34 protein-coding genes and 4 pseudogenes are annotated in these 44,424 nt (G+C 60.9%); 21 read left to right on the top strand and 17 right to left on the bottom strand.

Features of this window, described 5'->3' with window-relative positions; translation table 11 throughout:
* The first annotated feature begins 1 nt into the window (after position 1).
* Genes RI03_RS19600 through RI03_RS19585 form a run of 4 tightly spaced genes read left to right on the top strand, consistent with a single transcriptional unit; the run spans position 2 to position 2,305 of the window.
* On the top strand, positions 2 to 331 hold the full coding sequence (locus RI03_RS19600; RefSeq protein ID WP_010219390.1) for a DUF2382 domain-containing protein: 330 nt from the start codon (positions 2 to 4) through the stop codon (positions 329 to 331).
* A 17-nt stretch (positions 332 to 348) separates the two neighbouring features.
* Positions 349 to 975 carry an OmpA family protein gene (locus RI03_RS19595; protein ID WP_051007313.1) on the top strand — a complete coding sequence of 209 codons (627 nt, stop codon included), beginning with the start codon at positions 349 to 351 and terminating at the stop codon, positions 973 to 975.
* 39 nt (positions 976 to 1,014) lie between these two features.
* Complete coding sequence (locus RI03_RS19590) at positions 1,015 to 1,857, top strand: DUF2382 domain-containing protein (RefSeq protein WP_010219387.1); 843 nt, start codon at positions 1,015 to 1,017, stop codon at positions 1,855 to 1,857.
* 58 nt (positions 1,858 to 1,915) lie between these two features.
* Positions 1,916 to 2,305, top strand: a complete 390-nt coding sequence (locus tag RI03_RS19585) for a hypothetical protein (protein ID WP_010219268.1) — start codon at positions 1,916 to 1,918, stop codon at positions 2,303 to 2,305.
* A 276-nt stretch (positions 2,306 to 2,581) separates the two neighbouring features.
* Here the strand turns inward: RI03_RS19585 and RI03_RS19580 are convergent, their stop codons facing one another.
* The gene (locus RI03_RS19580; RefSeq protein WP_170318424.1) at positions 2,582 to 2,950 is read right to left on the bottom strand and encodes a hypothetical protein; all 369 of its coding nucleotides are present in this window, start codon (positions 2,948 to 2,950) and stop codon (positions 2,582 to 2,584) included.
* Here RI03_RS19580 and RI03_RS25425 point away from each other — a divergent pair.
* Complete coding sequence (locus RI03_RS25425) at positions 2,912 to 3,175, top strand: phage holin family protein (protein WP_081504289.1); 264 nt, start codon at positions 2,912 to 2,914, stop codon at positions 3,173 to 3,175. The two genes, RI03_RS19580 and RI03_RS25425, sit on opposite strands and share 39 nt — an antisense overlap.
* Positions 3,176 to 3,214: 39 nt before the next feature.
* Entirely contained in the window at positions 3,215 to 3,385 is a 171-nt protein-coding gene (locus RI03_RS23040) for a DUF3618 domain-containing protein (RefSeq protein ID WP_010219384.1), read from the top strand.
* Positions 3,386 to 4,441: 1,056 nt separating this feature from the next.
* Here the strand turns inward: RI03_RS23040 and RI03_RS24200 are convergent.
* On the bottom strand, positions 4,442 to 4,681 hold the full coding sequence (locus RI03_RS24200; protein WP_170318423.1) for a hypothetical protein: 240 nt from the start codon (positions 4,679 to 4,681) through the stop codon (positions 4,442 to 4,444).
* Positions 4,682 to 4,699: 18 nt separating this feature from the next.
* Between RI03_RS24200 and RI03_RS19575 the strand changes: the two genes are divergently transcribed.
* Entirely contained in the window at positions 4,700 to 5,140 is a 441-nt protein-coding gene (locus RI03_RS19575) for a DUF1003 domain-containing protein (RefSeq protein ID WP_238542466.1), read from the top strand.
* A 259-nt stretch (positions 5,141 to 5,399) separates the two neighbouring features.
* On the opposite strand, the gene RI03_RS19570 is transcribed toward RI03_RS19575, so the two are convergent.
* From RI03_RS19570 to RI03_RS19560, 3 genes are all read right to left on the bottom strand, one after another.
* Complete coding sequence (locus tag RI03_RS19570) at positions 5,400 to 7,766, bottom strand: GH92 family glycosyl hydrolase (RefSeq protein ID WP_010219382.1); 2,367 nt, start codon at positions 7,764 to 7,766, stop codon at positions 5,400 to 5,402.
* A gap of 64 nt (positions 7,767 to 7,830) precedes the next feature.
* Entirely contained in the window at positions 7,831 to 8,877 is a 1,047-nt protein-coding gene (locus RI03_RS19565; protein WP_037515731.1) for a glycoside hydrolase family 43 protein, read from the bottom strand.
* A gap of 485 nt (positions 8,878 to 9,362) precedes the next feature.
* Positions 9,363 to 12,218 carry a TIM-barrel domain-containing protein gene (locus RI03_RS19560; RefSeq protein WP_010219380.1) on the bottom strand — a complete coding sequence of 952 codons (2,856 nt, stop codon included), beginning with the start codon at positions 12,216 to 12,218 and terminating at the stop codon, positions 9,363 to 9,365.
* Between the two features lie 565 nt (positions 12,219 to 12,783).
* Between RI03_RS19560 and RI03_RS19550 the strand changes: the two genes are divergently transcribed.
* Positions 12,784 to 14,154 carry a glycoside hydrolase 5 family protein gene (locus RI03_RS19550; protein WP_010219378.1) on the top strand — a complete coding sequence of 457 codons (1,371 nt, stop codon included), beginning with the start codon at positions 12,784 to 12,786 and terminating at the stop codon, positions 14,152 to 14,154.
* A 78-nt stretch (positions 14,155 to 14,232) separates the two neighbouring features.
* On the opposite strand, the gene RI03_RS19545 is transcribed toward RI03_RS19550, so the two are convergent.
* Together RI03_RS19545 and RI03_RS23030 are read right to left on the bottom strand one after the other, a co-directional pair.
* On the bottom strand, positions 14,233 to 17,373 hold the full coding sequence (locus tag RI03_RS19545) for a TonB-dependent receptor (RefSeq protein ID WP_010219377.1): 3,141 nt from the start codon (positions 17,371 to 17,373) through the stop codon (positions 14,233 to 14,235).
* Positions 17,374 to 17,758: 385 nt separating this feature from the next.
* Positions 17,759 to 18,661, bottom strand: a complete 903-nt coding sequence (locus tag RI03_RS23030; protein WP_081504291.1) for an ROK family protein — start codon at positions 18,659 to 18,661, stop codon at positions 17,759 to 17,761.
* A 184-nt stretch (positions 18,662 to 18,845) separates the two neighbouring features.
* Between RI03_RS23030 and RI03_RS19540 the strand changes: the two genes are divergently transcribed.
* On the top strand, positions 18,846 to 20,111 hold the full coding sequence (locus RI03_RS19540) for an ROK family transcriptional regulator (protein WP_138995760.1): 1,266 nt from the start codon (positions 18,846 to 18,848) through the stop codon (positions 20,109 to 20,111).
* 122 nt (positions 20,112 to 20,233) lie between these two features.
* On the opposite strand, the pseudogene RI03_RS19535 reads toward RI03_RS19540, so the two are convergent.
* The 5 genes and pseudogenes from RI03_RS19535 to RI03_RS19515 form a co-directional block, all read right to left on the bottom strand.
* A pseudogene (locus RI03_RS19535) lies at positions 20,234 to 20,797 on the bottom strand (IS91 family transposase); the annotation flags it as partial.
* A 4-nt stretch (positions 20,798 to 20,801) separates the two neighbouring features.
* Positions 20,802 to 21,709, bottom strand: a pseudogene (locus RI03_RS19530) (tyrosine-type recombinase/integrase).
* A 401-nt stretch (positions 21,710 to 22,110) separates the two neighbouring features.
* Complete coding sequence (locus RI03_RS19525; RefSeq protein WP_170318426.1) at positions 22,111 to 23,694, bottom strand: efflux transporter outer membrane subunit; 1,584 nt, start codon at positions 23,692 to 23,694, stop codon at positions 22,111 to 22,113.
* Positions 23,695 to 23,697: 3 nt separating this feature from the next.
* Positions 23,698 to 26,904 carry an efflux RND transporter permease subunit gene (locus tag RI03_RS19520; protein WP_010219370.1) on the bottom strand — a complete coding sequence of 1,069 codons (3,207 nt, stop codon included), beginning with the start codon at positions 26,902 to 26,904 and terminating at the stop codon, positions 23,698 to 23,700.
* A 6-nt stretch (positions 26,905 to 26,910) separates the two neighbouring features.
* The gene (locus RI03_RS19515; protein ID WP_010219369.1) at positions 26,911 to 28,098 is read right to left on the bottom strand and encodes an efflux RND transporter periplasmic adaptor subunit; all 1,188 of its coding nucleotides are present in this window, start codon (positions 28,096 to 28,098) and stop codon (positions 26,911 to 26,913) included.
* A gap of 103 nt (positions 28,099 to 28,201) precedes the next feature.
* On the opposite strand from RI03_RS19515, the gene RI03_RS19510 reads away from it, so the two are divergent.
* On the top strand, positions 28,202 to 28,789 hold the full coding sequence (locus RI03_RS19510; RefSeq protein ID WP_238542465.1) for a TetR/AcrR family transcriptional regulator: 588 nt from the start codon (positions 28,202 to 28,204) through the stop codon (positions 28,787 to 28,789).
* A gap of 126 nt (positions 28,790 to 28,915) precedes the next feature.
* A pseudogene (locus RI03_RS19500) lies at positions 28,916 to 30,080 on the top strand (IS3 family transposase).
* A gap of 199 nt (positions 30,081 to 30,279) precedes the next feature.
* On the opposite strand, the gene RI03_RS22410 reads toward RI03_RS19500, so the two are convergent.
* Together RI03_RS22410 and RI03_RS19490 are read right to left on the bottom strand one after the other, a co-directional pair.
* Positions 30,280 to 30,774 carry a BLUF domain-containing protein gene (locus RI03_RS22410; RefSeq protein ID WP_026046892.1) on the bottom strand — a complete coding sequence of 165 codons (495 nt, stop codon included), beginning with the start codon at positions 30,772 to 30,774 and terminating at the stop codon, positions 30,280 to 30,282.
* Positions 30,771 to 31,199, bottom strand: a complete 429-nt coding sequence (locus RI03_RS19490; RefSeq protein WP_170318425.1) for a BLUF domain-containing protein — start codon at positions 31,197 to 31,199, stop codon at positions 30,771 to 30,773. The genes RI03_RS22410 and RI03_RS19490 overlap by 4 nt, the downstream gene beginning before the upstream one ends.
* Before the next feature lie 1,377 nt (positions 31,200 to 32,576).
* Between RI03_RS19490 and RI03_RS19485 the strand changes: the two genes are divergently transcribed.
* The 4 genes from RI03_RS19485 (at position 32,577) to RI03_RS19470 (ending at position 36,293) form a co-directional block, all read left to right on the top strand.
* The gene (locus tag RI03_RS19485; RefSeq protein ID WP_010219361.1) at positions 32,577 to 33,287 is read left to right on the top strand and encodes a PEPxxWA-CTERM sorting domain-containing protein; all 711 of its coding nucleotides are present in this window, start codon (positions 32,577 to 32,579) and stop codon (positions 33,285 to 33,287) included.
* A gap of 334 nt (positions 33,288 to 33,621) precedes the next feature.
* Positions 33,622 to 34,272 (top strand): CDP-alcohol phosphatidyltransferase family protein, encoded by a 651-nt coding sequence (locus RI03_RS22405; RefSeq protein ID WP_010219359.1) that lies wholly within the window; start codon positions 33,622 to 33,624, stop codon positions 34,270 to 34,272.
* A gap of 207 nt (positions 34,273 to 34,479) precedes the next feature.
* On the top strand, positions 34,480 to 35,574 hold the full coding sequence (locus tag RI03_RS19475) for an inositol-3-phosphate synthase (RefSeq protein ID WP_010219356.1): 1,095 nt from the start codon (positions 34,480 to 34,482) through the stop codon (positions 35,572 to 35,574).
* A complete protein-coding gene (locus RI03_RS19470; RefSeq protein ID WP_010219354.1) occupies positions 35,571 to 36,293 on the top strand; it encodes a phosphocholine cytidylyltransferase family protein in 723 nt (240 codons plus the stop codon). The genes RI03_RS19475 and RI03_RS19470 overlap by 4 nt, the downstream gene beginning before the upstream one ends.
* A 123-nt stretch (positions 36,294 to 36,416) precedes the next feature.
* On the opposite strand, the pseudogene RI03_RS23025 reads toward RI03_RS19470, so the two are convergent.
* Positions 36,417 to 37,577, bottom strand: a pseudogene (locus RI03_RS23025) (IS30 family transposase).
* A 470-nt stretch (positions 37,578 to 38,047) separates the two neighbouring features.
* Here RI03_RS23025 and RI03_RS19455 point away from each other — a divergent pair.
* From RI03_RS19455 to RI03_RS22400, 3 genes are read left to right on the top strand one after another with little or no spacing between them, the layout of a single operon-like run.
* On the top strand, positions 38,048 to 38,458 hold the full coding sequence (locus tag RI03_RS19455; protein ID WP_338009645.1) for an SPFH domain-containing protein: 411 nt from the start codon (positions 38,048 to 38,050) through the stop codon (positions 38,456 to 38,458).
* Positions 38,352 to 38,648, top strand: a complete 297-nt coding sequence (locus RI03_RS25170; protein ID WP_274517571.1) for a hypothetical protein — start codon at positions 38,352 to 38,354, stop codon at positions 38,646 to 38,648. The genes RI03_RS19455 and RI03_RS25170 overlap by 107 nt, the downstream gene beginning before the upstream one ends.
* Positions 38,649 to 38,675: 27 nt before the next feature.
* Positions 38,676 to 39,740: a hypothetical protein gene (locus tag RI03_RS22400; protein WP_138995759.1), complete on the top strand. Its 1,065-nt coding sequence runs from the start codon at positions 38,676 to 38,678 to the stop codon at positions 39,738 to 39,740.
* 4 nt (positions 39,741 to 39,744) lie between these two features.
* Here the strand turns inward: RI03_RS22400 and RI03_RS19450 are convergent, their stop codons facing one another.
* Complete coding sequence (locus tag RI03_RS19450; RefSeq protein WP_010219348.1) at positions 39,745 to 40,239, bottom strand: hypothetical protein; 495 nt, start codon at positions 40,237 to 40,239, stop codon at positions 39,745 to 39,747.
* Positions 40,240 to 41,002: 763 nt separating this feature from the next.
* On the opposite strand from RI03_RS19450, the gene RI03_RS19445 reads away from it, so the two are divergent.
* Genes RI03_RS19445 through RI03_RS19440 form a run of 3 tightly spaced genes read left to right on the top strand, consistent with a single transcriptional unit; the run spans position 41,003 to position 43,651 of the window.
* The gene (locus tag RI03_RS19445; RefSeq protein ID WP_010219347.1) at positions 41,003 to 41,917 is read left to right on the top strand and encodes an HNH endonuclease; all 915 of its coding nucleotides are present in this window, start codon (positions 41,003 to 41,005) and stop codon (positions 41,915 to 41,917) included.
* Entirely contained in the window at positions 41,914 to 42,528 is a 615-nt protein-coding gene (locus RI03_RS24195; RefSeq protein WP_010219346.1) for a class I SAM-dependent methyltransferase, read from the top strand. Before RI03_RS19445 ends, RI03_RS24195 begins: the two co-directional genes overlap by 4 nt.
* On the top strand, positions 42,518 to 43,651 hold the full coding sequence (locus tag RI03_RS19440; protein WP_010219345.1) for an HNH endonuclease domain-containing protein: 1,134 nt from the start codon (positions 42,518 to 42,520) through the stop codon (positions 43,649 to 43,651). The genes RI03_RS24195 and RI03_RS19440 overlap by 11 nt, the downstream gene beginning before the upstream one ends.
* Before the next feature lie 458 nt (positions 43,652 to 44,109).
* On the opposite strand, the gene RI03_RS19435 is transcribed toward RI03_RS19440, so the two are convergent.
* The coding region (locus tag RI03_RS19435) for a transposase (RefSeq protein WP_010219344.1) at positions 44,110 to 44,424 on the bottom strand (315 nt) is incomplete at its 5' end.

Here is a 44,424-nt window from a genome sequence, read left to right as displayed (position 1 = left end):
TGTGTCCAAGCGGACCGTCGAAAGTAGCCATGTCCGGGTCCGCACCGTCGTCGAAGAGATAACAAACAATCTCGTCGCGGAGCTTGCGCGCGAGGACATCGAGATTGAGCGCCGCGTGGTCGAACGCGAAGTGTCCGTCGCGCCTGTGCCTTACCATGAGGGCGAACTGCTGATCATTCCAATCGTTGAAGAGCGCGCCATCGTCGAAAAGCGCCTTTTCGTCGTCGAGGAGGTCGTCGTTCGCCGGATAGCGCGAACCGAGGAGGTACGAGTTCCTACCACGCTTCGCAAAATGCGCGCCGTCATCGAGCGCGATGGCGACGAAGTCTAAAATAGGAGGGATTGTTAATGCCAGGACCGAACGACCATAAACCCGGCGCGCCAAGCCACGTGCATATCGAAAGGAACGTTCAGCCAGGCTGGGTAAAAGCGCTCGCGTGGTTGGCGCTGGCGTTGGGGCTGCTCGCCCTTATCCTCGGTTTAAGCCGCTGCCACAAAGAGGACACAGTCGCCGTCGTGCCGGCTCCAGCCCCGAGCAAAGTGATAGCGCAGACTCCTAATGCGCCGAAATCGGCAGCATTGGTCGGTACGTCTGGTCTTGGTGCGTATCTGGGCGGCACGGAAGCGACGCCACGTACTTTCACGTTTGAGAAGCTAAACTTCGACACAGCCAAGAGCGACATTCGTGCGGCTGACGCGGCAGAGGTCGATCAAGTCGCAATGGCTTTGAGGCAGTATCCAACCTCTCATGTCCGGATCGCCGGCTATGCGGACTCGCGCGGCAGCGATGCGACTAACATGGCGCTCGGCAAGGCTCGCGCTGAGAGCGTTAAGGCGGCGCTTGTGGCCAAGGGCATCGATGCCGGGGGGATCGAGACCGTCTCGGGCGGTGCAACCGACCCCGTCGACACCAATACGACGGCAGGGGGGCGTTTCGAGAACCGCCGTACCGAACTCGTCGTAACGGCGAGATAAGCAACCCTTTTCTATCCAACGTTTATTCAGGAGAATATCATGTCCAGCACCATCACTGCCCTGTTCGACAATCGCGCCGATGCCGAAGCCGCTAAGGAGCGGCTGAAGGCTGCACGGGTCGACGTCGATCACATCCACATCCATGACAAGACCAGCGCGGGCTATAACGCGACTGGTTATTCGACCCATCAGGACCGCGGAATGTGGGATTCGATCAAGCACGCGTTCCTTCCCGATGAGGACCGCCACACTTATGAGGAAGGCGTTCGCCGGGGTGGTGTGCTGCTGACTGCTGACGTCGAAGACGCGCACGTTGATGAGGCCGTCAAGGTTCTGGAAGATGCCAATAGCGTCGATATCGACGACCGCTCGAGCGAGTGGCGTTCGTCCGGCTGGGATCATCCGGCAGCGGGTGCAGGGGCAGCGGGTTTGGGTGCTCTTGGTGGCACCACCGCGCACGATACGAACCGTACTCACGACCTCGACGGGGAGCGTGAGGAAGTTGTTCCGATTGTTGAAGAGCAGCTCGTTGTCGGCAAGCGCGACGTAGACCGTGGCGGCGTGCGCGTGCGCTCCTATGTCACTGAAACGCCCGTTCATGAGCAGATCCGTCTGCGCAACGAGCAGGTGCATGTCGAGCGTCGTGCTGTTGATAAGCCCCTTTCGGCAGCCGAGGGCGACGCGTTCCGTGAGCGCACGATTGACATGACTGCGACCGGCGAAGAGGCAGTGGTCGGTAAGACTGCGCGCGTTGTAGAGGAGGTCGTCGTCTCGAAGACCGCTGAAGAGCATGTTGAAGAGATCGATGATACAGTGCGCCGCACCGACGTCGAGATCGATAGCGACGCCGATAAGCTGGGTAGCACCAACAAGCGTATTTAACGCAATCAGAGCCTGCGCGGTTGGCACCGCGCGGGCTCTTTCATATCGAGCATAGGCGATGCGAAGCGAACATCTCGAGATGATCAGGCGAGCCGTGCACAGTTATGCGGCACTTGTAGCCGTGTTTGGGTTCGCCGTCCTTACCGGTTGTGACGGGCCCCATGAGAAGTCTGGCAAACAGGCAGATCAAGCAGCGGGCGAAAAGCCAGGACTGTTCCGAGAAGGGCCGCAGCAGCGGCTCGGCAGGCTTGCGGATCGGGCGGACCATGCACAAATGCGCGTAATCGATGCCCGCGCTGACGCCCTAAAGGATCAGGCCAAGACCGTGCGGGCGTCCGGCGACAGCCAGGCGGATGCGCTGGAGCGTCAGGCCGCCGAGGTCCGTGCGCAAGCCAAAACAACCGGTAAAGCTCTCGACAACCAAGCGGACGAAGTCCGCGGCAATTAACAGCCGACGAGGCTGACCAGCTATTTCAGGAGATGATGATGCAAGATCCTATCGATCGTCCGGCGGGCTCCCCCACTCTTACCCCGCAGAGCTCAATGTCCGGCGGGTCTCCAACTACTGCGGCGGTCGCCGACCAGGCGAAAGCAGTGGCCGGACAGGCGGCCGACAAAGCGTCGTCGTTAGGGACAGGTGAAGGATAAAGCTACAGGCAGTCGAAGCCAAAAGGCGGTCTTGCCGACCAGATCGACGGGCTCGCCGATGCGTCCACAAATCAGGTCAGCATTCAATGGCGCAGGACTGGATCGCGAGCGCTTCGAGCGCGGAGCGCCGAGCTTCGACGCTGCAAATCGCTTCGCAAATGATGTACCGCCTGTTCGGACAGGTGCGGACTTTGCCCGGCAGCAGCCGGCGTTTCATGGTGCGTCGTTCGCAGCCGGGTTCGCGCTTGCGCGCTTCGGCAAGATCGTCGCTGCCGATATCTCGCGCAACGATCTGCCGACGCTCCCGGAGGTTGGTCATGGACAGGGTTGAACCGCATACGACGCATAGTCTGGGGGAGATCGCAGGGGGCTTGCCGGCGACGTACAGGACCTCGTTAAGGGCGAGTTGAAGTTGGCCCGCGCCGAGTTCGACGAAAAGCTCCAAGGGCTAATTGCTGGTGCCATTTCGCTGGTTGGCGGCGCGCTGGTCGCGTTTGCAGGGCTGGTTGTGCTGCTCGAAGGCGGTGCCGCGATCCTCGCCAGGTGGATCCCGACCTGGGCGTCGTTGCTGATCGTTGGCGCCTTATGTGCTCATCGGCGGGCTGATCGTCCGTGGCGGTCTTGCCAAGCTATCCATCAAGAACATCACGCCAGACCGCACTGCTGCTAACCTCAGCAAAGATGCGCGGATCATGAAGGAGCATTTGTAATGGTTGAAATGACCGAAACTGCGGCAATCGAGCAAGACCTGGCGAGGACGCGTGCGCGCATGGACCATAGGCTCGACGAGCTTCAGGAACACCTGACCCCCAAGCAGATGCTGAACGATGCCTTCGCCTATTTCCAAGGCGGCGATGGCGCCGACTTTACCACGGGTTAGTCGCGAAGCTCAAGACCAATCCTTTGCCCGCTGCGCTGGCCGGGTCGGTATGCTGGCTGATGGCATCGAGCAGCAAGCCGCTTGCTCGCGCGACCGGCGCGACCCGCACCCGAACCAGACTATATTGTCCGTCTTCGGACGCTGAGGCGGAGGTGGTACGTGGAAACACGAACATCCGATGGCATGCTTCGCGTCTGGATGAGGCGCGAGGCAAGGTGCTTGGAGTGGCACGCGAACTTCCGACACGGCGCAAAGCTATGGAGAAGATCAAGGGCGATGGCTCCGCAACGCAAAGCGTTCGCGAGACCACGCATGATCTGACGGCACATGAGCGACGCCGCCGGAATCTTGGTGACCGCGCGCAGCGCGGCGGTGAGCGGTTCACAAGGAGTAGGCAATATGGCACAATCGACGCGTGAGGCGCTGCCTCGGTACCGAATCCCTTCGCCTGGCGCGTCGCGCCATCTCGGCATCGTGCCGGCTCGTTGATCCCAACCAGCGACGAGGAACAGCATGCGCTGGGGGACGGCTGATCGGTTGCGCTCCGCAGGACGCATCTCGCGCAGGACGTGGTGGATCGTGGTGGCCTGTAGCTAACGAGGCGCTCGGCGCGGTCAAAGACAGTGCTCAGGCGCATGGACTGACGACGGATAAGCCGATCGGCGACGTGGTTGCTGATCTAAAGAGCGGGTCGCTGGTCGACTCTGTTAAGCAGGTCGCGTCCGAGACGGTCGATGCCGGAAAGCAAAGCGCACAGAAGCATTTTCCAAGCGGCGAAAGCGATGTTCCTGTAGGCGGGACCAATTGATCAAAACGAGGCCGGCACCCGCCGGCCTTGCTTTTCTGAGGCTCAGCACGGCAGGAGGACGCCGTGAACCGTGTTAAGCCGGGACTCCTCCTTCCAAGCGTGACCGTACTTTTTCTAACGATATGGACGGCATGGGTCGCAAAGCCCGGCCAGTCCCCCTTCCCGCACCCACTTCCATGGCCCGCGCGACGACTACGCGCCTGTATCAAGCAAGGTAATCAAATTTCCATCGGGCATGCCCCTGACCATCATGATAGATCGCGCGGTCGAAGCGCGACGGCGCTCTTGCCATCCCTGCCGTTGGATGGATGACAAATTGGAATGCAGTAAAGTTGTTGCTGACGGTCAAGCTTGGCACCCCAGCGATCTTTGAAAACTAAGTCATGTCCCTGTACCCCGACCAGCTGGTAGGTGAGATCCACAACAGTCCCGTAAGCGGTCATGTCGAGGAAACAGTCCAACGACTCATAGAGTTGCAGGTCGAGCATGACCGTCAGGCGTCGAATATGCAACGTATCGCCAATCGTGTCACTGCAGCGCTTGGCAAGCCGAGCTCCGTCACCTTCATCATCATGCTGGTCATCGCCTGGATCATCGGGAATTACAGTGCACGCCGTGCCGGCCTTATCTCATTCGAGCAATTTCCGTTTCCGAACCTCGAGTTTTTTGCAACCATTGGCGCTCTCGTGGTCGCGCTTTTGATCTTGACCACTCAGCGACATGCTGAAGCCTTGGCCGAAAAGCGCGCCCAATTGACCCTTGAAATCGCGATGCTTAGCGAACGTAAAAATACCAAAATTATTGCGCTACTTGAAGAGCAGCGTCGCGATAACCCGCTTCTTGAATCGCGGGTTGATCGCGAAGCCGATGAAATGGGTCAGATTTCAGACTCATTTCAGAACTTAGGAAAAATCGAGGGGGCGAAGCTACCCAAAGGAACGACCTGAGCCGTTGACTGTGCCAAAGCGACGATTGGGTTGCGAACAAAGGTAAGCGAGGGGCACAGATCGTCGAGCAATGCGTTCAAGAATCACAAGCCAGTACCGCACAACAAATCGGCACATAAATATGCAGGCAAGACGGGGGCAAGCTAACTTACAAAATATCACTCCATCTGCGGAGTCTTCGCGTAACCTGGGACCGCTGCTGCGACCGTGAGCGATGATGCCCCGACGATTCATATTCGTCTCCCAATTAATCAGCAGGTCACCCGGCAGTCGGCGCACTCATCGAGAAAGGCGCATCCCTCTTGGCGCTGCCCCAGCGGGTGTTGGGGGTCGGCCCCATGACAAATCGCAACGTCCCGCCTTCTTGCAGCGCCTCGCGCGACAGCCACGGCTTTTCGTATGGCTTGCCGTTCAACGTCACCGACTGAATGTAGACTTTCTTCGGCCCGTTGTTGAGCGCCTCGATCGTCAGCACCTTGCCGCCCGGCATGGTCATGCGGACCGAGCGCAACAGCGGGCTGCCGATCGCATATTGGCCGACCGTCGGCGTTACCGGATAAAACCCCATCGCGGAGAAGACATACCAGGCCGAAGTCTGGCCATTGTCCTCGTCGCCGGGATAGCCGTCGGGCGTCGCCGAATAGAGCTTCGACATCACGTCGCGGACATGGCCTTGCGTCTTCCACGGCTGACCGGCCCAGTCATACAGATAGGTCATGTGCTGAATCGGCTGATTGCCGTGCGCATATTGGCCCATGTTGGCGATCTGCATCTCGCGTGTCTCATGGATGACCGATCCGTAATAGCTGTCGTCGAACACCGGCGGCAGCGTGAAGATCGAATCGAGCTTGTCGGTGAACGCGCGATCGCCGCCCTGCAGGTCGATCAACCCTTGCACGTCCTGCATCGCAGAGAAGCTGTAGTGCAGCGCATTCCCTTCGGTGAAGGCATCGCCCCAGGCGTAGGGGTTGAACGGCTGCATCCAGCTGCCGTCCTTGTTGCGACCGCGCATCCAGCCGGATTGCGCGTCGTAGAGCTTGCGATAATTCTGCGCCTGCGCGGCGTATTTTCTGGCATCCTCGGTCTTGCCGAGCGCGGCGGCGAGGCGCGAGAGCGAGAAGTCGGCGGTCGCATATTCGAGTGTGCGCGCCGCGCTCTCGTTGATGCCTACGTCATAGGGCACATAGCCAAGCTTGTTGTACCATTCGACGCCCTCGCGGCCGACTGCGGTGACGACATTGCCCTTCTTGTCCTTCGGTCGCCCTTCCGAGGTGGTCGCGTTCTTGACCATCGCCTCGTACAGCGTCTCGATGTCGAACCCGCGCACGCCTTCGAGATAAGCATCGGCGATGATGTTGGCGGAGTTGGACCCGATCATCACGTTGCGCTGGCCCGGGCTCATCCATTCGGGAAGCCAGCCGCCTTCCTTATAGGCGTTCGCCAGCCCCTGCATGATCTGGCCGTCGAGCTCCGGGCGGACGAGCGCGAAATAGGGGAAGACCGCCCGCCATGTGTCCCAGAATCCGTTGTCGGTATACATCGGCCCGTCATGGACCTTGCCGTCATACGGGCTGTAATGGACCATCGTCCCGCGTGCATCGATCTCGTGGAACTGCCGCGGGAACAGCAGCATCCGGTACATCGCCGAATAGAAGGTGCGCTTATTGTCGAGACTAGGGTCGCTCACGCGAATGATCCCGAGTTCCTTCTCCCACGCGGCTTTTGCCTTGGCCTCGGTCGTCGCAAAGCTGTCGCTGCCGATCTCGCTGTCGAGATTGCGCTGCGCCTGCTCCGCGCTGATGAAGGACGAGGCAACCTTGACGCCGACCTGCTCCCCGTCGCGGGTCCTGAAGCTGACGACCGCACCGACATGACCACCCTCGCGCGTGGTGTCCGCGCCGATCTGCCAATTATCGTCCCAGGTGCGGCTGACGCTGAAGTCGTGGTCGAACTGCGCGACAAAGTAATTGTGGAAATTGTCGGGCACGCCGCCGTGATTGTTGCGGACATAGCCGGTGATCCGCCGGTTGGCCGCGTCGATCTTGACCATCGACCCGCCCGCCAGCCCGTCGAGCAGGATGTGCGCGTCGTCGCTCTTGGGGAAGGTGAAGCGGAATTGCGCGGCGCGGTTGGTCGGCGTCACCTCGGCGGTGACGTTATAATCGGCGAGATAGACCTTGTAGTTATAGGGGTGGCTCGTCTCCGCCTTGTGGCTGTACCAGCTCGCGCGCTCGTCTTCCTTGATCTTGAGCGGGCCGGTTTCCGCGAACAGCGAGAAAGCCGCGTAATCGTTCATCCACGGGCTCGGCTGGTGCGTCTGCTTGAGCCCGTTGATCTTGAGATCATGGTACATATAAGCCCAGCCGCTGCCGGGCTTGCCGGTCACCGGGGTCCAGAAGTTCATCCCCCACGGCACCGCGACCGCCGGATAGGTATTGCCATAGGACAGTTCGTAGGTGGAATCGGTCCCCATCAGCGGATTGACCAGATCGGCCAGCGATTCCGCGGCCTCCCCGCGCTGCTGCGCCATCGCGGGTGCGACAAGCAGCGGCGCGGGCAGGCCGAGACTGGTGACGGCGAGCAACGCGAGGCTGCGGCCGGCGGATGCGGCGAAACGGATCTTCACGTCAGGTCTTCCGGAGAATGCGTATAGGGCTGAACGGCCAAGGTGGCCGATGCGGACGGGCCGGTCATTGCCGCCGGCCGATCGGACGCGGTGGCGCGCCTGTATTGGTCAGCACGACCGGCTCGATCGTGCCGTCGGTAGCAAAGGTCATCCGATCGATCGCGATCTGGCGATGTTCGCCTTTGGCGTCGCCGAGCGGACGGCGGTGATAGACGATGTACCATTCGTCGGTGCCCGGCACGTTGACGACCGAATGATGGCCCGCCCCACGCGCGATCCGTGCGTCCTCGGCGAGAATCTTGCCCATCGGCCTGAACGGTCCGGTCGGGCTCGGCCCCATCGCATAGGCGACGCTATAGTCCGACCCGGTCCATTCCCCTTCAGACCACATCAGATAATAGACCCCGCGGCGTTTGATGACGAACGATCCCTCGACATAACCCGGCGGGGTGATTTCCTTGTACGTCGTGCCGTTCGCGAACGGCCGCACGCTGCGCAGGTCGTCGCTCAGGCGGACGACGTTGCAATGCCGCCACCCGCCGTAATAGAGATACACCTGACCGTCGTCGTCACGATAGACGAACGGGTCGATCGGCTGCGCCTGATTGTGGAACGCCCCGATCAGCGGCTTGCCGATCGCATCCTTGAACGGGCCGCCCGGACGGTCCGCCACGGCAACGCCGATCCCGCCGTGTTCGGCGTCGCTCTGAATGTCGTTCGCGCCGAAGAACAGATAATAGCGGCCCTTGTGCTCGATCGCCGAGGGCGCCCACACCGCATAGCCGGCCCAGGCTACGTTGGCGACGTCGAGCACATGGTTGTGCCGGGTCCAATGGACCAGATCGGGCGAGGAAAAGGCGTTGAAAAAGGTCTGCTGGAGATAAGACGGCCGCACCGTATGCTGCCGTCGCAGCTTGGCCTGGTCGGGAGTGAAAAGCGGCGAAACGTCCGGCTTTCCCGCGTCGTCGGAATAAGTCGGGTAGATCCAGTACTTGTCGCCGAACACCCGGATCTCAGGGTCGGCATACCAGCCTGGGACGATCGGATTGCGCGCCGCGACCGGCGCAATAGTCACCACTGCGGCCAGCGCGGCCAGTCCAAGCTTGCTCATCGACACATCATCCTTGCTCTCGGATCGGAAAAGGGCGCGGCACCGCCTAAGAAAACGGTGATGCGCGACGTACTCGGGGAGGGGGACGCCGTCTTAGAAAGTCCACTGCACGCCGGCATAGAAGCGACGCCTGGTATATTGGTTCAAATAATACCGCGCGGTCTTATCGTTCCCGAGATGCCCGCGCTGTTCCGACCTGCACGTACGAGTCCAAATAGTCGTTCAGTCCGGAAAGGAATTTACTGATCTGTTCGCCTTTGCGGTTGTACGAGGCCCACAGCAGTACGCCCTTTTTCTCGTTGACTATCTTGGCGTTGGATTCGGCTAACCGCAAAATAGCTACAAAGGGCCAGCGATCGAATGCTGGTTGAAACCGTCGTTCAGATATTTTGCTAAGTGGAGAACCCGTATCTAATGCTAACTCGCTCTAAAGGTCTCGGCGCGGAGATGATTCCATAGGTCGCACTCCGCTTTGCTAACGTGCATCACCACTCGATGCTTTGCTCGGACCCATCAAAAAGGATCTTACGCACTATTTGCGCTCCGTGCCCGTCAGCTAAATGCGCTTGAAAATATATTTTGGAGACCATGTTAGGATAAGTCCCTGTCCGCGGGCCAACAACCAATCTGCGCTTCGCGTCATGCCATCGTATCGGAATACGAGCAGCGGCACCGTGTTTGTAACCATCCCCGTCACCGCCATCTTCGTACAACGTGAAGCGGCCGTCACGACCGGCAAAAACGCGTAGTTCGATTACGTTGGGGCGGACCGACGCACGGTCGATGCCGGGCGTCATCGGCAGGATTGCTCCGGCTCGCGCAAACACCGGTACATAGTCGAGCGGCGCTGGAACCGTGATGGAGCGGCCGCCAACATGCCGTTCTTCAGACGTAAGGTCATACCAGTCCTGTCCGGCGGGGAGATAGACCGTGATGACCTTCGATTGTGGGATCGCCATCTTCGCCACTTGAGAAGGCGTAATCCATTCAAACCACAAGCTCACGACGTCGGCGGTTCGCTGCCGCTGCTCCAGCCTAAAGACGTAAGATTGACCGGCTTCCAGGGAAAGCGGAACTTCGTAGCGTGCGTCGCCATCATGTTCGCGAAAAGATACCGCACCGTTCGCACCATCAGCGACCGCGGGCTCCGCAATGCCATCGATCACTGTTCGGCCAGCGAGAGACAGCCGGATAGCGCCCTTGCCCTGCACAACGAGCCTATGTGTGCCGCTCTCCTCCGCACGTAACCGCCCGGTCCAACGGATCGAGTAGGGCTTGCCTGCAAGCGCGGTGGGTAGGTCGCCCGACCAGCTCATTTTCAATTCGTCTGTCTGGCGCGACGACACGCGACGCTCGAAGTTCGATCCTTCGTAAAAGGCGATCTCTGCCGCAGGCGCGTTCAGCCCCTTTACCGCGCGGCTTGGCAGAAACTCCTGAATGTTTTCGGGGGAATGCTCAAGCGGCCGATCGACGACGCGCACCAACAGATCGCGGCCGACCATGAACTGCGCGGGGTGATCGCGCGCCGCCACGTCGTCGGAAAAATCCATCGCGAGCGCGCGCAGGGGCGTACCGCCAGCTAGCGCCGCCTCCGCCGCCAGCGAATAATGGTATGGCAATAGCGAATAGCGCAGTCGCAAAGCCTTCTCCAACGCGTCGTATACGGGCGTTCCTGGCTTGCCGAATTGCCATAACTCTCGCGGAACGTGTGTGCCGTGCGCGCGGAATACAGGAAGGAAGGCGCCGAACTGGAACCAGCGCACATACAACTCAGTATAGGCCGGATCTGCCAACCCTCGCGGGTAGCGATGATTGACCAAAAAGCCGCCAATATCGCACGTCCACCACGGTATCCCCGCCATCGCGAACTGCTGAGCAGCGAGGATCTGTGCTGACAAAGTGCCCCAGCTGGCGAAGATGTCGCCCGACCAGGTAATTGCGCCGAACGCTTGCTGCCCTGCGTAGGCCGAGCGGCTCAGGATTACCGGACGCTTAGACGGCACGTCGCGCTCGAGCCCTTCGCTCAAGCCCTTGGACTGGTACCAAGAGAACGTGAGCAGGTTCTCGGCAATAGGCCCGGCGGCGCTCAGTCCGTTGGCGGCAAATGCGGCAGCAGTGCCGTAGCGTTCCCCAGTCGACTGGAATTCGGGCTCGTTGCCATCGGTCCACAGGCCGTCGAAGCCATGGTCGACGAGCCCGCGTTTGACGTGTTGCCAATACAGATCACGTGCAGGCGCAGAACTCGCGTCAAAAACGCGACCTCCGCTCCAATGCTTTAACGGGAAGAGATGCTTTGCCAACGCCATCTCTTGGTAGATAGCGGTCGCCGAACCGAAAGCTGGCCAGACCGAGATAAGCACATGTGCGTCACTGGCATGGACATGTCGAACCATGGCGCTCGGGTCGGGAAAGGTTTTCGTATCGAAGGTCATTCCGCTAAAATGATCGTTCTCGCCCCAATAATGCCAGTCTAGCACGATTGCATCGAGAGGAAGGCCGCGGCGTCGGTATTCGTCGACGACGCCGGTCAGTTCGGCCTGGGTTTGGTAGCGCTCCTTGCTCTGCCAGTAGCCGTACGCCCACTTCGGCAAGAGCGCGGCTGCTCCCGTTAGCGCGCGATAGCGACCAATGACTGCGTCCATGTCGGCACCGAGGCAGACATGATACCGAATAAGGTCGCCTGCGACTGAATGGTAGCCGATCGCCGTTGCGCGCGAACGGAAATGCGCCGCCGTCCCGGTGTCCCATAACAGGCCCCAACCGCCGGTCGATGTAAGAAACGGATTGATCGCATCGCTATTGGCATGGGCGAGAAACACGTCTTCGTCGCGATATTCGGCGACCGGCGCGCGGAACTGCCCGAGGCCGTGTAACCGCTCGGTCGCGCCAATGGTGAAGCCCTGACGACGTGCGGCGTCTACGCCTGGAATCGGGGCAGGTTCTACGCTTTCGGCGATACGGATCGTTCCAGCGCCGTCGAAAAAGCGAAGACGACCGTTTGCCTTATCTATCTCTACGATAATGCCTTCGCCCATCAGGCGGAGAACATGGGCGTCTTCTACGAAACGAACCGTCGGGGAGCTTGCCCCATCGTGCGCGAAGAAACCGCCACCCAGGGCTAAGTTGGCCGCCGAGCATTTTACGACGCTAGCGATGCCCGCGAGCGGTAGTCGAAGGTCGGTAATGTTGCCATCGCGGTAAATTACCACCCCGTTTGCCTGCCGTTCTATCCGCGGTACCGAATCCCTTACTCCCGCCAGCGCCCGCCCCATCGCTAGTCCGGCGCTGGTCAACGCCGCGCTGTGAAGCAGTGCACGACGTGTCGTCGCGAACATCGTCATAAGCCTCTCCCCTCGCGATCCGGATTGCCGCGATATCCTAACAGACCTAGCTTGAAGGCCTCCGTCAAGAATTCATAACTCAATTTGGTTTCTTTTCGTTCTGCTCGATAGGATAAACTCGGGCGAGCAGACCCGGTTACAGGGAGAGCGAAATGACCAGATATAAGGTGATGGCTTCGACGGCGACAGCATGGGGGGTGCTGCTATGCATCGCACCGACCGGTGCGCAGCTATATGGCCCGGTCGACGCCGACCTGCCTCTGGGAAGAGCGTCGATTGATCAACCTCTAGCGCCTGCGGACGAAGCTCAGTTTGTTGCTCGCGCCTGGACGATCGCGGCCTGGGTTGAACCGGACATGCTTCCGCCCGACATTGCGTTTGGCACAGGCACAAACTGGCCGTTTAATGCGGTCATAGTAGGAGTCTTGCCGACGCGGGTAGCATGGTCGGCGGGGGCGCCGTTCGCGATCGTCGCCGCGGCGACGGCCCCGCAATGCAACTTGGCCCTACGCCTCGTTCCCGAGACGAACAGTGTCGCCTTCGACGGTAGGCACGAGGGCATAGCATGACGGACACTTTGCACGAGCAACTCAAAGTTGGCGTCGGTCCGAAGCCGACGCGCCGCACCGCGATCAGGTCTGTTGGTGCCGCGCTCGCCTTAACGACACTTCCAGCAGTAATTCGCCCCTTGGGCCCGGCGGGGCTGGTAAGCGTAACCGGCAAGCGCTTCGAACTGGACGGCGCTCCTTACCGTTACATGGGAACGAACATGTGGTATGGTGCCTACCTTGGCGCTGATACCGACTACGGCGATCGAAACCGGTTGCGGCGGGAACTTGATCGGCTGCGGGCACTCGGGATTGATAATGTCCGAGTCATGTGCGGATCCGAAGCCTCGCCTTTGAAAGGCTCGGTCACGCCGACGTTTCGTGATCGCAGCACTCGCTTTAACGAGCAACTGCTTGGCGGACTTGACTATCTGCTTGTCGAGTTGCGGCGGCGCGACATGCGCGCGGTAATGTGCATAAACAACTTCTGGGAGTGGTCAGGCGGCATGCAAGCCTATCTCTATTGGGCGAACGGCGGCCATTATGTTGACGAGAACGATCCCGCCGCGCCATGGCCCGCTTACGCCGACTTCACCGCGCAATTCTACGCGAACATCCCCGCAGTAGCGATGGCGGACGACTACGTCCGTGCAATAGTAGGCCGCACCAATAGCATCACCGGCAAACGCTACGCCGAGGACCCAGGGATCATGGCATGGCAGTTAGCGAACGAGCCGCGGCCGGGCGAAACTGCGGCGAAAGGATATCTGCCGGCCTACGCTGCATGGATCAAATCGACCGCGCGCCTGATTAAGTCGATCGATCCCCACCACCTCGTCTCGACGGGGGCTGAGGGCGTAATCGGTTGCCTAAGAAGCGAGGCGTGCCTGACGCTCGCTACCCCTCCGGAGATCGATTATATGTCAATCCATATTTGGCCGAAAAACTTCGGCTGGATTAACGTTACAGATTTGACTGGCTCGCGCGCCACGGGCCGGGCTATGACCCGTTCCTATATCGACCAACACATCGCGCTGGCCACCAAGCTTGGCCGTCCGCTGGTGCTGGAAGAGTTCAGATATCCGCGCGACGGCGGCAGCTACGACCCTACCGCGACCACTACTGAACGCGACGCCTTTTACCGGTTCGTGATGGACGCGGTCACGAAAGATGCAAAGCGAGGCGGACCGTTGACAGCAGTCAGTTTCTGGGCGTGGAACGGCGAAGGCCGCGCACAGCATTCCGATTATATTTTCCGTGCCGGCGACACAAACTGGCTCGGCGATCCAAGCCACGAACCGCAAGGCTATTACGGCGTATTTGATACTGACCGCTCCACGCAGTCCGTCATTCGTGAATATGCTACGGCGCTACGCCGGATTGGCTGAACCAAAAAAAGGCTCATCCGGCATGTTTCCGGATGAGCCCAGCATTGCCCCGGGAGGGTAAGGGCAAAGGTCGTTTGGTTAGTTTCGGATACGGACGCCGACCGTCAGCCGCCGTTCAAAAACGTTCTGCTGATAGAACTGATTCTTAAACTGCAGATATTCCTCATCATTAGACCGGGTCAGATTGGTGCCCTGGATAAAGATCGTCGCATTCGGCAAAATGTCGTAGCTGGCCGACGCATCGAGATATCCAACCGGCTTCGAATAGATTGCCAGCGCGTTTGCGTTCGGCGCATTGGTTAGGTCAATGCCGTTAACATATTGGATGCCGGCAAAGCGTGTGCTGCGCCAGTTGTAGGCAACACGTGCCTGGATCGGTCCTTTCTGATAGAAGCCGATAACGTTATATTGAAACTTTGAATTGTCCGGTACCGGGAGCTGATGGTTGAAAAGGTCTACGTTTGAGCTCTGGCTGTCTGAGTATGTGAAGTTTGCGTTGGCACCAAAACCGCTCAAAAAGCCCGGCAGGAAGTCGAACTGCTGCTGGTAGCCAACCTCGACGCCCTTGATTTTGCCGCCCTTGCCATTGCTGGTGGTCTGGACAACGCCGCCAGCACGGACGACACCGTCCTGGTCGGCAATCGGCTGAATAAGTCCTATGCTTTGCGGAAAGGACTTAACGTCGAAGAGGAACGCAGCGGCGCTAAACAGACCGCCTCGGCCAAAATAAAATTCGTAGGACGCGTTGTAGTTGGTGGATTGATAGGGTTCGAGGCCTGGGTTGCCCGACGCGCCTGACAGGAAGACCTGAAGGTTCTGCGGCACAGGCAACGGATACCTACCATTGTTGGCGCCATAATACAGCACTTGACCGGCACCCAGGTCGAACAGGTTTAACTCCCCAACCACCTTGGCGGCAGCCAGACGCAGTTTCATCCTGCGGTTAAGATCGAAGGTGAGGTTTGCCGCTGGCAGATACCGGTCAATCTGCTTTTTGTTTGCCGTCGTGCCAAGATTGATAAACACGCCGTTGTAATTGCCGCCGGTTCCAATGAATCGGTTCGGATCGGTCGTATTGGCAAAAACCGTTCGAGTAGTCGTGATAAACCGCAGTCCAATGTTACCAGAGATGCCGATCCCAGCGATTCCTTGCTCGGATGCAAAGTTCAGCTGCGCGTAGGCGCTGGCGTTCTTCTCCTTAACGCGGAAGCTACGGGTCGGGTCCTGATACTCGGCGTTGCCCGGGAACAAGCTGTTCTGGAAGGCAAGCGGATCGCTCATCGCATTGGGGTCGATCCCGGGAATGCCCGCCGAAGGCACGCCTCCGAAGATGAAGTTATTGTACTGTTTAATACGGTTACCAAGCGCGCCGAAGGTATAGATCGGCAGCACAGAGCGCCCTTCAACCGCCGGAGTCCCGGTCTGGGTGATGCCGGCGTCCTTGAAGAAGTAGAGATCGCCTGGCTTAGCGAGCGTTCCAACCCCGGGCACGGTGACTGGTGCTAAATATTTGAACTCCGACACGGTCACATCGCGCACGTTGTAGCGTATGCCGGCGTCGAGCGTTGTAAAGAATCCATTGCCCGGAAAGGTGAAGGTGCCATCAGCGCGGAACGCATCGTTCTTAGCCCGCCGGTGGTCGCCATAGCCCCACGTCGAGTATAGCTCCCAGTTGGCCGGGTTCGTCACGTCGGTCCCGAACGCGAGCGTTGGGTACTTGGTCGTGTAATCGATACCGACATTGACTGCTTGGAAGCCGGTTGGGTTTTGTAGCTGATAGCAGGAGCCCGTCAGCAGATTTGGATTCAAGTTGCCCTGGCATTCAGGAGCTACGCCTCGCGGCAGCAAGTTGCCGGTTTCCGGCTTGGAGTCGGCCTGTGACGAAACTGAGTCCCGCTTGGCATCGGCGTGAACCCAACGCAACGTTCCCTTGAAGTTGCTGCCGTTATTATAATTCAGTTCGAGATTGGTATTGAACGTGCGGGACTTTGAATTTGTGGCAAGGCTGTTCTCTGCAAACCCCGGCAGCGCGAAGTTCGCGACGGTGACAACCCCGTTGGAGTCGACTTGAGATCCCGCGAGAAGCGGTCGCGGCGCATAGCCGCTGTTAAGTTGAAGGTTGACGGCGCGCGTGCGGTCGTCGAGCTGAGTATAGGCGCCATCTGCTGTCAGCGTAAGTTGATCTGTAATTTTGTACTGTGCAGAGGCGTTAGCGCCGTACCGCTCCCGTTCTGTCGTCTGGTTAGATGCGCTAACGACAGCGGGTTGATAGACATAGTCACCGTTAGCCGGGATGTTGGTCGAACCAATGCCGCCGTTGCCGCGCAAGTCGCGGCCCGACAAAGCGTCGGTTGAGACAAGCCAGCTGTTGCCAGTGTCAATACGAATGTTAGCAAGGCTTGCCTTCGAGTAGGACCCCGCAACAAGCAGGCCAAAGCGGTCCGTATGGTAGCCCGCAAGCGCAGAGTACGTCGGGTTGAACTTTTTGACGCGGTCGCCGTATTCGCCCTCGGCTGAGCCGGACAGTGTAATGCCGTGCTTAAGATCAAACGGACGCCGAGTTTTCAGATCGATAATACCGCTGATGCCACCTTCTAGCTGACGCGCGGTTGGTGACTTAAACACGTCGACGCCTGAGAAGAGCGTTGGCGGTATGTCGGTAAAGTTGGGCTGTGCATTGTCGATGCTCTGGCCGCCGAGAAACGATTCCCCGTTGAGGGTGACCAGTACCTGTCCTAGCCCTCGAATATTCACGCCGCCGCCTTCACCCGCAGTGCGGTCGATCTGGACGCCAGTGACGCGCTGTAGCGAGTCGGCGATCGTGGTGTCAGGCAATTTGCCGATGTCCTCGGCCACGATGGAATCGACGATCTGAGCTGCCGAACGCTTGAGGTCGACGGCAGCCTTTTGGGCTCCGCGAACACCAATAACAAGAATATCGCCGCCGTCGCTCGCCGACGTCGCGGTAGCCTCACTGCCATCGGCTTGAGCCGCGCCGGATGCTGCCGCACCTGCAGCAGGACTCGTGCCGGGAACGGGCTGCGTCTCAACTCCGCCCTGTGCCGGCCCGGACGTCTGCGCAGCGCTCGACGCTTTATCAGTGCCTGTACCAGCCTGCGCCAGAGCGGGCTGCGCGATAGAAAGTGTTATCAACGATGCGGCAGTTGCCAACAACTGTAGACGGTAAGTCCGGTTAGGGTTTTCACTAATCTGGTTCATCACATCCCTCCCTTTCGCGCAACTCGTCTAGACAACAGCCGATTCTGATGCCGTGACGATCGAACGGTTTTCATTATTTGATTGCTAGGAAGGTGAACCGAAAGTGCCGCAATCAAAGCGCCAAGATCGACTGCCCTGGACATCTCGGCTGCCACGCGATCGCAACTTACCCGACGGGCAAATTCGTATTGCACGATTCACATCCTCCCTTAGCCGCTTCGCTGTCGGCTTGTTAACAGTGATGCCGCCGAAGCAGCCTAATCGTCAACTATTAAATACAAGAATTTCCGTTTTTTAATGCTGCAGCGGTTTCTTGAATGATGCTGATGGATCGAGCGGCAGGAATGCCCGTTAAATCAGTAGGTTAAACGCACCTAACGCTTACCTAAAGTCGCGCTGCGCCACGAACGCCAGATGAGTCGCCCCAGCGCGCTGGCACGATACTCCCTTCCCAGGCACCTCCGAAAACGTATTGGCGTACGACAGTGGGTAATCGCCGGTACAACTCGTCCACGTTGGACATGCCGCCGCCAAGAACGAAAACATCCGGATCAATAATGTTTACGATCAGCGCAAGCGTCCGCCCCAGCTGATCAACGTAGCGCTCAAGGGACTCGTTTGCAGCCGGATCCCCGGATCGCGAAGCAGCGACAATAGCCGCGGCTTCAATTTTTTGACCACTGTTCGCTTCGTGCGCGCGGGCAAATCCAGTACCGGAAATCCACCCCTCCAGACAGCCGTGTTTACCACACCAGCAAAGCGGCCCTGGGTGCTCATCTGCGGAGAGCCACGGGAGTGGGACGTGACCGAATTCGCCACCAATGCCGTTCGCGCCTTCTACAATCCGCCCATCTATAACGACCCCGCCCCCGACACCGGTACCAAGGATGACGCCCACTGCAGATTTAGCGCCTATGGCGGCTCCATCTACAGTCTCTGAGAGCGCGAGACAGTTTGCGTCGTTCGCCATTCGGACATCGCGCCCGAGTGCGATTTGCAAATCCACTCTAAATGGCCGACCGTTTAGGTAAGTCGAATTCGCATTTTGCATCAGCCCTGAACGTGGACTGATCGAGCCAGGCACCCCAATCCCAACCGTGCCGAGTAGGCGTTCTCCATTTCCCCCCGCCGCCACCTCGGCACGAGCTATGACAGCGCAAACATCGCGAATAGCACGGTCATAATCCCCAGGGTTGGGCGTCCGCACCCGGCTTAGAAAGCCGCCCTTCTCATCGAGAACCGCTGCCTCGATCTTTGTTCCGCCGAAATCGACGCCGACATGCATCATCGCAACCGTCCACACTTTGGCGTGGTCTGTCCTGCTGTAGCAATCATTGTAGGCCCCTCGTCACGGCGGTCGGTTTCCGCGTCCATCGAGTGGCAGAACTGAATCGATAAATAAAGTCAGTTGTAATATTGTGAGTATGCATCATGAACTATGCCGAGATACCGAGATACCGAGATCTATGAATATGACACAAGACAGCACAAAGGCTTTCCCCGACCTGTCCGCAAAGGCGCGGGATATCGGCGATCCGCTTGGTGCCCAAAGCAGGTCCTCACGCTTGTCAAACGGCTTGTCAGGCACAAATCTGGAACGCGCCGGGGACTATAATCTGCGGACGGTGCTTCAGGCAATTCGGTTGCGCGACGAGACGACGCGCGTCACGCTCGTCCAAGAGACTGGGCTTACCGCACCTACTATCGCTAACATCACGAATCGGCTTATCGACAAGGGGCTAGTACGGCTGAGCGGGCGCACAAAAGGGGGGCGCGGCCAACCGGCACTTAAGCTTCAAATCGATCCAGACGGAGCCTTCGGTATCGGCCTCAATGTCGATCGTGATCATCTCACCCTGGTAGCACTTGATCTGGCAGGAGAGGTGCGCAGCCGCATCACGCAAGAGATTGCGTTCGCAATGCCGGCCGATGTTGTCGAATTCGTCAAGCAAAGGGTCGACGAGGTCATCGCGGCGGGAAATGTCGACCGCGAACGGGTGCTCGGCGTCGGCGTTGCGATGCCAGACGATCTAGGCAGCATCACCCTGCCCGGCAGCCCCCCTGAATACTCGACCTGGGACGATGTCACTATGCCTGCTCTACTGCGCGAGGTGCTGCCGTGGCCAATCCATACCGACAACGACGCTGCGGCCGCCGCGCTAGGCGAGGCCCAGTGCGGAACGGCCACTGAAAATCCTAGCTTCTTTTATCTGCTTATCAGTGCGGGCTTGGGCGGCGGATTAGTGATCGATCGCAGCTATCATCGTGGCGCAACGTCACGAAGCGGCGAGATCGGTCTCATGCCAGATCCGGGAGCTTCCACGCCGGGCGCGGTAGTGCAAGACATTGTATCGCTTTCAACGCTGCACGCCCGCCTCGCAGCTGCCGAATGTCCTGTCACTAACAACGCGAAGCTAATCGGCTCCGACGCGGCAGTGAACGCCGTCCTAGAACAATGGTTGATCGACTCTGTCCGCGCGCTAACCATGCCGCTGATCGGTATCAACTGCGTACTTAATCCAGACGCAATCCTGATTGGTGGACGGCTGCCCGTCCCTCTAATCGAAAAGCTGGCGTCAAAATTGGAAAAAGCATTGTCTGCCATCGCCTTGCCGTCCCACGCCCGAATAATGTCGGCGGTTATGGCGCAGGACGCGCCTGCAATCGGCGCGGCGACACTTCCTTTTCTCGATCATGTACTGCCAACCGATGCTATACTTATTAAAGTCGGACGCTGAATAACGCGCAAACCGCCTATGGTCATTAAACGTAAAACTGTTTTTAATTGTTGTATTCCATTGAACTACTATAAGATTCCCCACTGTCAAGTAGGATGGATGATATTATTTGGCTACAAATCGACCGGCAGCAGGAACGCCGGTCGCGGCGACACCCAACGGGTGCCGTCCGGCGACAGCCCGCCGCCCGGCACGATCATGTGGATGTGCGGATGGTGGGTCAGCGCCGAGCCCCTGGTGTGCAGCACGGCGATGATACCGATGCGGGCACCGAGGTGCTTCGGGTCGGCCGCGATCGTCGTCATCGTCTCCGACGCTGCCTGGAACAGCAGGCCATACACCGCAGCCTTGTTCTGGAGCGCGATGTCAGCGACCTCGGCCGGCAGCGTGAACACGACGTGGAAGTAGCCGACCGGCAGCAGGTCGGCCTCGCGCTCGGCGAGCCAAGTGCGCGCGGCCGCGCCCTGGCACCGCGGGCAGTGCCGGTTCCGACAGCTGTTGTAGGACACCCGCCAATGGCCGCAGTCCTCACAGGCGTCGACATGGCCGCCAAGAGCCGCGGTGCGACAGTGCTCGATGGCCGACATGACCTTGAGCTTGTCCAGGCTCAGGTGCCCGGCATGGCCCGCACGATATGCATCACCGGCGGCGCGGAAGATGTCTGCGACCTCGAGCGAGGCGCGCACCGGGTCAGCCGCCGGCTGCTCTTCCCTCGGTGGTGACCATCGTCAGCTTGTCGAGCGGACTGGTCACGTTGCGCATCGTCCGGGTCGCGACCTTGGTATAGTAAGCGGTGGTATCCAGCTTTGCGTGACCAAGCAGCGCCTGGATGATCCGCACGTCGATCCCGTCCTCGAGCAGGTGGGTCGCAAAGCAGTGCCGCAGCGTATGGGAGCTGATCCGCTTGTCGATGCCGGCCGCAATGCCCGCTTCGACGACCACGCGGTGCAGCTGCCGGGTGCTCAGCGGCTTGAGATAGTGCTGGCCTGGGAACAACCATCCGTCCGGGTGCATCACGCCTTCCTGCCGCCCGACCTTCCACCACTCCCGCAGGAGCGCCAGCAGACCGGCCGGGAGCATGGCATTGCGATACTGCCCACCCTTGCCGCGCTCGACCCGGAGCAGCATGCGCTCGCTATCGACGTCGCGCACCTTGAGCGCTGCGACCTCCGCCGCGCGCAGGCCCGCGCCGTATGCGACCGACAGCGCCGCCTGATGCTTGAGGCACCTGGTCGCGCTGAGCAGTCGCGCCACCTCGTCCGGGCTCAGCACGATAGGCAGCTTGCGGATCCGCTTCATGCGGACCAGCTTGCGCGCGAGATCTGGCCGGTCGATCGTCTGCAAAAAAAGAACCGCAACGCCGATACGATGCTGCTCATGGTCGGCACCGGCACGCCCTGGTCGGACAGCTTGACCTGAAAGCGCCGCACGTCCTCCGCCGTTGCGGTGTCGGGCGAGCGCCCCAGGAATGTGGCGAACCGGCCGACATCGCGGATGTAGTTGCGCTGCGTCTCGCGACAGAACCGTCGCATCTCCATCTCGTCGATGAGGCACTGGCGTAGCGGGCTGACCGCAACGGCGGGTGCGAGGATGTGCATGGTTAGGCTCCTTCTGGTGGAACCCCGATGCTCTGCCTGCGTCCCGCGGCGCTCAACCGGCGCGCAACGCTCGTTCCTTCATCTCAACCATGCCGCACATGCCCTCCCGCGCAGCGGGTTCGTGCTTCCACCAAAGCCGGCTGTACAGCCCCCTGCCCCGCCAGATGAACGAACGGCAGTTGACGGCGATCGCACACCCGGAAGTGAATGGGCCGCTCGCAACCCGTAATGACCCCACAAGACTCTGTCCCTCAAGCCTTACATGGAAGCATAAAGCTTCAAGGATCCCACCTCAAGATCGCCGACGCCGTCAAGAAGGCTTTTGCTCTGTGCGCTAAGAGGCCTCGCATAAGCCAGAATTTCCGGGGGTCGACTAAAGGCATAAGTCCGACCCAGTCCAACTAAGAGCCTTGCATACTTGCCGGACCCCCACGGCGTCGCCCTACGTCGCGCTCCACTGAATCTAAACCGCCTCCAAGCGACCGATACAGCTCAACTAGATTACTTGATTCGTTCAGCCGCGTTGTTACGAGCTGTTGCTGCGCCGAATACGCGGTCCGCTGGGAATCCAGCGTCGTCAGGAACGATTCCACCCCAGCCCGGTAGCGGGCATCCGATATGCGCAAGGCCGCGTTCGCGGCGTTGACGCGGGCGGTCTGCGCCGCGACCTGCTCGTCGATCGTACCGCGCTGCGCCAGTGCATCCGCAACTTCGCGAAACGCGGTCTGCACCGTTCGCTCGTAGGTCGACACCGCGATCTGCTGCTGCGCGCGCGCGACTTGCAGGTTGCCGCGCAACCGTCCCCCGTCGAATAACGGGAGCGAGATCGCCGGTGCCGCGGTATAGGTAAAGCTGCCCCCCGAGAATAGGCCGCTCAGCGCCGGGCTGATCGTCCCCAAGGTGCCGGTGAGCGAGATGCTCGGGAACAACGCCGCGCGCGCTGCGCCGATATTGGCATATTGCGCGATCAACTGATGCTCCGCCTGCAGCACGTCGGGACGTTGCAGGAGAATGTCGGACGCGAGGCTGGCGGGCAAGGCCTTGATCGCGACCTCGCCATTGCCCAACCCCTGCGGAAGCATCTGCTGGGTTACGGGGGCGCCAACCAGCAGGTCGAGCGCATTCTTGTCCTGCGCCAGACGAGTCCGCAGCACCGCAATGTCGTTGCGCGCCGTCTGGTAGGTCGTCTCGGCCTGTTGCGCCTCGAGCTCGGACGCGACACCGATGCGGAACTGCGCGCGGGTCAGTTCCAGCGACTGCTCGAACGATTTGAGCGACTCCTGCGAGATGCGGAGCTGGTCCTGGTCCGACGCGTAGGTCAGCCACGCCGTCGCGATCTCGGCGATAAGCGTGATGCGGGTCGACCGCTGCGCTTCTTCGGTTGAGAAATACTGTTCGAGCGCGGCGCGGCTGAGGTTGCGCAACCGTCCGAACAGATCGAGTTCGTAAGCCGAGACGCCGAGATTCACTGAATAGAACTGATAGTTTGAGGAAGACGAACCGACGCCGGCGCCCGCGCCGGTACCCCCGGTGCTCGTCCCGGTGCCGGTGCCAGTGCCCGTTCCGGTGCCGGTACCCGTCCCGGTGCCCGTTCCGCTCCCTGCGGCCCCGGCGAGCGCGCCGCTCGCACCCTGGATATTGTTGGTATAGGTCGCCGACCCGGACAGCGTCGCCGACGGGAGGAGATCCGCCCGCTGGATGCGATATTGCGCGCGCGCCTGGAGGACGTTGCCGGCCGCGATCCGCAAATCGCGATTGTTCTCCAATCCCAACGCGATCGTGTTGCGCAGCCGGTCGTCCGTGAAGAAGTCGCGCCAGCCGATCTTGGTGATGTCCGGCGCATCCGTCGGCGAAACCGGATAGACGCCGCCCGTCGGAAGCGCAGCGGGGACCTCCCCCAAGGGGCGCACATATTTCGGCGCGAGATTGCAGCCGGCTAGTACCGTCGCGCCCAGCAGGCCAAGGACGATCTTGCTGTTCAACATCACTCAGACTCCCTGCGACGGCGCGGGTGCGTGCCCTTGCCCGCCATCATCGTGTCGATCGCCATCCGACCGGCGATCGTCCGTCCTCGTCTGCTCGGCGGTATTGCGATTGAACAGCCGCATGACCACGACGAAGAACATCGGAACAAAGAAGATCGCCAGCACGGTCGCCGACAACATTCCGCCCACCACCGCGCGACCGATGGCATTCTGACCACCAGCGCCCGCGCCGGTGGAGATCGCCAGCGGGAAGACGCCAAAGATGAAGGCCAGACTGGTCATCAGGATCGGACGAAGCCGCAGCTTCGCCGCTTCGATCGCCGCGTCGAATGCACTCAGCCCGTGCCGCATCTTTTCCTCGGCGAACTCGACGATCAGGATCGCGTTCTTCGCCGAGACGCCGATCGTCGTGATCAGACCCACCTGCAGATAGATGTCGTTGTTGAGACCGGTCAACGTGGCGGCGAGCAGCGCGCCGACGATCCCGAGCGGAACCACCAGCATGACCGAGATCGGCACCGACCAGCTTTCATACAAAGCTGCGAGGCACAGGAAGACGATCAGCAGCGACAAGGCGTACAGCGCTGGCGCCTGGCCTCCCGAAAGCTGCTCCTCGTAACTAAGCCCGGTCCAGTCCAGCCGCGTTCCCGGCGGCAGCTTGGCCTGCATGTCCTCGACCGCCTTCAGCGCCGCACCTGACGAAACACCGGGCGCCGGCTGTCCAAGGATCTCCATCGACGGCTGGCCATTGTAGCGCGTCAACTGGGTCGGCCCCTGGTTCCACGACACGTCCGAGAAGGCGGAGAACGGTGCCATGGTGCCGTTGGCGCCGCGCACGTAAAGCTTGCCGATATCGTCGGGCGCCATGCGATAGGGCGAGTCCGCCTGGATATAGACGCGTTTGACGCGCCCCCGATCGATGAAGTCGTTGACATAGGACCCGCCCCACGCGGTCGCGATCGTGCTGTTGACCGAACCTAAATCGAGCCCGAGCGCGCCCGCCTTGTCCTGGTCGACGTTGACCTTGAGCTGCGGCGCATCGTCGAGCGAATTCGGGCGGACCCCGACCAGCGACTTGTTCTGCGACGCCATCCCAAGCAACTGGTTGCGCGCAGCGAGTAACCTGTCATGGCCAATCCCGCCTTCGTCGACCAGCTGAAGGTCGAACCCAGTGGCGTTGCCGAGTTCCTGCACGGCGGGCGGAATGACCGCGAAGATCAGCCCGTCGCTATATTTCGAGAAGGCACCCATCGCGCGACCGACCACCGCCTGTGCCCTGTTCTTGGCGCCGGGACGGTCCTTCCATTCCTTCATCGGAATGAAGGCGATGCCGCTGTTCTGCCCCTGCCCCGCGAAGCTGAAGCCGTTGATGGTGTAGACACCCCGGATCGCATCGCCGGCATCGCTCAGGAAGTGATCCCGCACGAGGTCGAGCCCCTTCTGCGTCCGTGCAGTCGTGGCGCCAGGAGGTCCCTGTACCAGGGCGATCATCACCCCCTGGTCCTCGTCCGGCAGGAAGCCGGTCGGCAGGCGCGCGAACAGCAAGACCATCCCGGCGACGATCAGCGCATAGACGATGAGCGACCGGCCCCAGCGGCTTGCCGTGGAGCGCACCCCGCTTTCGTAGCGCGCCCGGCCACGGTCGAACCGGTCGTTGAACCAGCGGAAGAACCGCGACAGCGGCCCGTTGCCTTGCCCCTTTTCGGGATCATGCGGCTTCAGGATCGTGGCGCACAGCGCCGGCGTCAAGATCAACGCGACCGCGACGGACAGGACCATCGCCGACACGATCGTGATCGAGAACTGGCGATAGATGACTCCGGTCGAGCCGCCGAAGAAGGCCATCGGCAGGAACACCGCCGACAGCACGACGGCGATGCCGATCAGCGCGCCGGTTATTTCGTCCATCGACTTGCGGGCCGCCTCCTTAGGGGAGAGGTGCTCCGTGGTAATAAGCCGCTCGACGTTCTCGACCACGACGATGGCATCGTCGACCAGCAAGCCGATCGCAAGCACCATCCCAAACAGCGTCAGCGTGTTGATCGAGTAACCGAAGGCCGCAAGCACCGCGAACGTCCCGGTCAGCACCACCGGAACGGCGATCGTCGGGATCAGCGTGGCGCGCCAGTTCTGGAGGAACAGGAACATCACGAGGAAGACGAGCACCACCGCCTCGACCAGCGTCTCGACCACCTGTTCGATCGACAGTCGGACAAACGGCGACGTATCGTACGGGAAGACGACCTTCACGTCAGACGGGAACTGCTTGGCGAGCGCGTTCACCCGCGCCTTGACCGCGACCACGGTATCAAGCGCGTTCGCACCCGGCGCGAGCTTGATGCCGATGCCCGAAGCGGCCTTACCGTTCCACTGCGCGGAGAAGGCGTAATTCTCTGCGCCGATCGCGACGCGGGCCACGTCTCCCAGCCGCACGACCGACCCATCGGCACCGCTCTTCAGGCGGATCTTGGCGAATTGCTCAGGCGTCGTCAGGCGGGATGACACGGAGACCGTGGCATTCAGCATCTGTTCCTTGGGCGCGGGCTGCGCCCCGATCTGCCCGGCGGAGACCTGCGCGTTCTGCGCCGTGACCGCGGTGGTCACGTCGCTCATCGTCAGCGCGTAATTGTTCAGCTTGATCGGATCGACCCAGATCCGCATCGCATATTGGGAGCCGAAGATCTGTGTATCGCCGACACCGGCGACGCGCGACAGCGGATCGGCGATCTTCGAGGCGACGATGTCCGCGAGATCGGCGGCGTCATGCTTGCCGTTCTCGGAATAGAGACCGACGAACAGCAGAAAGTTCTGCGTTGCCTTGGCCACGACAATGCCCTGGCGCTGGACTTCCTGCGGCAGCAGCGGCGTGGCGGCCTGCAGCTTATTCTGCACCTGGACCTGCGCGATGTCGGGGTCGGTCCCCTGCTCGAAGGTGAGCGTAATCGTCACCGTCCCGGCGGACGAGGAGGACGCCGAGAAGTAGCGAAGGTGATCGATCCCCTTCATCTGCTGCTCGATGATCTGGGTCGTCGTGTTCTCGAGCGTCTGCGCGTCCGCGCCCGGATAGTTGGCGGTGATCGAGACGGCGGGCGGGGCGATCGCCGGGAACTGCGCGATCGGCAAGGTCCGCAGCGACAGGATGCCGGCGATGATGACCATCACGCCCAGCACATAAGCGAAGATCGGGCGATCGATGAAATAGCGTGACATGGCTGGTTACTTCGCCTGTGCCTGCGCCTTACCCGGCTGGGGCTGAGCACCGGCGGGTTGAGCGTTGGGATTCCATGGCTTGCCCTGAACAGGCATGCCGGGGCGCAGCATCATGCCACCCTCGACGATGATCTTGTCGCCCGGCTTGAGCCCGCTCGTGACTAGCCAATTCGTTCCGATCGCGCGGGTGGCTTGCAGCGAGCGCACCTCGACCTTGTTTCCGGCGCCGATGACCATGACGGTCGGAAGCCCCTTTTCGTCCCGGCTGACCGCGCGTTGTGGAACCAGCATGCCATTGGCCTGCGTGCCCTCGACGAGCGAGGCCCGGACGAACATGCCGGGAAGCAGCAGGCCGTTGGCATTGGGGAACAACGCGCGGATAACCTGCGACCCGGTCGAGGGATCGACCGTGACGTCGGCGAAGCGCAGTGTGCCCTGCGGGCCGTACTCACTGCCGTCCTCGAGCTTCAGCTTCACCCGCGCGTTCCCGTCACGGGTCAGCTGGCCGCTTAGGATCTGCTGCCGGAGCTTGAGCAGATCGGCGCTGGATTCCTGAATGTCGACATAGATCGGATCGAGCCGCTGGATCGTCGCGAGCGGGTTGGTCTGCGATGCGGAGACCAGAGCGCCCGTCGTATAGACCGATCGCCCGATCCGTCCGGTGATCGGCGCCCGGATGGTCGTGCGCGCTAGGTCGATCTGCGCGGTCCGCAGCGTTGCCTGCTGCGCCGCCACATCGGCCTGCGCCTGTGCTGCCGTGGTTTGCGCGTTTTCGAATTCCTGCCGCGCGATCGCGTTGATCTTGACCAGTTCGCCGTAGCGGCGCGCCAGGGCGGCGCTTGAAGCGATGCTCGAGCGTGCGCGCGTCAGCGCCGCGCGCGCGCTTGCGACCTGCGCCTCGTACGGTGCCGGATCGATTCGATACAGCCCTTGTCCCTTGTGAACCACGTCGCCTTCGACGAACAGGCGCTGGAGCACGATCCCATTGACCTGGGGCCGTACTTCGGAAGTCTCGAACGCGGATGTTCGCCCGGGAAGTTCCGTCGTCAGGGTAATCGGCTCCTGCCGCACCTCGACATAACCCACCGGCGCGGGCCCCTGCGGTGCCTGCTGCGGCTGCTTCGCACCGCACGCGACGAGTCCAAGCAACGCGCTTGATGCCAACATGCAGCGCATCAGCCGATTGGAAGACATAAAATTTCCCGCTTGAAAAAAAGTATGAGAGCGATCACTCACAAGCAGCGTCGTTAGACGTGCCAGTTGAGTGCGTCAACAAGGCATGAGAGAGGATCCTGGATTGTCGAGTGTCGAATGCCCATCCCCGTCGCGCGCTGAGTTGCGCCGAAACAATATCAAGGCGGTGGCGCGTCGACTGTTCGTAGAGCATGGCTTCCATTCGACTGGTATCGCGCTGATCGCGCGTGAGTCCGGTGTTGCCGTCCAGCAATTGTACCGCGATTTTCCCTCCAAGGAGAACATCATTGCCGCAATCGTGGAGGCGGACTGCAAGAAACTCACCGATCTGGCTTCGCTCGAACAGGCGTTGGCGACGAAAAGTCGGGACGGAATCATGACATGGCTGACATCTGCAACCTGTCGCCAGGAGGAGGAAAGCGACCGGCTCTTTCTGGAAATCGCATCCGAAGCGTCCCGGAACCAGAGGATCAGCAGGATATTCTCTGAAGTTCGTAAAACGATGTCAGAAAATATTAGTCGGGCGTTTGCGGGTTTAGCGGGAAGCGTGTCCGTGAGCGCCGAGCACCGTCTTCTTGCCGAAGCCTTTATGATCGTTTCGATTGGCTCAGCTTGTACTCAAGCGCTTCATGGTGGAAACGTCGCAACCGCGAGCGAGAAGTTGATACGCTGCTTAATCGATAGCGGCTAAATTCGGAAAACTGTTCATCCGGAAGCGTGCCCCGCTATTTGAATAAACGTACGTTTGCCCTGACGTGACCCCCGTTTTTTCCTCCAGTTCGAGCTAGAGTCCGACCCCGGAAGAAGGGACGGACAGATGAAGCGGAAGCAAATTTCGGAAGAGGAGATCATTGGCATCCTGAAGGAAGCCGAGGCTGGCGCGGTGGTGACGGATCTGTGCCGACGGCACGGGATGTCGAGCGCGACTTATTACGCCTGGAAGGCCAAGTTTGGTGGGCTGGAGGTGTCCGATGCAAAGCGTCTGCGGGCGCTTGAGGAGGAGAACGCGAGGCTCAAGCGGCTGTTGGCGGACACGATGCTCGACAACGCAGGTCTGAAGGACCTGCTCTCAAAAAAATGGTGACGCCTGCCGCGAAGCGGGAAGCGGTCGCGCATCTCCAGACGGCGCTGGGGATGAGCGAGCGGCGGGCGTGTGCTGTCGTAGGGGCGGATCGCAAAAGCATGCGGTATCGCTCGTGCCGATCAGATGATGGCGACCTGCGGTCGCGATTACGCGAGCTGGCGCAGCAGCGCCGGCGTTCGGCTATCGGCGCCTGCACATCCTGCTGCGTCGGGACGGCATCACGATCAACCGCAAGAAGACCCAGCGGCTCTACCGCGAAGAAGGTTTGACGGTGGGTCGCCGGAAGGGACGAAAGCGCGCCGTCGGCGCGCGGGCACCAGCGCCGGTGCTGGCGCTGCCCAACCAGCGCTGGAGCCTGGACTTCGTGCATGATCAGATGGTCACGGGGCGGCGGTTCCGTATCCTCAACATCGTCGACGACGTGACGCGTGAGTGTTCGCGGGCGGTGCTCGACACGTCGATCTCGGGCAAGCGGGTGGTGCGCGAGTTGAGCGATCTGATCGCCGAGCGCGGCGCGCCCAAGATGATCGTCAGCGACAATGGCACCGAACTGACCTCGAACGCGGTGCTCGCGTGGTCGGAAGATGTCGGCATCGAGTGGCACTATATCGCACCGGGCAAGCCGACGCAGAACGGGTTCGTCGAGAGCTTCAATGGTCGCATGCGCGACGAGCTCCTCAACGAAACGCTGTTCTTCACGGTCCGCCAGGCGCGCTCGATCCTCGCGCGCTGGGTCGATGATTACAACACCGAGCGGCCGCACTCCGCGCTCGGCTACGCCACACCGGCGGCCTTCGCCGCCGAACTCGAAAAGCAACGGGCGGGTTTAAACCCGCCCGTTGCTTCACCTGCGCTCCTGCGCGACAACAACGGTCGGTCTCTGGCTGCCGCTGGATGAAAGGCGGGGGTCACGTCAATATGGTTCCGGTCCGCGAGCTCCTATACGGGCCAGCAGCTCAACACTGCATTACAGGCCGGACAGATGGCAGCATCCGACTACTTGTCAGACTTTCCAGATACCGCTTGGGTTCGAAGGGGCGTCTACAGATGGAAAGCCGAATGGCAGCTGCTAAATAGCGACCGCCCAAAAGCGGACGCTACACCCATGCAGGAAGCGAGAGCTCGGTCGCATTGCCGGGATCATCACCAACGAAGCTCAGGATGAGGTCGACTAGGAATTCCGCTTCGTCGGGCGAGTCGGGTTCCATTGCGGCGAGCTCGTGATTCTTAAGCGCGCGCTGCACCCAGCGAGACGGTCCCACATAGGCAAGCGGCCAGCTCGAGAAGCGCCTTTTCAAGCACGATCGCTCGCTGAGGTTCCGGACGTTCGTGTGAAGAGGGTCAGCTTCGACCCGCTTCCGCATCTTTCGCACCTGCGCCGGGGTTCCCTCAAGCAGATGAACGAATGCCCCGTCGCACAGTAGCAGAGCGCCCGACAGTTTGAGTTCCGCATTGTTCTTGCGCCAAGTCTTCAACATGCCGTCGAGCACGACATAATCGCGGTTCTCGACAGCTGCGAATTTGCACTCACTTACGTTGATGTTGAAGACCAAGCCCGGCTCACCGGGCGGGCTTCGCGTTGCTTTGCTCACTGCCGCGGCGCGTCGGCATGCGCCAGCGACACCATAAACTGCACGACCTCATCGTCGCGCATCACCACGTCTGTATCGGCAAGCGCTGACTCAGAGAACCGCTTGCGGATCGCGGGTGCGTCGCCCACGAAACCCATCGACCAACTGGGAAACTGCCGACCGGGCACCTTGCCATCGACGAGCATCTCGACTTCCTCATGACGCGGATCGGCGGCGATCCGCTCAAAGGTTGAGCGGACGTCGGCTTCATCGCCCTCGAGTAACTGAACGAACCAGTCCTCGTTGAAGAGCATGGCACCCGTCACGTTGACTGCCGGGTTACGTCGCCGAGCGGTCGCGAGGATACTGTCGACCTCTGCTAGATAGGCCGAAACTGACCCATTGAAAACGGGAACGCTTCGATAGACGATGGTGTGAGTGGTCATGATATCCCCCTCCGGATAATTACGAAGCATACCGCAACAGGCATTAATAATTTGTTCGTTGAATCTAAAAGATAAAAAAAGGCTTTAAAACCTTAGTCTTAAGAACGATGATCCACCCGAATTCCGGTCACAGTCGGCTGTCGTAACGGCCGTTCATAGCCGTTTTGCCATCTGGCAGCTTTCAGACCACAAGATCCAGGTGCGGACGTTCGAGCGCCCTTTCCCGCCTGCCAACTTCAGACAATCATTCATCTCCCCGCTGACAGCATATTAGGCATCGCTTTCGAAATATGTCCGGCGGTAAGCTAATGGGCGTCTCGAAAACCTCCCCGGCCGAGTAATTTCTTTCCGCACGTTTATGATGCAAAACAAAGTGAATGCGGTTTACGCGGTATCACGCGCACGATAGTCTTTTCGAACAACGCTGGACGTGCGACTATCATTGGAGTGGGCTACCACCACATTTGATTAACGGGCAAAGTCGATCAAATGTCCATACCTGATCTAATAATAATCTGACGATTACGCTGCTGTGGAAGCTTAATTCGAATATACTTCAGGGCCGTATTGGCCACTAACCCTTTTTTCTGGCATTCTCGTCCATCACTTTGTTGATCACGAAGCGGCTCCAGCCTCGCCCAGCATCCGACCCATTTTGATCGCTACCGCGGGTGTCATTGAGACGATTTCTCCGTCGTGTCCCTCGACAAACACATGTCCGTCTTCGACCCATACCTGTCTGGGATCGCCGTACTTTTTCGCGCTAGCTAAATGACTGACAAAGATCAATCTCATCCGAGTTTAGCAAATTTGTTGGTTTATCGAGATCCATGGCAATCCAAACAGTTGGAATGAGCTGATAACAAGTCTACCATCCCGGATATCGGCCGCAATAGGCTTTAACAGTCCGAGTCCGTCACCTTCTTACATTCGCAAATTGGGTGATCTCTGGGAAAAGCAGCCAGGGCTAACTGCAAAACGGCTAACGGCCGGATTTGCTTCGCCAATACTGGTTCCCGATTGCTCTGTCCCGTGATTACAGCTCGGAGGGGTCGAAAGATCGCGCCGACCAAGCGGCTGCTTTCGGGGGTTTGGCTTTGTCACCCGAGCGTCCAGGTCTGGGCGGAACTACCCAGGAACAGGCAAGCAAGACCCCTACCCGGTCATTCACACCGGCGCGGCCGCTCCGCGAAACTGGACGCCCATTCATCTTCAAATTTCAATCGCCAATTGCCGCTCTATCGACCTCCCTAAGTCTTTTTTAAACAGTTCCCGATGTCAGGCGACACTGTCAGCGCAATGTAACATCCCCGTGCGAATGACATCTTGATACCGGCTGCATTCGCGCCGGCCGATTGGCTATTCGGGAGACAGATAATGAGTCGGATCCGGCAGACGCTTGTTGCCTTGAGCTATTTCGCAGCGCTTGGCGTGACCCAGGCTCGCGCAGATACGGTCGCCAATCCAACCAACAGCTATAGCGCGCCCAATCTCTCCGGCAGCCTGACGGGTGGCAATCAGACCCAATATTTTGGTGAGACCTTCACCGCTCCAATCACGGGCAATCTAACCGATTTCCAGTTCACGTTGAACACGTCCAGCCTGCAGTCGGTGTACGGTATCGTGTTTGCTTGGGACGGATCGAAACCAACCACGGAGCTTTATCGCAGCCCGATCCGCTCGGGAAGCGCTGGCCTTCTCGACTTCGCGCCTACCAACGTCGCGATAACCCAGGGTCAAACGTATGTCGCTTTCCTCAGCACGTATGGCATCGCTAGCAATTCAGGTCTGGCCACGCTTGGGACGTGCCTTCCGTTCGCCGGGTGTAATTCGAACTCGATCCCGTATCTAGGCACGCTGGTCACAGGCAACGTTCTTGGCAACGGCCCCGTCTTCAATTCGCTTGGATATCTGGACGCAACCTTTTCCGCGACCATTACCCCGACATCGGTTGGCTCGGTCCCCGAGCCGGCAACGTGGACGATGATGATCTTTGGCATGGGCGCGGTAGGATTGGCGCTGCGACGCCGCCAGAAAATCGCGACGAGAGTTACGTACGCCGGTTGTGTCACTTCCGCTGTGAATTGAGTGAAGGGGGCCGTCGACCAACAGGTCGGCGGCGTCTTCATCTCCGCTTAAAGGACGCGGAGAAGCATATGCAAGCCTCCGACTGGGCGCCAGCCGCCCGGTCCCTTTATTGCCGCCAGGACCCAGTCCCGGACGTTCGAAGCGTCCCGCTTGCTTACCAACTTCAGCCATTCGTTCACCTTGATTGGCGACCGTCTCATGTTGCTGCATAAGCATCGCCAAAGGGCAAATTGCTACTCATCGTATGACCGCCGTCAAGGGCAGCGCGTAAGAGCATATCAGCTCTCTGAATTCACTTGCTGCGCATCCGGAGCGCGCTGTACGTGTCGGTTCGATGACAGCTCCTACGCCGGACCGGTCGCGGGATCGCCGGATCGAGGATCCGACAAACCTCTGGATCATACATCCCGCAGCACATCTGCTGCTGCCGTGGTTTATCGCACGTGGAATTTCGGCCAACGCCGTTTCGCTGAGCGGGCTTGCCGTTGGCGGGTTAGCAGCGCTGGCCTACGCACATTGGCAGAGCTGGGCGTTCGTGATGCTGGGCCTGCTGCTGTCGATTGCATGGCTTGTTGCGGACGGGCTTGATGGCATGGTCGCGCGGGCTACCGGCACCAGCAGCCCGCTTGGCCGTGTGCTGGACGGCCTGTGCGACCACGGAGTATTCACGTTGATTTACGTCGTGCTCGCATGCTCGATCGGGACGGCCGCGGTCTGGGCGTTGACGCTGGCGGCGGGTGCAGCACATGCGGTCCAATCGAACCTTTATGAAAGCGAGCGCGCCCGCTTCCACCGCCGCTGCATGGGCGTGGCAGTAGCCACACGGCCGACACCGAGCGCAATCCGCTCGTCCGGCTCTACGATTACGTCGCAGGTACGCTGGAACGCTCTGCCGGTCGCTTCGATGCGGTGCTCGGCGCACAGTCGGCTCCGGCAAAGCTGGCGACTGGATACGGCACGGCAGCGGTCGGACCGATGCGCCTGATGAGCCTGCTCAGCGCCAACGTGCGGGTCTACGCGATCGGTCTCGCCTGCCTCGCTCACGATCCGCGCTGGTTCTGGTGGTTCGAGCTGGGGCCACTTTCCGCGGTCCTGCTGGTTGGAATTTTCTGGCACCGTAGGGTCGAAGCGCGACTATCTGGTGCCGCCGCAATCGAAACACCCTCATCTACCCGAAGGACCTGAAGAACCAATGACGAGTATCAACGTCGCCGTGATCGGCATCGGCAATTGTGCAAGCTCCCTGGTCCAAGGCCTGTCGTACTACCGCGAAGGGGCTAACGAGACGATCGGCCTGATGCACCACGACCTGGGAGGCTACCGGCCGAGCGACATTCATGTCGTTGCCGCATGGGACGTCGACCGGCGCAAGGTCGGCAAGGACGTGGCCGAGGCGATCTTCGCCAAGCCCAACTGCACCACGGTTTTCTGCGCGTCGGTCGAACCGACGGGCACCACCGTGCGAATGGGTAAGGTCCTGGACGGTGTTGCCGAACATATGGCGGACTATGCGGACGACCGTACCTTCCTCCTTGCCGATGCGCCTGAGCCGACCAAGGAAGAGGTTGTCGCGGCGCTCCGCTCCGCCAAGGCGGACGTGCTGATGAACTATCTCCCGGTCGGATCGCAAGCCGCCAGCGAGTTCTACGCCGAATGCGCGCTTGAGGCGGGCGTGGCGTTCGTCAACAACATCCCGGTATTCATCGCCAGCAACCCCGAATGGGCTGACCGCTTCGCGCAGGCCGGCGTCCCGATCATCGGCGACGACATCAAGGCACAGCTGGGGGCGACGATCGTCCACCGCGTGCTGACTGATCTATTCGCAAAGCGGGGCGTCAAGCTGGAGCGCACCTATCAGCTCAACACCGGCGGCAATACCGACTTCCTCAACATGTCGAACCATCGCCGGCTCGCATCGAAGAAGATCTCCAAGACCGAGGCGGTGCAGTCGGTCGCTGCTGAACGGCTCGAGGCCGACAACGTGCACATCGGCCCATCGGACTACGTGCCTTGGCAGAACGACAACAAGGTCTGCTTCCTGCGCATGGAAGGTACGATGTTCGGCGGGGTTCCAATGAACCTCGAGCTCCGTCTCTCCGTGGAGGACAGTCCCAACAGCGCGGGCGTCGCGATCGACATGATCCGTTGCGCCAAGCTGGCGCAGGATCGCGGACTGGCTGGTCCCATCGATGCGGCATCCGCCTACTTCTGCAAGCATCCGCGCACGCAGATGACCGACGACCTCGCAGCACAGGCGGTGGAAGACTTCATCATGCAGCGGGAATGATCGACACCGCGATTCTGCTGGCGGCGGGCGAAGGCAGTCGCCTGCGTTCCGCCGCCCCGCTCAAGCCTCTCTGCCCGGTCGGCGGTAGACCGCTCATCGATCATGCGATCGCCGGTCTGGCCAATGCCGGACTGAAGAATGTGATCGTGGTGTTGGGTTACGGTGCCGAACAGATCGAGGCGCATATTGCGGCGATGACGTGGCCGATCACTGTCCAGACGGTGCGAACCGAGGATTACCGCAAGCCAAACGGTGTGTCGCTCCTTGCGGCGGAAGGGCATGCCGCCGGTCGGCAGGCGCTGCTGGCAATGTGCGATCATCTGGTCGACCCCGAACTCTATCGCCGCACCGCTGAAGCTGGCACTGCCGGCGCGGCGCGGTTGGCGATCGACCGTCGGATCAGCAGCGACTGGGTCGACCTGGACGATGTCACATGCGTTCGGACCGAAGGCGAGCGGATCGTCGAGATCGGCAAGGGTCTCGTTTCCTACGACTGCTTTGATACGGGCGTATTCGCGATCGGGGCTGGCCTGTTTGCCGCGCTGCACGGACTGGACGATCCCTCCATCACCGAGGGCATGCGCATTCTCGCGCAGGAGGGGCGCGCGTTAACCCTCGATTGCAGCGACCTAGACTGGATCGATGTCGATGATCAGGCGGCGCTAGACACGGCGGAGGCGTGGCTGCGTCGAAGAGGTGGGGTGGAAATATTACGTTGACGTTGCGGCCGCATCTTAATCCAGCATTGGCCAGCTCACCTTGCCGACTGGCTAAGTAGCAAGGGTTGGCTATGTCCCAAGCATTAACCGACATAACGGCACCGGCCGCAAGGACCGGTGGGTTCAACCGATCGACGCAACGCTCTGTGCGAACTTCTCAGCCGGCGTTTGGTACATCAAGGTTTTTCTCGGCCGCTCGTTGAGCTGTCGGGCGATGGCGCTGGGTTGGGCCTGGCTGAAGGTCGACTGATCGACGCCGTGGGGCAGATATTGGCGCAGTAAACGGTTGGTGTTCTCGTTGGTGCCGCGCTGCCATGGGCTCTGTGGATCGCAGAAGTAGACAGCGACGTCGGTCGCGAGAGCGAAGCGCCGATGGTCGGCAAGCTCCTTGCCACGATCCCACGTCAGCGACCGATAGAATTCGTGCGGCAGTTTGCGCGCCTGCTTGATCAGGGCGGAGACGACGCTTGCCGTCTCTTTGTTTGCGACCTTGGCCAGGATCACGTAACGCTACTGGCGTTCGACCAGTGTCACGACGTGGCTGCCGCGCCCGCCCGAGATAAGATCGCCCTCCCAGTGCCCGGGCGCGGCGCGATCCTCAACCGAAGCGGGTCGTTCACTGATCGAGACCGCGTCCTTGATCTGGCCGAGCCCGTCTTGCTTGAGGCTGGCGTGACGCGAGCGCCGGATCGTGCGCTTCGCCCGCAGATGCCCGAGCAGCTCTTTCTTGAGGACGCCACGCGCCTGAATATATAGGCTCTTGTAGATCGTCTCGTGTGCCACGCGATGCTGGTCTTCGTCCGGAAAACTATGCTTGAGCCAGCCCGCAATCTGCTCTGGTGACCATTTGCGGCGCAGCTTGCGCGATACTGTTCGCCGCAACCCCGGGTGGCAAGCCAGCTTGCAGCGCTTCGGACGCAGCGTGCGATCCCATGCCGCCTGATCCGACGGCGTGGCACGATACTGATCAGCGCCACCGTTACGCCCGACCTCCCGGCTGATCGTTGACGGCGCCCGGCCGAGCTGGACTGCAATGGCGCGCAGGGAACGGCCGGCAACCAGACCTCGCGATATCTCTTCGCGGTCGGCCAAGCTGAGCGCCCGACCGGATCGCTTCCGATCGGGTGGGCGGATCCCGCCCGACGGTGAGAGCACCGAGAAGATCGACGAGCTCTCCCGCTCGAAGCCGCGACCAATCGAACTCATCGACTCGCCGCGCTGCCACCTGTCCCAGATCTCTGCCCGCTGAGCGGCCGAGTAATATATCCGACGACGCTGCTTCATCGCACCACTCCTTCGCATCATGAGAATGATGCGTTGCGACCACCCGTTGAACCCACCCCCATTCCCAGACACTCAGCGCCCCCTTCGCGATTTCCAACTTCAGACATTTGTTCATCTCGGTAGAACGCGCCGTCGAGCGGCCGCCGAGTGGGCGTTGAACGGCGAACATTGGGAGGAAGGGGATCAACCCAGTCGCTGTTCAAGCGCTAGCCGTCGTCGGGTCAGGGCTGGATCATTCCCCCCCTCCTGCCCTATCGTCGCGGACGGCGCCAATCGCGCGGGCTGCCGGGAGCGTAAGATGCCTTACCTGTTCATTCTGGTCATTCCGCTAGTCATCCTCCTTGGGTTGGCGTCGAAGACGTTTGGCGTGAACCAGGAGTATCAGCGCGCGGTACTGTTCCGGCTCGGCCGTCTCGGCACCACCAAAGGCCCGGGCTGGGTATTGGTTGATCCCTTTCATCGACCGCGTCGTGAAGGTCGATATCCGAACCGTCACAGTGCAGCTCGAGACGCAGGAGACGATCACGCGCGACGGGGTCGCGGTGCGGGTCAACGCCGTGCTCTGGTACCGCGCCGCAGACCCCGCGCGTGTCGTCACCTCGGTCGAGGCGTATCAGTCGGCGGTCGTGCAGGCGGCGGAGACGGGCATGCGCGACGCCCTCGGCCAAGCGATCTCGATCAGATGCTCAAGGATCGTATCGGGATCAACAGGCGCCTGCTGGACGTGCTTGCGAGCGCAGCCGGGCGTGGGGGATCGAGATCGACGCTGTCGAGATCAAGGACGTCGATATTCCCGAGCAGATGCAACGCGCGATCGCGCGCGAGGCCGAGGCGATCCGCGAGAAGCGTGCCCGTATCATCAAGGCGGAGGGCGAGAATGAAGCGGCGCAGAAGCTCGCCGAGGCGGCGACGATGATCGGTACCGCGCCAGGTGCGCTCGAGTTGCGGCGTCTCCAGACGCTCACCGAGATCGGCGTCGAGCACAACAGCACGATCATCGCCATGCTGCCGGTCGAGCTTCTCCATGCGGCCCAGAAGATCGCCGGCCTGCCACCTACGTCAGCCGACTGACGAGCATGGGGTTATTCAGGAGCGAACATGTCAGATCTGCGGCGCTGTGACAGAAGAGCCGGCGCAGCGTTGCATCGCTTGGCGCACATGACACGTCCGGTTCTGCGCGCCATGTGTCGCTTCGCGTCCTTGCCGTTCGCTGGCGCGCTGTTGGTTGCCGCCATGCCGGTACCGGACGATGAGCGCATGATCTTGGCGCACGAGGCTTACGTCGTGACCTTCGACGCCAGCACGGTCGTCCTCGACAAGAGCACGCGCCATGCTCGCACGCACATCTACCTGCCCGCTCCCGACACGGAGGGCTACGTCAGCTTCGACGCTTCGGAGCAGATCGACTGCAAGGCTGGCTCGTATCGTTATACCCACGCGGTCGGTCGCAAGGCGAACGGCGACATCGCGCCGATGGTCGCGGAGACGCCGAACCTCCAGCCGATCGTTAAGGACACGCCGATCTCGGTGCTGCGCGACCATCTGTGCGCCCTCGCCCGACCTGCGGCAGGGCACCTATGGCGTGATGCTGCAAGTGCCTGGTGCCGAGGCGGCACGTGCAGTGTTCAAGCTGCTCAAGGTCGGGCTGGACGCCAAGCCAGCAGCGCAACTCGCAGCCAGGGCTATGCCGACGCCGAGGCGCTGAGCTACAATCTCGACAACGCCAAGGTCGAGCCGGCGCGGCGCGCGCGGGTCATCGAGGCGCTGGGACCGCTCGTCGCGGAGGAAGCGAAACCGCCGCCGCCGAGCGTACCGCTTGCAACCGCGGTGGCGAGTGGTCGAGCGGGCCAGTATTTCCACCGGGAGATGGAGCTCGTCGCTGGCCTTTGGCTCAAGGTCGACGGCACTTTCGAATACTATCTGACGGTCGGCTCCCTGGACGAGACCGCACGGGGGGCTGGACCGTGGACCACAATCGTATCACGTTGGTACCGACTGCTAGCACTCGTCGACAGACATCGACCCTGCTGGTTGGCAGGTGATGTCGGACGCGAGCATCCTGACGATCGTGCGCGAGGGTCATACGATGACATTCACGCGGCAGAAGAATGCAAAGGGTTCGAGCTCAGGCAGCTGAGTCCCGGACTGCATCACCACCGCTAGGTGATTATCGGTGCCCGGCGGCCTGAGGAAAGTCGCTGGCGGACACCCCGAACCGGGCGATGATCTTCGACATGGCAGCGCTCGCGGTAGCTTGGTCGGGCGCGGCCTTGGTGCTCCAGTCGTCGTTGATTGCAGCCACCTCCGTGCGCATGGCGGCCAGCTTCCGACTTGCTGACGTCGCCTCGAACGTCGCTTGCGCTATCGCGTCCTCGCGGGTGGGCTCGGCAGGATAGATGACAGTATTGCTGGTGCCGTTTTCAGGTGGCGGAGCGGCCACGATCCCCTGGATCGTCAGTTCGACAATCCGGTGTCCGGCCGGGCTATCGAAAAAGGCGACGGCTTGGCGAAGCTCGACGGCATTGAGCCTGCCAGCGTAAGCCGCGCCTGTCCGTGCCCACAGACGTGGCAAGGCTGTGTCGCGGGCCCGGCGGTACTCAAGCAGCAGCGCCGCAACCATCGCGTCCACGAGCCCTGGATGCTTGACGTCCAGCGCATGCACATGGCGTCCGCTCGGTAGGTCGCTGCGACATCCGTCGTGAACGCATAGGTCATCGCGACAGCGTCCATCTCCGCTGGATAGGTCAGCTTGGCCAGGGTCGTGCCGGCATCGACTGGGCTGGCAGCTGTTGGCGCACTGGCCCCGCAACCACTGGGAAAGACGAGCGCTATCGCGGCAAGGGCGATCGATGCACGCCAAATCATCATACCTCCTCATCACAGTAGCGCCGACGCAAACAGGCCGACAAGGGCCAGGAGGCAAAGTAGCGCAATCCTGATACCGCGGTTTCTGATCACGAGAAACAAGAGCGCCCACAATGCCGACCAGGCCCGCGCCGGCCATGACGAATAGTTCTTGGAAAGCTCTCGCCAATCCATTGCCTGCCGCGTCGCTGTTGAAGCCCCCGTCGCGGGCCGTCCTGGGCGAGCCAGAGGATCACGGCATTGCATGCAACTATGGCCCACAAGAGCCAGGTAAGCCGTTCCGGCTTTCACCACGCTGTCCGAGACGCGCTCCTCTTTGGATCAGTGAACTTCATTTGCGCTCCGCACTCAGCTGCACGTTCGGTGCGGGCATACGGCATACGGCCGCAAACGCTAACGTGCCTATCGCGTCCGCGAGGACCCATACCCGGACATTCAATGGAACATCTGCGCTTCCCCAAAGCGGCCATCCGTTCAGCAACCGCCCGTGCCGGGGTCAATGACAGTCCCGAGGGGACAGCTCGATTGCTTAAGTGGGAGAATGGCGGCACGATCTTTGAATGAAGGGCGTATTCGAGATCAGCGGTGCGTCACGCTACGACGGCCTCATAGCTGAGCGCTACCACTTTCCACGTGTTTATCTGGGGGCTGCTGAGGCATGCCGAGGTGACTGGATCGTCTATCGAGAGACCGGCTCGGCCGGCGGCCGGAAGGCCTACGTGGCGGCTGGGCTGGTACACAGCATCGATCCTGATCCGGTCGACCGTACGCTCTTTTATGCCCGCATCAGCGAGTTCATCGAATTCGATCGCCCCGTGCCGTATCGAGATCAGGATGGACGTTTCGCAGAGCGTATGCTGCGCGAGCTGGACAATCCGGCCATCGTTGGTCGAGCATTGCGCGGTCGATCGGTCCGCTCCCTCGACGATGCCGACTTCGCGGCGATAGTTAACCGCGGGTTGTTCGACACGCTGTCACCCGAACGTGCGATCCGGCTCGAGCTAGATTCGCGCCACATCGACGCTTCCACCGCCGCATTGTTGGCCTTGCCGCCCGACGAGCGGCGCGTCGCGCAGTTGTTGATCAATAGAAAGGTCCGCAGCGCTGCCTTCCGCGGCCATGTGCTCGACGCCTACGACAACCGTTGCGCAGTAACGGGCCTGCGCATGGTCAATGGTGGTGGCAAAGCCGAGGCTCAGGCTGCTCACATTTGGAGCGTGGCCGACGGCGGACCTGATGCCGTACAGAACGGCATCGCGCTCTCCGCGACCGCGCACTGGCTGTTCGACCGTCACCTCATCAGCCTCGATGACGAGTGCCGGTTGCTGGTGTCGCACAACAAGGTCCCTGCCGAGCTCATCCGGCTGTTCCCGCAGCCAGGCGAACGTGTTCACCTGCCGGCCGACTCTCGGCTCCACCCGCGCCGCGACTATGTCGCCCGGCACCGTGCCCGCTTCGCAGGCCTCGACGCTTGAGCGGCGACATGACCGTCATATCCACCTATGACAGCCAGGCCGGCATGCTGGCGGAGCGATATGAAGCAGTATCGTCTGAGCGAATGTTTGCGGACGTGTTGCCGATCATTCCAGGCGGCGGAGCGACCAGGCTGGCTCTCGACGTCGGCGCTGGCACAGGACGTGACGCGGCTTGGCTGACTTCTCGTGGATACAAGGTCGTCGCGGCCGAACCCGCTGCTGGAATGCGCCGGATCGCAGCCGATAAGCATGGGAACATCGGCATCCGCTGGGTGAGCGATGCGCTCCCCTCGCTGGACCATGTCCACGGGCTCGGCTTGGCCTATGATCTCGTGTTGTTGTCGGCCGTCTGGCAACACGTCTTTCCTGCCGACCGGCCTCGTTCATTCCGCAAGCTCGCCACACTGATGAAGCCAGGCGGCGTCCTCGTGATGACGCTCCGCCACGGTCCCGCCTCGCCCGAAATGCAGATGCACCCGACCTCAACCGCGGAGATCGAGGGTCTGGCCCGGACACACGGACTGGAGGTCCTCCGGGTCGCAGGCTCCAATGATCAGGGCGGACGCACAGATGTGACTTGGGAGTGTCATCGCGCTGCGAATGCCGGATGATGGCACCGGGGCACTTCCGCTGGTTCGTGGCATCGTCCTATCCGACGAGAAGTCGTCCACCTACAAGCTGGCGCTGCTTCGAGCAGTGGCGCGCATCGCCGAGTATGCGCCGGCTGCCGCTACGCCTGCCCCCGACGGCCGGGACGCAGTCGAGGTGCCGCTCGGGCTGGTCGCACTTTATTGGCTGAGAATGTACCTACCGCTGGTTCGAGCCAGGCTCCCGCAGATGCCGGGCAACATCGGAACTTCGCGGCTGGGGTTTGCCAAAGACGGCTTCGAGGCGCTGCTGGCCCTCGGCACCGCTCCGATCGAATTGCGGATCGGTGCGTCGTTTACCGGCGAACAGGCCGCGGCTCTCACTTCCGCCCTCTCCCAAGCCGCCCACACTATCGCCAATATGCCGGCGACCTTTACCCGCTACCCAAACAGCGACGCGCAGGTGTTCGGAGTGACCCGCCAGCGTCGAAGCCATGCATCCGCAACCGTGCTCGACCTCGATATGCTCCGCGGCTGGGGACTGGTTGAGGTGCCGGGCCATTTGTGGCGGGCCATGTCGCGGTTCGGATCATGGATCGAACCGATGCTGGTGGCTGAATGGGCTGGCCTCACGCGCGCCTATGCCGAGCGCATGGGGCTTGCGATTGCTCCGGGAGCTGCGGAAGCCACACTGGCATGGATTGAACCAGCTCGCTCCACCTCCCTCGGGCGTGATGTCGCGCTGCGATTGCTCGATCGCGGGCAGCCGATTGAATGCGTCTGGTCAGGGCGTCCGCTAACGGCGAAAACTTTCGACATTGATCACTGCCTCCCATGGTCGGTCTGGCCATGCGGCGACCTCTGGAACTTGATGCCGGCTCACACCCGGGTCAATCAGCACGAGAAACGCGATAGATTACCTTCGGCTGCGGCGATGGCGAACGCCCGTGATCGCATCATTGGTTGGTGGGATGCGGCCTACCTAGATGATAAAGCCTTGCGATCCCGGTTCCTACGTGAGGCGGCCGCGGCACTGCCCCTGAGCGATAGCGCGAACGGCGCGGCTGTGTACGACGCATTGGACTGGCGACGCCTGCGGTTGTCGCCGGATCAACAAGTTCCGCTATGGACGCCGGCAGGAGTCTAACTTCGGGCGTGACTCAGCCCCGGACATTCACGTCTGACTTTTGGCTTCCCATCTTCTGCCTTTCGTTCAGTTTCAGATTTTGCCTTGAATTGGATGTTTGCAGACTGGGTGTTATCGAGCCCGAGCGAAAAAAACAGGCGTTCAGATCTTTCATCGCCGCTCGCAAGCAAGGCGGTCGCAACTTCGGGGACTTTAAACCGGGCCGTATGCTTAGTGAATATGATTCTAGGTGTATGCAGATAGTCTTTGCATATTCGTCATTGAAAGCTGGGCGGCCGGCCCTACCATCTCCTGGCAGACCATGAATGGCTTTCGCCAGCAGGTCCCGTATCGGTATGCCGCTTTCATCCACTACTTAGTGTAAGAAGCAATGGCACGTTCGAACCTGCCATCGTTCATTACCCTGAAGCGCCAACCCGTCCATCTCAAATTTAACGGGTAATACCAAGACTCTCTGATCAGGACCGATGGGCCCACGACCGCAGTCCGATGGACATGATGCGCCACGGCTGATCGGTGAGGCGGTTCCAGGCGAAGCAGCAATGGTCGAGGATGTCGTCGTAGGATTTGAAGATGCGGTTCGACAGCCAGTTGTCGCGCATGAACTGCCAGACGTTTTCGACCGGGTTGAGCTCGGGGCATTTTGCCGGCAGCGGCAGCAGCGTGATGTTGGCCGGGACGATCAGCCCCGCCGAGAGATGCCAGCCTGCCTGGTCAAGTATCAGCACGGCATGGGCGCCGGGCGTCACGGCGGCGGATATCTCGGCGAGGTG

It is taken from the genome of Sphingomonas sp. PAMC 26621, from assembly GCF_000251145.1.
Classification (GTDB): Bacteria; Pseudomonadota; Alphaproteobacteria; order Sphingomonadales; family Sphingomonadaceae; genus Sphingomonas.
This window is presented reverse-complemented; position numbering and strand designations above follow the sequence as displayed.

Coding starts and splice junctions, on each gene's coding strand:
- RI03_RS19575 (WP_238542466.1), top strand. CDS start 4,700: ATGCAACGTATCGCCAATCGTGTCACTGCAGCGCTTGGCAAGCCGAGC.
- RI03_RS19540 (WP_138995760.1), top strand. CDS start 18,846: ATGACACAAGACAGCACAAAGGCTTTCCCCGACCTGTCCGCAAAGGCG.
- RI03_RS19440 (WP_010219345.1), top strand. CDS start 42,518: ATGCCGGATGATGGCACCGGGGCACTTCCGCTGGTTCGTGGCATCGTC.
- RI03_RS19475 (WP_010219356.1), top strand. CDS start 34,480: ATGACGAGTATCAACGTCGCCGTGATCGGCATCGGCAATTGTGCAAGC.
- RI03_RS19445 (WP_010219347.1), top strand. CDS start 41,003: ATGAAGGGCGTATTCGAGATCAGCGGTGCGTCACGCTACGACGGCCTC.
- RI03_RS19590 (WP_010219387.1), top strand. CDS start 1,015: ATGTCCAGCACCATCACTGCCCTGTTCGACAATCGCGCCGATGCCGAA.
- RI03_RS23030 (WP_081504291.1), bottom strand. CDS start 18,661: ATGATGCATGTCGGCGTCGATTTCGGCGGAACAAAGATCGAGGCAGCG.
- RI03_RS19545 (WP_010219377.1), bottom strand. CDS start 17,373: ATGAACCAGATTAGTGAAAACCCTAACCGGACTTACCGTCTACAGTTG.
- RI03_RS19470 (WP_010219354.1), top strand. CDS start 35,571: ATGATCGACACCGCGATTCTGCTGGCGGCGGGCGAAGGCAGTCGCCTG.
- RI03_RS19515 (WP_010219369.1), bottom strand. CDS start 28,098: ATGTCTTCCAATCGGCTGATGCGCTGCATGTTGGCATCAAGCGCGTTG.
- RI03_RS19490 (WP_170318425.1), bottom strand. CDS start 31,199: ATGACCACTCACACCATCGTCTATCGAAGCGTTCCCGTTTTCAATGGG.
- RI03_RS19595 (WP_051007313.1), top strand. CDS start 349: ATGCCAGGACCGAACGACCATAAACCCGGCGCGCCAAGCCACGTGCAT.
- RI03_RS19525 (WP_170318426.1), bottom strand. CDS start 23,694: ATGTTGAACAGCAAGATCGTCCTTGGCCTGCTGGGCGCGACGGTACTA.
- RI03_RS19585 (WP_010219268.1), top strand. CDS start 1,916: ATGCGAAGCGAACATCTCGAGATGATCAGGCGAGCCGTGCACAGTTAT.
- RI03_RS22400 (WP_138995759.1), top strand. CDS start 38,676: ATGTCAGATCTGCGGCGCTGTGACAGAAGAGCCGGCGCAGCGTTGCAT.
- RI03_RS22405 (WP_010219359.1), top strand. CDS start 33,622: ATGACAGCTCCTACGCCGGACCGGTCGCGGGATCGCCGGATCGAGGAT.
- RI03_RS24200 (WP_170318423.1), bottom strand. CDS start 4,681: ATGCTCGACCTGCAACTCTATGAGTCGTTGGACTGTTTCCTCGACATG.
- RI03_RS19520 (WP_010219370.1), bottom strand. CDS start 26,904: ATGTCACGCTATTTCATCGATCGCCCGATCTTCGCTTATGTGCTGGGC.
- RI03_RS19485 (WP_010219361.1), top strand. CDS start 32,577: ATGAGTCGGATCCGGCAGACGCTTGTTGCCTTGAGCTATTTCGCAGCG.
- RI03_RS19560 (WP_010219380.1), bottom strand. CDS start 12,218: ATGACGATGTTCGCGACGACACGTCGTGCACTGCTTCACAGCGCGGCG.
- RI03_RS23040 (WP_010219384.1), top strand. CDS start 3,215: ATGGTTGAAATGACCGAAACTGCGGCAATCGAGCAAGACCTGGCGAGG.
- RI03_RS19565 (WP_037515731.1), bottom strand. CDS start 8,877: ATGAGCAAGCTTGGACTGGCCGCGCTGGCCGCAGTGGTGACTATTGCG.
- RI03_RS19550 (WP_010219378.1), top strand. CDS start 12,784: ATGACGGACACTTTGCACGAGCAACTCAAAGTTGGCGTCGGTCCGAAG.